We start from the raw sequence: 57,200 nt of genomic DNA, 5'->3' as shown, positions 1-57,200 counted from the left end.
TCGATCCTGTCGCGGCAAAAGGTCGGCCTGCTGCCGACTGTCGTGACCACCCACGATGACATCACCCGTCTGCTGCAATCGATGGGGTTTGAGCAGGTGTTCAACATCGTCAACCACCCGGTGCCATGCCCGGAGTGCCTGGACGACCTGCCAGATCAGGATCAGTCGGAAGAAGTGGTGCGGATCAAGGTGCTGGAAGCACACAAAATCCTCATGGGCCTGAACGATTCCAATCGCGAAGCGTTTCATGACCTGGTGAATGCCCTCGAGCGGCATTGATCTCATGTAGTGATGTCGTCTGGGCTGGCTCCTTCGCGAGCAAGCTCGCTCCCACACTGGATCAGCGTCGTTCACAAATCCCTTTGTGGGAGCGAGCTTGCTCGCGAAGGCTTAAGTTCAGTCAACGCAGCTCTCAATCCAGAACAAAAAAGGGCGAACCCTCACAGGTTCGCCCTTTTTGCATTTCAAACAATCAAATCACAGCTTGGCCTGCAACAGCGCCTCAAGCTTCTCCTGGTCGCGAGCGAACTGACGGATGCCCTCAGCCAGTTTCTCGGTGGCCATCGCGTCTTCGTTGGACAGCCAGCGGAATTGCGCTTCGTTCAGGCTCTGACGGGCTTCGCCGGCGTGGCCTGGGGCCAGTTTGCGCTCCAGCTTGCCGTTATCCGCTGCCAGTTTGTCGATCAGATCCGGGCTGATGGTCAGGCGGTCGCAACCGGCCAGTTGTTCGATCTGATTCAGGTTACGGAAGCTCGCGCCCATGACCACCGTTTTGTAGTCATTGGCTTTGTAGTAGTTGTAGATGCGCGTGACCGACTGTACGCCCGGATCATCGGCGCCGGTGTAGTCATTGCCGTTGGCCTTTTTGTACCAGTCGTAGATGCGGCCCACGAACGGCGAAATCAGGAACACGCCGGCATCGGCGCAGGCTGCGGCCTGAGCGAAGGAGAACAGCAGGGTCAGGTTGGTCTGAATGCCTTCTTTTTCCAGCACTTCAGCGGCGCGAATGCCTTCCCAGGTCGAAGCGATCTTGATCAGTACGCGGTCGCGGCCAATGCCGGCCTTGTCGTACAGCTCGATCAGGCGATGCGCGCGCTTGAGCACGGCGTCTTTGTCGAACGACAGGCGTGCATCCACTTCGGTGGAGATACGGCCCGGGATCACTTTAAGAATTTCCTGACCTACCGCGACGCCAAAACGGTCGCTGGCCAGGCCGACATCGCCCTTGCAGTCGCTGACGCAAGCGTTCAGCAGCTCGGCGTAGCCGGAAATGGCCGCGGCTTTGAGCAGCAGGGAAGGGTTGGTGGTGGCGTCGACCGGTTTGACTCGGGCGATCGCTTCGAAGTCGCCAGTGTCGGCCACTACGGTGGTGAATTGTTTGAGTTGTTCCAGCTTGGAAGTCATGGGCGTGCTCTATCCTATGGGTCTGATGACATTACCCGAGCGCTGACGGTCACTCAAGGGCGTGGACGTGTATCGATGGCCCCTGCGGCAACAACCTGAAAACGATTGTTTGAAAGGTGGGGCGGGCTATCGATGAATACGATGCCAAAACAGCGCACAGGTTCAAAGCAACCGACCTGCGTACAGATCGGTTGCGCACGGACTACTCAGCGTTCAACAAAGATTCAACCGACAATCGCGCCGGTTTCGGCTGACCGTCAGAGGTCAACAGGCCGAAGTTCTTCTCGCGATCGTTACTGCCGGAATCACTGTTCTTCCATTCATAGATAGACGTCAGCGGGATCTGCAGTTTTTTAACATCGCCAATAAAGGCGTTGATCTTGCTCGCCTGACCATCGGCGCCACCATTAGAGCTGAGCGCTGAGACGCCCCACTCACTGATTACCCCCGGCAAATGGAAGTTCTGCTGAATGAATGCCTGCGCGCTGCTGATCTGCGCAGCAGTCATGCCATACGGGTGATACGACACCGCGCTCAGGCATTTCGGGTATTCGCTGACGATGCGGTTCAGCGCCACGGTGGACGCGGAACCGGCGGTCGGCGGCCGCGCGAAGCCATATCCCACCAGTGGCGTCGCCGGCGGCTTGCCCTGCAACGTCTTGCACACCGAACTCATGAACGGCACGAACGTCGTGTCGAAATTGCCCGTCGGCCAGTAGGTCGGCAGATCCGGCTCGTTCCACAGCTCAATCGCCACCAGTTGCGCGCTGTAGGACGTTTCCAGGCTTGTCACGGCATTGGCGAACGCTTCGCCCGCCGTCGCCAGTTCGCTGCCTGACGAGGCAGGTAACGGCTTGATCGCACGCACCGTCAACAGCACCGGCAAGCCCGCTGATCGCGCCGCCGCAAAGGCAGCGCTGACCTGCTGTTGATAGGCCTTGGCGCTCAGGCTGTCGCTCCACACACCGAAGCGCACAAAACTGAACCCGGCGGCTTTGATCTGCGCGGCATCGGCGGCGGTGAAGTTCTGGATCTTCACCTGCACGCCGATGGTTTTGGCGGGGAGGTTAGGGAACAGCTCACTGGCGTGAACCTGACTGGTGGCACCGAGCAGCGCCAACGTCAGCGCGCCGAGTTTTTTCAGAGGTGTCGATTTCATGTCTGCTCTCCCGAAGAGAAGTGACAACTACGAAGAATGATCTCTTTTCTCAGTTTTCGAGTGAGGTGATGGCACTTAGTGCGCGAATGTTATTTTTTGTCGGAAAACAATCAGCCGAAAATCACAGTTATTTTTAGTCCGCTAATAGTGGTTGGGCGCCTTTAAAACGCTGTGGTACTTAATGCTCCAGTACTAACAGGGCGATTCTATTTCTGAGTGCAGAAAGATCCACAGGGTTCATTGCAATCCTTTGGCATGTTGGCCGTTTGACATTACCCGGGAAAGTAAAACCTTGTTCAGAAAGATCCTTGTTGTGTGCGTGGGCAATATTTGCCGCAGTCCGACGGCAGAACTGTTGCTGCGTAACGCGCTGGCCTCGTCAGCGATCACCGTCACCTCCGCAGGCCTTGCGGCGCGGGTCGGCGAGGGTGTCGAAGCGTCGGCGCGTCAGGTGCTCGAAGATCACGGCCACAGCGCCGAAACGTTCAAGGCTCGGCAACTGACATCAGACATCGTCAATGAATCAGACCTGATTCTGGTCATGGAAAAACAACACGTTAATCAAGTACTGAAGATTGCCGCGCACGCGCGGGGCAAAGTGTTTCTGCTTGGCAAGTGGCAGAGCGAGCGCGAAATACACGATCCGTACCGTCAAGGTAAAGCCGCTTTTATCCATGCGCATGCATTGATTGAAGATGCAGTTAGTTCATGGGCGCAGCGCCTCGGGCATTGACGAATATTCTTCAGAACAGTGAATGGTAAGAACAGACTTATGCAGTTACCGTCCGTAATCGGCACCCGTGACAATGATCAAGACAGCATTGATCTGCTCGGCATCTTTGGCAGCCTGATCGATCAGAAATGGTTGATTGGCGCGCTCACCGGCGCGTTTATGGTCACCGGCATTGCCTATGCGGTTTTGGCCACGCCGGTGTATTCGGCGAACGCGCTGGTGCAGGTCGAACCGAAAAAGAACGACATGCTCGGTTTCTCCGACCTCAACAGCATGCTCGGCGGCCAATCGCCGTCGGTGACCGAGATCGGCATCATCAAATCCCGCGCAGTGATCGGCAAAACCGTCGACGACCTGCGCCTCGACATCGACGTCAGCCCCAACACCTTTCCGCTCATCGGCGGCTTTCTCGCCCGGCGTTATCGCGGCGAAACCGACACCAGCGTCGCCGCGCCGCGTTTCGGCCTGAACAGCTACGCCTGGGGCGGTGAGCGGCTGGAGTTTGCCCGGCTCAATCTGCCGAAAGAACTGCTCGGCAAAAAACTCACGCTGATCGCTGGCGAACAACATCGCTTCCAGTTGCTCGATGACAACGACAACCTGCTGGCCGAGGGCGCGATGGGCGAAGCCTTTGCGCAGGATGGCGTGGAAGGCTTGATCACTCAATTGCAGGCCAATCCCGGCACGCGTTTCGAAGTGGTGCGCAATCCGCGCATCGTGACGATTCAGGGTTATCAGGACGCGCTGGATATTTCCGAGCAAGGCAAAGAGTCGGGAATCATTCGTCTGGCCCTCGCCAGTGCCGACGCGCCTGAAGCGGTGAAGATTCTCAACAAGATTGCCTCGCTCTACGTCGAGCAAAACGTGCGCCGCACCTCGGCGGAAGCGGCGCAAAGTCTGGCCTTCCTGCAAAGTCAGTTGCCGCAGGTCAAACGTGATCTGGCCAAGGCCAGCGATGCGCTCAACGCCTATCAGACCCACGGCAAAACCGTGAACATTTCCCTGGAAACGCAATCGGTGCTCGGTCAGTCCGTGGCGCTGGAAACGCGGATTTCCGAGCTGAAAATGCAGCAGGCGGAAATGGATCGCAAGTTCACCAAACAGCACCCGGCCTACCGCGCGTTGATGAGCCAGATCGGTGAATTGACCCAGCAGCAGAAGTCGCTGGAAGGCAAAGTCCAGGACTTGCCGGCCACCCAGCAAGAACTGCTCAACCTGACCCGCGATGTCGAAGTCGCCTCGCAGATCTACACGCAGTTGCTCAACAAATCCCAGGAGCTGGACATCGTCCGTGCCGGTGCGGTGGGCAACGTGCGTCTAGTCGATACGGCGGACGTCGACCTGACCAGCCCGGTCAAACCGAAGAAAGCCTTGATCGTGTTGATCGCGACATTCTTCGGCGCCTTCGTCGGTGTGGCGCTGGTGCTGCTGCGCAAATCCCTGAGCCGTGGGCTGGAAGGCCCCGAAGCCATCGAGCAACTCGGTTTGCCGGTGTACGCGTCGATTCCCTACAGCGCGCTGCAACAGGAAGAGGACAACAAAAAGGGCCGCGCCCGCGATGGCGTCGACAAACCGGCGTACCTGTTGGCGCTGCGCAATCCGACCGATCTGTCGATCGAGTCGATCCGCAGCCTGCGCACTTGCCTGCACTTCGCCGGGCTCGATTCGACCAACAACCGCATCATGATTTCCGGGCCGAGCCCGCAAGTCGGCAAAACCTTCGTCTCGTCCAACCTCGCCGCAGTCATGGCCTTGAGCGGTCAGCGCGTGGTGCTGATCGATGCCGACATGCGCAAAGGGCATCTGCACAAAACCCTCAACACACCGATCAGCAACGGTTTGTCCGACCTGCTGGTGAAGCGCTGCAGCATCGATCAGGCGATCAACAAAGTTGAAGTCGACAACCTGCATTTCATCAGCCGTGGTCAGGTGCCACCGAATCCTTCCGAGCTGTTGATGCACGCGAACTTCCGCGAATTGCTCGCGCAACTCAGCGAGATGTACGACGTGGTGATCATTGATACGCCGCCGCTGCTGGCGGTGACCGATGCGGCGATTGTCGGCCGTGAAGCGGGCATCAGCCTGATCGTCACGCGCTTCGGGGTGAACCCGGCCAAAGAGATCGAGCTGACCATCCGCCGCTTCGCGCAGAACGGTATCGAGTTGAAAGGCGCGGTGTTCAACGGCGTCGAGAAGCGTGCCGCGAGCTACTACGGCAACGGCGGCTACGGCTATTACAACTACGAATACGCGTCCGACAAATCCTGAGTTTTGGCGATTGTCCTTTCCTGTTTGAAGTGGGTGAGTTGTGAAAAAAATACTGCACGTGGCAGAGACGATCAAAGGTGGCGTCGCAACCGTTATTCGGACGATTTCGGCGTCGCCGGAAGGCGATGCGGCCGACTATGAGTTGGTGTATCTGGTGCCGGAGGATCAGGCCAAAGAACTGCACGGCATCGGCGCGCAACAGATCCGCACCTTCCCGCGTACCGGGCGCAATGTGCCGTCGTTGCTGCGTTTCGCCTGGCGTCTGACGCAAGTGCTGCTCAAGGAAAAACCCGATGTGGTGCATTTGCACAGCACCTTTTCCGGGGTGATTGGCCGCTGCGTCTGCGTGCTGTTGCGTCCGTGGCGCAAGCCGAAAATCGTCTACTGCCCGCACGCGTTTTCGTTCCTGATGGAAAGCTCGCCGATCAAGCAAAAGGTCTATGCGTGGATCGAGCGCGTGCTGCAAAAAGTCACCGACGTGATCATTTGCGTCAGTCAGTACGAACTCGATAAAGCCGCGCGCTTCGGCATCGAGCGCAAACGCATGAAGCTGATCTACAACGGCATTCATCACAAGGACGACGCGCCGAAAGCCGCGAGCCCCGAGCCGATTCATCTGCTGTTTGTCGGCCGTCTCGATTACCAGAAAGGCTTCGACGTGCTGCTCAAGGCCTTCGCCAATGTGCAGCGCAATGACCTGAAACTGACGGTGGTCGGCAGCGCGGTTAACGAAGATTCGGTGGAGTGTCCGCCGATGGATTCGGTCGAATACCTGCCGTGGGTCACGCCGAGCGAAGTGCAGGCGCTGTACCAGAAAGCCGATGCGCTGATTGTGCCGAGTCGCTGGGAAGGTTTCGCCATGGTGCCGCTGGAAGGCATGGCCATGGGGCTACCGGTGATCGCCAGCAATTGCACCTCGCTGCCGGAACTGGTCACGCACGGCGTGTCTGGCTACGTGTTTCCGTCCGGTGATCACCAGGCGCTGGCCGATGTGCTGGCGCAAATCCAGAAGCCGCGCTTGCTCGATCTCGGTAGCGAAGGGCGCAGCATCGTCCGCGAGCGTTTCAGCGCCGCGTTGATGATTCGCCAGACCTACGACCTGTATCGCGCTCCCACTTTTTAAGTAGAACTCAAGCATATGAACGTAACGATTTTGCATGGCTACAGTGCGTCCAACTCCGGTGACGGCCTGCTCGTCGATCTGGCCATTGCCTTGGTGCAGCGCAACTTTGGCGACGACACCGCGATCAGCGTGGTCGCCTCCGATCCGGATTCTTTCAGCTATCTGCCGCACCCGCGTTTCGACGCGCCGGTCATGGCGGCCAAGGGTCTGGGCCGGGTCAAGCAAGCGGTGTTCCTCAATCAGTCCTACGCCGGGTTGGCGGATCTGCTGCAGAAAACCGATCTGATCGTCGGCGTTGGCGGCGGCTACATGCGCTCGAAAAGCGCTTTCGAACACATCAAGTTGAAGCTCGGCCACGCCAAGCAACTGGAAACCGCGATCCTCAGCAAAGTGCCGTCGGTGTACCTGCCGCAAAGCATCGGCCCGTTCCATGGCGAGAGCAGCAAAATCGTCGAGCACTACGCCAATGCCGATGCGGTGTTCGTGCGTGACAACCGTTCCTCGGCGATTTTCGACGCTTGCGAAAACGTCTACCGCGCGCCGGATCTGGCGGTGCAATCGCTGGCGAGCAAGATCCTTCAGCAACCGAAATTCACCCGTTGCGCCGCATCGCCAGCCACGGTGTGCGTAGTGCTGCGCAAACCGCCGGAGTGGAGCAAGGACAAGAAGGTCGCCTACGTCGCCAATCTGAAGCTGCTGCTGCAACGCCTGAAGCAAAAAAGCAAAGTGGTCTGCGCCGTGCAGAGCGCCGTTCGCGGCAACGATGACGGTGCGTTCTATCGCGAGCTGGGCATCAATGAAGACCTGCTGTCGTTGAAGGCGACCATCGCCAAATATCAGCCGGATCTGGTGATCTCTGTGCGCCTGCACGGCGCGATCGAATCGCTGCTGTCCGGCGTGCCGGCGTACCACATCAGCTATGAGCGCAAAGGCTTCGGCGCCTATCAGGACATGGGCGTCGAGGACTGGGTGATCAATGGCGGCGACATCGAAGTCGACACCATCATCAACACGGTTTACGCGCCAAATGCGCTGTCGAATTTCGGCCAGCGCCTGACCGATACCTGCCGTGAAATCGAAGCGAAAACCGTGGCCATGGACGAAATCATCAAGGGTGTCGTTCGATGATATTTCGGCTACTGCTTCGCGGCGGAGCTTTGGGCGCGAAGTTTTTGCTGGTGTTGGCGATCACCCATTACCTCGGTTATGAGGCGCTGGGTTTTTACGGTGTGGTGGTCGCCGCGTCGTTGATCGCCTCGAAGTTTTACAGCGTCGGTTTCAGTTCCGAGATCAATCGCTTGATCAGCGTGGGCGGCAGTTCGCGCTGCGTGGTCGACAAGGTTTTGCTGTTGTACCTGGCGGTGGGACTGGTGCTGTCGGTGGTGACGGTGCTGATTTATTCACTGTTCCAGACCGTTGAAGCGACGGCGACGCTGATCCTCTGCGTGACCCTGGTTTTGCTCACCGAGCACCTGTCGTTCGAGATCAACTCGTTCGTGTTTTCCGCACAAAAAGCCACGGCCGGCGCATTGCTTTTCTTCATCAAGACCGGTCTGTGGGCGGTGTTGGCGGTGGGCGGGATGATGCTCGGCTGGGTGTCGGGGATCGCCAGTGTGTTGTGGTTGTGGGTCGCGGCGAATGTGCTGGTGATTGTCGCCGGATACTTGATTGTGGTGAACGTGCACAAGGGCCGCGAGAGCTCGACGCTGGCGACGGGCGCTGTGTGGAAGGCCGGGTTGCCGTTCTACCTCGGTACCGGTTTGATCGCGCTGAGTCAGTACGCCGAGCGGTTCCTGATTATCGATCTGGAGCCCTACGCCAGCCTCGGCAAATATGTGTACGCGTGGTCGGCGGCTAACACGTTGCAAGCCTTGTCGTATGCGGTGGTCGCGGTGGTTGGCATTCCGGTGTTGGCCAAGCGGTTTCAGGCCGATCAGCAGGCGTTTACGGTCAAGCAGTTGTTCGTCAACAAATGGGTGATGCGTTCGCTGGTGGTGTCGGCGGCGGTGGCGGTGGCGATTTATCTGTTCTTCAACGTGGTGCTCGATTACGTCGCCACCAGCGTGCCGCGTCCGGACAATGCGATTCTTGGCGTATTGATCTTCTCCTTCGCCTTGCGGGCGATTGGCGACATCGTCTGGGGCGGTTTGATTGCCTCGAAAAACAGCCGCGTCTCGCTTGCCAGCGCGGCGATCTGCCTGCTGGTTTCGGTGCCGGTCAGCTATGTGTTGATCAAGCACTATTCGATTTATGGCGCGGCGTGGGGCAATGTTTTCGCGATCATCGTGCAGCTCGGCGTTATTGCCGTTTTGACGCGCGTGACCACTGCGAAAAAGGCTGCCGTGTCATGGGCCTGAAGCTGCCGTGCATCGAGTTTCGCGGCAAGCGACTCGATTCGTATGTGTCGTTCCTGATTCTGTTCACCGGGTTGTTTTTGTCAGTGGCCATGCCGCTGTTGATCCCCCGTGATCCGGGGCCCGATGCGATGACCTTGTGGTCGTCCTACGCGCGCGCCGACAACTGCAATTTCTGGAACCCGTTCTCGCCCGATCGCTCGTCCTACGAGTGTTCGGCGTTCCTGCTGCGGCCCACCGGGATCAACCTGACCAATGCCTGGGCCTACGGCATGTTCTGCAATTTCTTCCTCACGGCGATTCCGGTGGTGGTGTTTCGGCGCATGCCGTTGGCGATCTTCGGCACCTTGTGTCTGTGGGGCATCGTCCGCTCGTTTTTCCTTGAGAACCTGACCAAGGAAATCATTGTGTCGGTGGCGGTGTTGAGCATTTTGCTCAGCTCGTTGACGCGTAAATATCGCGGTGGTTTTTTCCTGTCAGCAGTGATTTACGGCGTGCTGATCCGCCCGTACTGGATTCTGTTTTCACTGTCGTGGGTCGGTGTTTGCGTGATGAAAAAGTACGTATCACGCACGACGTTCTTTCTGATGTTGTTCCTGTTCTACCTGGCGGTGGCCATGGCGATTCAACTGGCGCTGGGCTTCCCGGTGTCGTCGATTCGCGCCAGCAACAACGAACTGCGCACGGCGGGCGAGGAGGGCTCGAAGTCGCTGATCGTCTCGTGGCTGACCGGTAGCGACTTCGTTTCGCAGGCGCTGGACTCGATGATCATCTTCTTCCGTTTGTCGTTCCCGGTGGAGCTGATTCTGCTGTCCGGGCCGGGGCAGGTGATCTTCGTGGCGTTGATGATCATGACCGCGCTGCTGCTGTTCAAAGTCATCACTTCGACCGATTACAAAGGCGCGCCGATCCAGACCAAACCCAAGGAACTGATCGCGATTCCGCTGGCGTTTCTGTTGGTGCAGGGTTTGTTCGAGCCGGACTTCGGCTCCTTCGCCCGACACTTTTCGATGGTGGTGCCGGTGTTGTTCGTCGGCCTCGGTTTGATGCTGCGGGCGAACAAGCCGGTGCAGGTTGAATCAAGAATTCTGAATTGAGGCAGGTGCTTTATGTCGAGCAAGAAAAAGTCCCTGGAGATTGAAACCCTGCGCGGTCTGGCGTGCCTGCTGCTGGTGCTTTACCACGTCATCGGGCCGTTGGGCGGCGGGTTGAAGATCGATATCGGCTCGCCGTTCCGGGTGATCGCCGATTCGATGGTGTACGTGCGCATGCCGCTGTTCACCTTTATTTCCGGGTATATCTATTCGATCTACAAAATCCGTGGCAACGACTTTTCCGCGTTTTTCAGCGGCAAGGTGCGGCGTTTGATCGTGCCGCTGTTTTGCGTCGGTGTACCGTTTTCGGTGCTGCAAGCGGTGGGGCCGGGGGTGAACAAGGACGTCGGCGTGATCGACGCGTTGCTGTCGTTCTGGGTGCCGATCAACCACTTCTGGTTTTTGCAGGCGGTGTTCATCATTTTCATGTTCGTCGGGTTGTTGGAATGGCGCGGGATGCTGCGCTCGGCGACGCGCTTGTATGGGTTGTTCGCGTTTGCGGCGCTGTTGTTTTTGCTGCCGCCGTTCAAACTCGATGCGTTCGGGATTAACGGTGCGATCTACCTGCTGCCGTTTTTTGTTGCGGGGATGATCGGGCAGGAGAATGTCGAGGCGCTGAAGCAACGGTTCGCGATGATCGGGCCGGTGGTGTTTGTGCTGATTTCGCTGACGTTGCTGTATGTGGCGGCGCTGGATCGTGAGTTGATTGTTGATCGCCGTAGCTTGATCGGTTTGACGGTGGGGTGTGTGTCTTGCTTTGCGTTGTTGTCGAGTGGCATGCGCTCGAAGGCGTTGACGTGGTTGGGTGGGTATTCGTATGCGATTTTTCTGTTTCATGTGCTGTTTGCGGCGACGTCGCGGGTGGTGCTGGGGCGGTTGGGTGTGAAGGATGAGAGCTTGTTGGTACTGGGTGGGTTGAGCGTTGGGCTGCTGGGGCCGGTGGTGTTGTCGATGGTGTTCAGCCGGTTTAATTTCACCTCGGTGCTGTTTCTTGGTGAGCGTGCGGCGGTGAAGAAACCTGCGGCGGTCATTGCCCCGGTGGTGCCGGTTCAGAATAGCTAAGAGCTTCGCGAGCAGGCTCGCTCCCACAGTGGATATCGAGATCTCCTGTAGGAGCTGCGGCACGCTGCGATCTTTTGATCTTTAGAAGCAACAGCAAAAGATCGCAGCGTGCCGCAGCTCCTACAGGGGGATTTGGGTATGACGCCGATCCAGTGTGGGAGCGGGCTTGCTCGCGAAGGGGCCCTTACGGACGGAAGGAAATTTTGCATGTTGGCAGTGAATGACGCTCAACCCGTTGCAGCGTCGGTGGTTGAGGTGGGTGATGCACGTGAGCGGTTTGCCCAGTGGCGTGAGGGCAAGGCGGGCAAGGTGTTGTCGGTCTCGGTGATCGGCGACAGTTACAGCGCCGGCCAGGATTTCTATCTGAACAAACTGGTGCAGCGCGTGGCCGGTGAAGTAGGTTTTGCCGGGCCCGGCTATATCGGCTTCAACCATGGCGCCGCGCTCGGCGGCACGCATTTCAAATACACCCGCAGCAGTGAAAAATACTTCGGCGGGGACTGGACGGTTTCAGGTCTGGGCCAGGCGAGTCCGGACAGCCGCACGGTGAAGGGCCGGCCAGGGGCATGGCTGCAAGTCGACGCCAGCCCGACACCCGCGATCAACACCGCCGTCAATCAGGCTAAATTGCTTTACCTGGGCAATGGCGAACCTGCCGAGATCCGCTATCGCTGGTCACCCTCAGACGATTGGCAGCCGATGACGTTGGCAGGTTCTGGCGTTCAGGAAGCAACCCTCTCGGGCCTTTCGGCAGCAGCGGACTGGTCGTTCAAACTGGAAGTTACCAAAGGCACGCCAACCCTGTTCGGCCTGTGGATGAGCAACGATCAGAACGGCGTGCGCGTCTCGAAACTCGCAGCGTCCGGCGCTGCATCCGCTGACTTCTATCACAACGATGCGCAATGGCAGACCCAGTGGAAAGCCGCCGTGTCGAAGATCCCTGCCGATGTTTACCTGATCATGCTCGGTGGCAACGATCAGGGCTTTGGCGTCAAACCCGCGCAGTATCTGCAGAACGTTCAAGGTCTGGTGGGCATGCTCCGCGAGATTCAACCGGCGGCGAGTATCAACCTGATCATGCGTCAGGACACCACGCGTTCGAGCGCTTATCCGATGTCGGCGTATGCGCAGGTGCTTGAGCCTTGGGCGCGGGAGCAGCGTCTGGGTTACGCCAACCTGCAATGCGCGTTTGGCCCGGACGTGAAGCGCTACGCTGCTGCGATGATCGGCCCGGACAAGATTCATCCGCTGCCGGCAACGGGCGGGAAGGTGATTGCAGATTACTTCTACGGCTGGATCACTGGCGCCAACAATCGCTGCGATGCCGCTCCACAATGATCGTTCCCACGCTCTGCGTGGGAATGCATCCTGTGACGCTCCGCGTCATCCGGCGTAGGGACGCGGAGCGTCCCGGGCGGCATTCCCACGCGGAGCGTGGGAACGATCAGCACGCAGAGCGTGGGAACGATCAGGTCAGTCTTGCGTGAAGGCGTCGACTTGTTCGAGCAATTCCGCAAGCTTCTGCGGCATCAGCCGCGCATCACAACGGGTTTCCACGTTGATGATGATCGCCGGGTCGTTGCAGCAAATCCGCACGCGGAAGCGCCAGTCGCTGAAGATCACTTTCAGCCCATCACTGTCATCCATCTCCAGCGCCTGCTCGCCATAGCGCTTCTTCAAATGCGCAAGCAGCGGATACGGATCGCGCAGCGGCCGGCGGATATCCCCGGACGCCGGGAACACGCCAATCCGCTCCACCAGCAAAATCGTGCCCAGCCAGGTTTCGTTGGCGCTGGGCAACGGCTGATGGCGTGACAACCAACTCATCACCCCGAGGTTGCCCACCTCGCGTTCAATCTCTACGGAATGTTGTGCAATGTTCATGGTGGCCTGCCTGAAATGAAAAGGAGGGAGCCGTCTCAGCGGCCCTTGAGGTAGACGTTTTCGTAGCAGAAATTGGTCGCCTGCAAGTAACCCTCGGCGTCGCCGCAGTCGAAGCGCATCCCTTTGAATTTGTAGGCCAGTACGCAGCCGTTCTGCGCCTGTTTCATCAACGCGTCGGTGATCTGGATTTCGCCGCCCTTGCCCGGTTCGGTATCGGCGATCAGGTCGAAAATATCCGGCGTGAGGATGTAGCGACCGATGATCGCCAGGTTCGACGGTGCGTCTTGCGGCGCCGGTTTTTCCACCATGTTGTTGACGCGGTAGATGCCGTCGGAAATCAGCTCGCCGGCGATGACGCCGTACTTGTGGGTCTGGTCGGCCGGGACTTCCTGAATCGCGACGATCGAGCAGCGGAATTTCTTGTACAGCTGAATCATCTGCGTCAGCACGCCGTCGCCTTCAAGGTTCAGGCACAGGTCGTCGGCCAGTACCACGGCGAATGGCTCGTCGCCAATCAACGGGCGGCCGCTGAGGATCGCGTGGCCGAGGCCCTTCATTTCCACCTGACGGGTGTAGGAGAAGGTGCAGGTGTCGATCAGCTCGCGAGTGCCGGCCAGAAACTTCTCTTTCTCGGTGCCGCGAATCTGGTGTTCGAGTTCGTAGCTGATATCGAAATGGTCTTCCAGCGCACGCTTGCCCCGGCCGGTGACGATGGCCATGTGTTGCAGGCCAGCGTCCCGTGCTTCTTCAACGGCGTATTCGATCAACGGCTTGTTGACGATCGGCAGCATCTCTTTCGGCATGGCTTTGGTGGCCGGCAAGAAACGCGTGCCGTAGCCGGCAGCGGGGAACAAACATTTACGAATCATAAAAGTATCCTGGACAGTCATGGAACACAGGCGACGCATGCAGGCCATAACTTCGGTCTGCAAGTTTCAATGATGATTGAAGGCTTACTTTAATACCTGAGTCAGGTTATTAATGGCAATTGTTCATGGGGATAAAAGCCGACAATGTTATGAGATGTCGGTGAGTGCTTGATTAGTTATTTTTAGTCGGTATCTGTTGATAGTGATTCGTGCACTTGCAGTGCTAATAAGTAGCGGGCAATACAGTGTGACCTGCAAAAATATTTATTGCCAGTCATTGAACTAGTTTTGTTTTCGGTTGTTGTCGTTCGTTTGTGTGGATTGCGACACATATCCATGCAGTCGGGCTTGACACGCTACTTGGCATTTATCAAATGACGGATCGCGCCATGAAGATTCTCGTGACCGGCGGTGCCGGCTATATCGGTTCGCATACCACACTTGCGTTGCTGGAAGCAGGTTATGAAGTTGTTGTGCTGGATAATCTTTGCAACAGCAGCGATGCGGCGTTGCATGCCGTAGAAGCCATCTGCGGCAAGAGTGCCTGGATGATTCGCGGCGATGTCTGTGATCGGGCCTTGCTCGACCGGATTTTCCGCGAACACAACATTGAGGCCGTGCTGCATTTCGCCGGTCTCAAGGCTGTCGGCGAAAGCGTGCGCAAGCCGCTGGAGTATTACGAAACCAACGTCAGCGGCAGCATCACGCTGTGTCAGGCGATGGCGGCGGCGGGGGTGTTTCGTCTGGTGTTCAGTTCGTCCGCCACGGTGTACGGCGAACCCGAGCAAATGCCCATTCGCGAAGATTTTCCTACCGGCAATCCGACCAATCCCTACGGCCAGTCCAAGCTGATCGTCGAGAACGTGTTGCGCGACCTCAGCCAGGCCGAACCGCGCTGGAGCATCGCTTTGCTGCGCTACTTCAACCCGATCGGCGCCCACGACAGCGGGCAGATGGGCGAAGACCCCAACGGTATCCCCAACAATCTGGTGCCTTACATCAGTCAGGTCGCGGTCGGCAGCCTTCAAGAGCTGTCGATTTTCGGTAACGACTACCCGACGATCGACGGCACCGGGGTGCGCGATTACATCCACGTCGTTGATCTGGCCGATGGGCATTTGAAAGCATTGCAATCGATTGCCGGACGCACTGGCATTCATACCTGGAACCTCGGCACCGGCGACGGCTACAGCGTCCTTCAAGTGCTACATGCCTTCGAACAGGCCTGCGGGCAACCGGTGCCGTACCGGATGATGCCGCGTCGTTCCGGCGATATTGCCGAGAGTTGGGCCGACGCCTCCAAGGCTGCCAAAGAACTTGGCTGGAAAGCCACGCGCAGTTTGCAGGACATGGTCACCGACACCTGGCGCTGGCAATCCACGCATCCCAATGGTTACTTGGGATGATGGCCATTTAAAGTCCAATGTTATTTTCAGTCAGGTTGTTAGATTCCGTCGGGAAATTACACTGGCAATGCCTTTTGCAAGTCCGTAGATATAAACCTGCCGTTCGACTTTTATCAGTTGGGTAAGACTGTGAAAGAACAACGGATCTTGTTCGCGCTATTTGCGGGCTTGAACGCTACCACCTCTAACACACGCCGGTTTTTTAACAGGCTGAATGTTAGAAAGGAGTTGTTATGAAAAAAGTGATGGCAGTTGCCCTGTTGACGATGTTGAGCAACTGGGCTGCCGCCGCTGAAGCACCGCTTACTGCGGTGACCAATGTAGGTGGCAACGTGGCGGCTTCTCAAGCGCCGGCAGCCAGCACTGCAATGGTCGCCAGTGCAGTCGCGGCGTCTAACAGCGGTGGCAGTGCCAACGGCGGTACCACCGGTACAACGGGTACCACCGGTACAACCGGCACGCATAACTAACAGGAAGTTCTGTTAGTGCAGTACAAGGTCGCCCGACGTGAGTCGGGTGACTTTGTTTTTGGATTCGCCCTTGAATAGCGTAGTGCCATTATGATTCGTAGTGTTTATCTTTTAATGTTGGCAAGTCTCGCTTTGCAAGGTTGCATGTTTTCCCCCGGTCAATACCTGAGCACCCAGGACATCACGCGTCAGGGCGCCAGTGAAAGCAGCCGGGTCGAGCTGATTCCGATCACGCCCAAGCTGATTGCCATGAACCGCGCCACGCAGAAACGTGAGTCGCTGCCGGCAGAGTTGTTGGCGACGCCCGCGGAATACCGCATCGGCAACAACGACGTGCTGTACATCACCGTGTGGGATCACCCGGAACTGACCGCACCCTCCGGCGCGCAACAACAGATCGATGCCAACGGCCGCCTGGTGCGCTCCGATGGCACGCTGTACTACCCGTTTATCAAGGAAGTTCAGGCCACCGGCCGGACTATCCAGCAACTGCGCTCGGACATCGAACAACGGCTGTCGGCGTTCATCGCCGAGCCGCAGGTCGATGTCGCGGTGTTGCGTTTCGCCAGCCAGAAAGTCGTGGTCACCGGTGCCGTCACCAAGGCTGGCCCACAAGCGATTTCCACCAACCCGCTGAGCGTGGTCGAAGCGCTGGGCACTGCCGGCATCGACACCAACAATGCCGACTTGTCCGGGCTGCTGCTCAACCGCAAGGGCCGGGTGTATCCGCTCAATCTGGATTCGCTCAACCAAGCGGATTCCGAGTTGCAGAACGTCTACCTCAAGGGCGGCGATCAGCTGTATCTGCCGTACAACGACAACAAGCGCATCTACGTGATGGGTGAAGTCAATCAGCCACGCGCGTTGAGCTTCAAGACCGCGACGATGAACCTTTCCGACGTGCTCGGTTCGGTCGGCGGCTTGAGCCAGACCACCTCCAACGGCAACGCGGTGTACGTCATTCGCGGCGTGGAAAACCTCGATGTCGAGCCGGCAAAAATCTATCAACTCGAAGCCGAATCGCCGACCGCCATGGCGCTCGCTTCGCACTTCGAAGTACGTCCTCAGGACGTCGTGTATGTCGGCCCTGCCAACGTGACTCGCTGGAACCGTCTGATCAGCCAACTGGTGCCGTCGGCATCGATTGTCGGCACCGGCGCTTCCGCTGCGAAGAACTGGAGCGAATACAGCAACAACAGCAAATAAGGCCGCCCGTCCGTGAAAATATTGAAAATCGGCGTCTGCCTGATGGCGGCCGCGTTGCTGTGCGGCTGTAACCCGCTGATGAGCGCGTCGCTGAACAACTTGAAGGCCGCGGTCGTCGGCCCGGATGAAGTCGAGGTGACGCCCGCCGAAGTGGCCGGGGTCAATTACCCGCAACTCAAACTGACCACGCCGTCCGGCTCCGGCGTTTTGGCGCTGGTGCGCGAGCGCGAGGATCTGCAATTTTGGGTCGCTTCCGGCAAACAAGTGTTGTTGCTGCGCGATGGCCTCGCTGTGCGCAGCATTGGCCTTGGCCTCGAAGGCGATCTCGATGGCACACGCCTGGCTGACAACTCGCCGTTCAAACGAGGCCTGCATCAAGTGCCGGATGGTTTCACCACGCGGCGCTGGATCGATCTCTACAAGGGCCAGGAAGTGGGGGTGATCGTCAACAGTCGCTTCACCCGCCGCACCACTGAAACCCTGACCATTCTGGACAAGGACTACGCCGTGCTGCGTGTCGACGAGCAGATCGACGCTCCGGCGATCGGGCTGAGTGCGACCAACCGTTATTGGGTCGATCCGCGTGACGGTTTCATCGTGCAGAGCGAGCAGCAACTCACTTCGCAACTGCGTGTGAAGCTCGTGCAACTGACCCCTGATCGCAGGCATTTGCCGTGAAGCGCCTGAGGGTTTTTTCCGCTTTTTTGCTGTTGGTCGCAGGTGCGAGTCAGGCCGCCGTCATTGTCAGCGGCGATGTCGCCAACCCGGGCCCGGTCGAGTTGCCGGCGGGTGGGCGTTTGCTCGATGTGATCAGCGTTGCCGTACCGAATGCCGAAGGTTATTGGCTGGCGGGCGGCTTGCTGCGCCAATCGCTGATTGAGCAACAGACGCGGCTGAAGGTCGGCGTGCTGTTTGATCTGGATGTGCTGCGGCGCATGGCGTTGCTTTTCGACAGACCGAGCCGGGCGGCGCTGGCGCAGCGTGTTGCCGACGAGGTTCGGCAGATGCCGGTGACCGGGCGGCAGATTGCCGATCTCGATCCGGTGGCGCTGGAAGTCGGCTTCGCGCGCAACATTCGTCTCGACGATGGCGATCGGCTGATCTACCCGACACGCGTCGATGAGGTGGAAGTGGTCGGTGCTGTCGACGCGCCGTGTCACCTGCCGTATCAGCCGTTGCAGGAAGCTCGCGAGTACCTGCAAGGCTGCGCGATTTCCAGCGATGCCGAGGCCGATTATCTGTGGCTGATCCAGCCCAACGGCGCTTCGCAGCGCGTCGGTATTGCGCATTGGAATCGCGAGTCCGGGCACTTTCCCGTGGCCGGCAGCAAGATTCTGGTGCCGCTGAAAAATGATGATCTTGATCCGCCTATCCCTGAGCTGAATCAGCAGTTGGCCGAATTTATTGCCACGCAGCTGGCCGAGGTGGTTCGTTGAAGTTACGTTTTGCAGCTGTGTTGTTATTGCCCTGTGGTCTGGCTCATGCAGAGCCGCGCATTACCCAGAATGACTTCGGCGGCGCCGGTCTGTGGCAGACGCCGACCGCACGCATGGCCCCGGCCGGCGAGTTGAGCGTCAACGCCAACCGCACCGATCCGTACAGCCGCTACAGCGTTTCGTTGCAGCCGCTGGACTGGCTCGAAGGCTCGTTTCGCTACACCGCGATCACCAACCGGCCGTACGGCTCTGAGGCCCTCAGCGGCAGCCAAAGCTATAAGGATAAGGCGGTCGACGCCAAAGTCCGGCTATGGCAGGAGAGCCACTGGGCGCCGGAAGTGGCGTTGGGCTTCCGAGATATCGGCGGTACCGGTTTGTTCTCCAGTGAGTTTTTCGTCGCCAACAAACGCTTCGACAATTTTGATTTCAGCGCCGGCATCGCCTGGGGTTACATCGGTAATCGCGGCGACTTCGACAACCCGTTGGGCTTCGCCAGTGATCGCTTCAAAACCCGTCCAGAAACCGAAGGCACCGGTGACGTCAACGCGGGTTCGTATTTCCGTGGCCGGCCTTCGCTGTTCGGCGGTGTGAGCTATCAGACGCCGTGGGATCGTCTCAGCCTGAAGCTCGAATACGAAGGCAACGACTATAAAAACGAGCCGAAGGACAACGAGATCAAACAGGACTCGCCGATCAACCTCGGCGCAGTGTTCAAAGTCACGGATTCGATCGACCTCAGCGCGGCGTGGGAGCGCGGTAATACGGCGATGTTTGGCGTGACTTTTCACACCAATTTCGTCAGCCGCAAAGCGCCGGCGAAGACCTACGACCCGACCCCGGAACCGCTGCCGGCTAAGGCACCGACCACGTCGATGGAGCAGGTTGACTGGGCCAACGTCTCGCAGCGTTTGCAGCAGAATGCCGGCTATAAAGTCGAGCGCATTGCCCAGCGCGATTCCGAGCTGATCGTGTATGGCGAGCAGCAGCGATACTTCCATTCGTCCAAGGCAGTCGGGCGTGCGAGCCGGATTCTCGATAACAGCGTCAACGACGACATCGACTGGTTCACCGTGGTCAACAAGCGCTACGACCTGCCCCTGGAAGAAACCAGCGTGCCGCGCCAGACCTTCCGCGAAGTGATCAACAATGAGGAACCGCTGCAGTCGCTGCACCGCACCACCGAGATCAACCCGGCGATGCCACACAACGAAAAAACCCTCTACACCGAAGCGCCGCAGCATTTCAGTTACGGCGTCGGTCTGGGCTTCAAACAGAACGTCGGCGGCCCGGATGGTTTGCTCTATCAATTCAGTGCCGATGCCGACGCCGAATATCGCTTCAATCGCAACACTTGGTGGAGCGGTTTGCTTAGCGCCAATCTGGCGAACAACTTCGACAAATTCACCTACGACGCACCGAGCGGATTACCCCGTGTGCGCACGGATTTGCGGCAGTACCTGACCACCTCCGATGTGACCATGCCGCTGTTCCAGGTCAGCCACGCCGAGCAGTTGGATAAAGACCTCTACGGCATGGTGTACGGCGGTTATCTGGAGTCGATGTTTGCCGGTGTGGGCGGGGAGGTGTTGTTCCGCCCGACCGGTGAACGCTGGTCGGTGGGCGCGGATCTGAACTGGGTGCGCCAGCGTGATTTTGATCAGGGTTTGGGTTTGCGTGATTACTCGGTGGTGACCGGGCATATCACTGGGTATACGGATCTGCCGTTTGATACGTTAGCGGCCGTCAGTGTGGGTCGTTATCTGGCGGGGGATTGGGGCGGTACGGTGGATATCTCGCGAGAGTTTTTCAACGGCGTGCGCTTTGGTGCGTGGGCGACGATCACCACGGCCAACAGCGCCGAATACGGTGAAGGTAGCTTCGACAAAGGCCTGTACCTGTCGATCCCGTTCGACGAAATGATGAGCATGTCGACCATGCGCCGCGCCAACCTGGTGTGGGCCCCGCTGACCCGAGACGGTGGCGCCAGACTGAGCCGCAGCTTCCAACTGCACTCGATGACGGATAGCCGGGAAGGGGACATGTTCTATCGCAACTTCGAGAAAATCACCGAGTAACCCGTGATCTTTGTAGGAGCAGAGTTTGCTCGCGAAGGCGTCGGCACATCCAGCACCGATGTTGCCTGACCCACCGCTTTCGCGAGCAGGCTCACTCCTACACTGATCTGTGGCATTCCCACTATCCAGTGATCAACACGAATCCCCTGTAGGAGCCGAGCTTGCTCGCGAAGGCGTCGGCACATCCAGCACCGATGTTGCCTGACCCACCGCTTTCGCGAGCAGGCTCACTCCTACACTGATCTGTGGTATTCCCACTATCCCGTGATCAACACAAATCCCCTGTAGGAGCCGAGCTTGCTCGCGAAGGCGTCGGCACATCCAGCACCGATGTTGCCTGACCCACCGCTTTCGCGAGCAAGCTCTGCTCCTACAATGATTTGTGGCATTCCCACTATCCAGTGATCAACACAAACCCCCTGTAGGAGTGAGCCTGCTCGCGAAAGCGGCGGTACATTCAACATTGATGTTGCCTGACCCACCGCTTTCGCGAGCAAGCTCTGCTCCTACAATGATTTGTGGCATTCCCACTATCCAGTGATCAACACAAATCCCCTGTAGGAGCCGAGCTTGCTCGCGAAGGCGTCGGCCCATTCAATATCGATGTTGCCTGACCCAGCGCTTTCGCGAGCAAGCTCGCTCCCACAAGGGATATTGGCCGAACCGAAAATCCCGATACCAACCCAAATCCCAGGCACAAAAAAGGGGACTTTCGTCCCCGTGCATTTGCGCAACCGGCCTCAGTAAATATCCTTCGACAACAGCGTAAACGGTGTCTTCACCAGGATCTTCAGATCCAGCCACAACGACCAGCTGTTGATGTATTGCAGGTCAATCTCCACACGCTTCTGCATCTTGTCGATCGTGTCCGTTTCGCCCCGGCAGCCGCTGATTTGTGCGAGCCCGGTGATCCCCGGTTTAATCCGGTGACGTGCCATGTACGCGAGGATTTTCCCCGAGTAGAAGTGGTTGTGCGCCACTGCATGTGGACGCGGCCCGACCAGTGCCATATGCCCTTGCAGCACGTTGAACAGCTGCGGCAATTCATCCAGCGAGGTGCGGCGAATAAAGCGTCCAACCGCAGTAATGCGCGAGTCGTTACGGCTGGCCTGTTTCACTTCGCGGTCGTCGTGCACGCTCATCGAGCGGAATTTCCAGACCTTGATCACCTTGCCGTTCCAGCCATGACGATCCTGCTTGAAAAACACCGGCCCCGGCGAGTTGAGCTTTACCGCCAGCGCGATTATCAGCAGGATCGGGCTCAACGCGATGATCGCCAGCAACGCCACGGTTTTCTCAACCAGACTCTTGCTCAACGCAGCGGTAGGGCGACTGGTCAGCGGGCTCTCGTTCAAGTAGATCGCCGGCAAACCATCCACGACTTTCACCGAGTGATTGAGCAGCGTCAGCGCGTTCAGATCCGGCACCCACACCACATCAACGTTGGCGCCGAGCAAATCGACATACATCGCCTCGATCTGCGCCGCTTCGCACAGCGGCAGCGTGATGTACAAACGGCGGATATCGTGTGCTTCGATCAGCTCCAGCAATTGTTCCTGAGCGCCAACGACGCGCGGTGCATCCGAGGCCAGAGCGGGCAGGGTGCCGTTGCTCACCAGTCCCACCAGCGGCAGGTTTTCCGAGAGACTGAGCTTCTTCGCCAAGCCCAGCGCCAGTTCGCCAGTGCCAACGATCAGCGTCTTGTGCTCACTTTTACGCGAGCGCTGGTAGTACTTCGAAAACGCATGCAACGGTGCGTACAAAAACGCCTGACCGAGGAAGCCGTACACCGCCCAGCTCAGAATCACCTGGCGGGAAAACAACTCATCGGCCTGGCAGACAAACGCGATGCAGGCCAGCGCTGCCATGGTCATCGACCAACCCATGAACAACCGACCCAACCCGGTCAGGTAGTTGTCGCGTTTGCGATAAACACCGCTAAACGTATAAGCCGGCACCGAAGCCAAAACAGCCAGGGTTGCGCACATTCGGTAATAGAACGCGACGCTTCCAGTGTGCTGTTCAGCCAGTACGAACAACAGCGTTACAACGAAGCCCTGCGCCAGCGCCCATTGGCCCCAAAAGGTCAGTCCCTTGAGGCCCGTGCTTCGATTGATACTAAGAGAAAGATCCATACGATATCCCCAAAAGACGTCCATTCAGGTTTCAACAGTTGAAATCCGAGTTGTTAAACAGGCTTATTGTTTTTGTTGTAGCGAGTGTCCTGAGGTAACAACGCCGATAGGTCGAACTGTCGTCAGTCAATAGACTAAGTTATTGGCGATAAGGGTGTCTGACGAGTTCTAACAAGATGGCACAGTGCCAACTTTTCAATGTTTAAAAGCTGATTGTTAGAAAAGGTCGAATAGCAGGGGGTGAATAAAGGATGTCGTATTTGTTACTGTTGGAGGGGTGGAGGCAGGGAGTGTTAATTAAAGGAGGGAGTTGAAACCAAACAGAGTGCTCTTGTTGTTTTTGTAATCGCACTTTTATCTGTTTATCTGGTCTGGGCGGTCGGCTGTGTTTAGGCGACGACTTCCTGGATGAGGCAATAACCACGGTTTCTGACCGCGCGGAACAGTCGTTCACCCTTACTGGCCATTTTGAACTTGTCTTGCAGGCGGCTCAGGCACATCTCCAGACCGCGATATTGCTCCGGCTCTCGGCCGATGCTCAGAATCAACTCGTCTCGACTGACAACCCGTTCTTCATGGCTGAGCATTTTTTTGACCAGTGCTGTTTCAAGTCCGGTGAGACTGATCTCGACATCGTCTTTGACCAGTGCGCCTTGATCGTTGTCCAGATGCCAGGTTTCGTTGCCAGGCGTATCGTCAGCATTGGCGGGAATTATCTCGCCGGTTACCGATGGATTGCTCTGAAAGGGATTAGCGATTTGCGCGGCTCGCCATTCGGATTCGAGGGTGGCGATGATTTTCTGGGTGTCATATTCAATCGTGCGTGCGACGTTCTTTCGACTAACGCTTGGGTATGTGAACTCCATCACGGTCGGGGCGGAAGAGGGCGAAGCGGAGCCTTCAATAAACATTTGTGCCTGAGAAGTGCCAAATGAATTGAAGCGTTCACTGGACAAAATGCTTTCCAGTTCACGTTGCGACGTTGTGCTATTAGTCACGACAACAAAATATTTTCTTGGGAGGGTTGTACTAGTTTCCATGTCTCTCTCCTGAATACACACCAAAATTGGCTAAAAAGGGTCAATCGGCAGGCGAGCAATGACTTCCTCGGAAGTAATCGATAGGCAGGGTCTGGGCCCAATGATGGCCCTCGATAAGTTCCACTCGATCTGCTGCTATGTTATGGAGTTATTGTTATGGTTAGTGTTGTCGCGCTCATTCAATCGCTTGATTTCTAATAGGCGTGCAGTACAGATAAAACGATAGCGTTGCATGGGACGATCCTTCGTACGTATGCAAAAGGGATGGCTGCCATTGAATCAGGCAGTCGATATCAGACCCCGCAGCAGGCGATAGCCATGGCCGCGGATGCTCTGAATCGCGTTGGTACCATACATGTCCTTGATTTTTCCACGCAAGCGGCTGATCGATTTCTCCAGCGCTCGAGGGTCGTAGAAATTGGGGTTGAGGCCCATGATGTTGGCAATTTCATCATGGCTCAGAATGTGGTTATGAGTTTGCGCAAAGGCTTCGAGGATCTTCATTTCGGCAAACGAGATATCAAGTTTCTGGCGGGAGCCCATCAGGCAAATGCGCGTCGGGTCGAGTGTCAGATTGATATCGCGTTGCCACTCTTCACTGTTGAAGAACTCGGCAAGCAACTCGACGCTGTCCTCAGAAAGGGTATTGAGTTTGATACAAAAGTCAGCGCCGGCCAGAAAATACTTGATCTTGTTGAAGGCGCCGCGCCCAGTGATCACTGCGCAAATGATCGGTTTCAAGTTGTCGCTGCGAACGCTTTGCACCAGCGCAAGATTGTCTTCGAGGGCCTGAGGGCTGTCGATGACCAGGAAAATGGCGCGATACCCAGAATAATCATTCTGCTGAAATGAACGAGTGTACGCATCGACCTCTAGTGCCATATCGCTACGCACATGCCTGGCCACCAGCGTTCTAAAATGTTCGGCCACGCCACGGGTACGACCCAAAGTGAGAACACCGGGGTCGTCGTTTTGCGGGCGCGGACTTCTAGTCGCTAAGTTCCCAGAGAGCATCATGCGTTGACTCGAATTAAGTGCTGACATCGGGATGTTAAAGCACCGGTTCTCATCTGTGACTGACAATTGGTAACATTCACGCGCTTTTTAGACGTGGCTCCCGAGTTTTCTAACAATAATTAAGCTTTTCAAGCTTTTAGTTGATTTTGTCGAGTAGGTGAACTAGCGCTTAGATGGTGGCGATATGCAATGGTGCCACTATTTTGAATCGCTGGCCATCGCTTTGTTAATGTCCAATTGCCATTGTTTGGCCATCTGCGTGAATGTGAGATTCATCACACTTTATTGGCTGGACTAACTTTTTGCCACTCAGCCCCTAAATATTTTCTGCGTAGTTCGTCGTCCGACGATTACTAACATGGCTTGAGTGTGGCATTTCATTAGACCTATTCTTTCAGGATCAAAAGATCGCAGCCTTCGCCAGCTCCTACAGGGGAATGCATTTCAAATGTAGGAGCTGGCGAAGGCTGCGATCTTTTGATCTTTCATTTTGGCCAATTGTTTAATTGCAGATACTCAGCCCTGAGTGTTATTACCCGGTCGCTCACACGAGCGCTCTGACGGAGGATTAATGGATTTCTGGACTTTTTTCCAGGTGTTGATATTAGGTGCGGTTGAAGGCCTGACCGAGTTCTTGCCCATCTCCAGTACCGGTCACCAGATCATCGTCGCCGACCTGCTCGACTTTGGTGGCGAACGCGCCATGGCGTTCAACATTATTATTCAACTGGGTGCCATCCTCGCCGTGGTCTGGGAGTTCCGCCCGAAGATCTTCGAAATCATCAAAGGCCTGCCCACTGAGCGCAATGCACAACGCTTCACCGTCAACTTACTGATCGCCTTTCTACCCGCCGTTGTACTCGGCGTGCTGTTCGCCGACACCATCCACCATTACCTGTTTAACCCGATTACCGTCGCCGTGGCGCTGGTGGTCGGTGGCGTGGTGATGCTGTGGGCTGAACAACGCAGTCATGTGATCAGCGTCGAGCACGTCGACGACATGCGCTGGTCTGACGCGCTCAAGGTCGGTTTCGTACAGTGCCTGGCGATGATTCCCGGCACCTCGCGTTCCGGCTCGACCATCATCGGCGGCTTGCTCTTCGGCCTGTCACGCAAAGCCGCTACCGAGTTCTCGTTCTTCCTCGCCATGCCAACCATGGTCGGCGCCGCCGTGTATTCCGGCTACAAATACCGCGACTTGTTTCAGCCCAACGACCTGCCAGTGTTCGCGCTCGGCTTCGTCACCGCGTTCATCTTCGCGATGATCGCCGTGCGCGGTTTGCTCAAGTTTATTGCCAACCACAGCTATGCCGCGTTCGCGTGGTATCGGATCGCGTTTGGTTTACTGATTCTGGCGACGTGGGCGTTTGGTTGGGTCAACTGGACAGCGGCAGCGGCGGGGTGAAAGTCAAGCCAGGCGGATCGAACCGCCTGGTTGAAACTGGGGGAGGGCATCAACGCCCTTCAAGCAACTCGGCGGCTTGATCCAGCAACGCCAGCGGATCCTTGGCCTTGTGAATATCCACCGACAACAACTGACGGAATTTACGCGCCCCGGGGAACCCCGTGCCCAGGCCCAGCACATGCCGCGTGATGTGATGCATCGCGCCGCCGGCCGCCAAATGCTCGGCTATATAAGGACGCAATTGCGCCAACGCCTCAGCCCGACTGATCACCGGCGCCGAACTGCCGAACAACTGCTGATCCACCTCCGCCAGCACATACGGATTGTGATAAGCCTCACGCCCCAACATCACACCGTCGAACGTCTGCAAATGCTCATGGCAGGCCTCCATCGTCTTGATCCCGCCGTTCAGCACAATCTCCAACTCCGGAAAATCCGCCTTCAACTGCGCCGCCACGTCATAACGCAACGGCGGAATGTCGCGATTCTCCTTCGGCGACAACCCCTCCAGAATCGCAATCCGCGCATGCACGGTAAAACTCGTGCACCCGGCATCGCGGACGGTGCCGACGAAATCGCACAGCTCTGCGTAACTGTCGCGACCATTGATACCGATGCGGTGCTTCACCGTGACCGGAATCGACACCGCGTCACGCATGGCCTTGACGCAATCCGCCACTAACTGTGGGTGACCCATCAGGCAGGCGCCGATCATGTTGTTCTGTACGCGATCGCTTGGGCAGCCGACGTTGAGGTTTACTTCGTCGTAACCGTGCTCTTGCGCCATGCGTGCGCAGGCGGCCAAGTCGAGAGGAACACTACCGCCGAGTTGCAACGCCAAAGGATGCTCGGCTTCGTTGTGACGGAGGAAGCGCTCGTGATCGCCGTTGAGCAGAGCGCCGGTGGTGACCATTTCTGTGTAGAGCAGGGCGTTCTTCGATAGGAGGCGTAGGAAATATCTGCAATGCCTATCGGTCCAATCCATCATGGGCGCAACGGAGAACCTTCTAGACAGCGTAGAGCCTGTGTTTGTTGGGTATGTAGCTGATTTATGTACCATTTTGCTCTACGTGTTCTAGGCCGATTTCGGGGGGTAAATAGGCGTTTTCTGAGGTCGGTTGGTACAATGTACCAATCACTTTTCCAATTGTACCAGTTGACTATGGCCACGATCAGAGCACGGAAACGCACCGACGGCAGCATCAGTTACACGGCACAGATACGCCTGTTTCGCGATGGGGTGCAAGTTTACCAAGAGAGTCAGACCTTCGCCCGAAAACAGGCCGCACAGGCTTGGGTGCGTAAAAGAGAAACCGAGCTGGACGAACCAGGTGCGATCGAGCGTGCGAACCGACCTGGTGCGACGATCAAGGAAATGATCGATCGCTACTTGGCTGAGATGACCAAGGCGCGCCCTCTCGGGAAAACAAAGCTCGGTACGTTGAAGGCAATTAGCGAATGCTACCTGGGAAAATTGAACGACAGAGATATAAGCAGCCAGCACTTGGTCGAGTACCCGGCATGCGCCCAGGCGCGACTATCAACAATGGCGAGCGCATCACCTCGGTGACGCTGGCCGGCACCAAAATGGCCTTGAAATGGAAGACGCAATAAAACGTGCTGTAGAGCGGCAGTTCCCCGAGCTGACCGGTGGCTATCACTTGCCACGCTTCGCCAAGGTTATGGCCGTCGCCGACGCGCCGGCCGCTGCCGGCGTGTGTGACGATTTTCGTCCGCGCTATTCGGTCGACCTGCAGGTGCTGCGTCCGGATGGCGAACCAGATCCGGATCTGCCGATCTTGTCAGGCGTGCCGCTGCCGTGCCGGTTGGTGGTGATGAAATGGGTTTCTATGCGTTCCCCGAGGAAGGTACGAGCGTCGTCGTGTGCTTTGCCTACGGCTTGCCACATAAGCCGTACATCCAGACGATTTTGCCGCATGGGCTGACGCTGCCGAAGGTGCCCAAAGGTGATCAGGTGTGGCAGCACAGCGAAGCGGTACAGCAGCGCGTCGACGCGGACGGTAACTGGCTGCGCCAGACTGACGGCAAGATCCAGGACAAGGCGATCAAGCGCGAGGTTGAAGCCTTGGACAATCGCGAGCAGTACCAGAGCCACACACAGACGACCGATGACCATTCGACCGAAACGGTCGGGGGAGTGAAGAAGATCGAGGCGCTGGGCGCGCTCAAGCTGCTGTCGGGTGGATCCGCAAGCCTGGCGGCTGTGGATGATTTGCACCAGGCGACAGGGCGGGATCTGAATCTGGTGGTAGGCCAGAAGTACAACGCCACGGTGGGCGGGGACTTGCAGGAGCGAATCAAAGGACTACGCCAGAGCATCGCCGGGGACGGCCATTATTTTAGGGCACCCAAGACCTGGCTGGGCTCAGAACAGGTGAATGTCCTGCAGGTTCTGTGCGATTTGCTTGATCTAGTAAAGGACATGAACACACAGCTTGCAATTCATACGCATTTGGCGGGCCTACAACCAAGTCCGGCAGATGCTTCGGCACTTACGAAAAAAGCAGTGATTGCCGCGCAGCTAAGTGCGTTAGTGAAGGCCATTAAAGCTTGACGTGAAAATACTGACCATAAATTGGTTGTTGTTTTCGTAGGATTAATTGCTTTCCTTTTCGAAAAATGCTGGTACGAAGTTTATGACCAGGCGCGACGATTCGTAACTGTCTATTATTTCTGTAATTTCTTTTTCCGGAATTGTCCTGTCTATGCTGCTGCTATTGAGCATGGTTTTGTAAAATGAAGTCTTTTCTGTTGGTTTTATATTGTATTGACAATCTAGATCTTTTTCTGCTTTTCCAGCAAAAAGAACTAACTCCAAGAATACATACCTTCCTAGCGGAAATGAAATAATATGAAAGCACTCAAGCTCTGTTTCGGCGTCGATCTCGTCGGTTGAGGAGAAATTCACAATAAATATTTTTGGCGCACCTTCAGCTACACAAATCAATTTATTCAATTTGGGATGTATCGTTTCGATATCCGATGCGCTGAAGTGCAAGGGCGCGTCGATATCGAAATAGTTTTTTATTTTTATTATTTTTTCAAAAGCGTCTATTGTACTAGACTGGTCACGGAAACCATCGCCCGCGTTTAGGTGAGCTGTAGATGAGGTGTTTTGAAAGTTGAATGTAAGCTCAATATTTTTAGGTTTCGACAACATGTGAGTTAACTTGAACATTTTCAATGCTTCTTCTACTTCAAAATGCTCTAGCAAATGCACGTTAATGGATATATTGAACGATTTTCCATAATTAAGAATATAGAGCTCGAATAGCCTACCATCCATCCTTATTTTTCTAAAATGATCAGGAATCCAGGAATCGAAAGCGCTGCTGTACAGATCCACGGGAAACTTTAAGTTACGGCCATTCGATTTATCTCGAAAAGATAAAAATCCTTTTTCGGTTGGCGCGACGTCCGGCATGGTGAGTACGGCAGTGTCACTAGTAAGCTCACTTCTTTTTGATGAAACACCAAACCGGAGTGACGAACCATGAACCTCTCCAATCTCGATTGCCTGCTTCTTTCCTAGCGAGATATCAATCAGTTGCTGTAGTTTCTCATCTCCAATGATAGAGAATTTTATTCGGTGAGATCCTTCTTCAAATCCGACTGATTTGAGATATTCGCGTTTTTGCTGTAGATAATCGAAGTGAGAAGAGCCAATGTGGCTCATTATCATTTTTTTTATTATGGAGGCTGATAGAGGAGAGACCGGGTCAGGAAAATTGATGCGCATTTTCTTTTTGTTTAGTTTTACATTTGGGTCTTTAGCGTGCTCATCCGAAACTCGACGAAGTGTCTTTTGTATAAGCTGGTTGTCGAAATGGCGAAGGTAAGCTCTTACAGGAATATCGCCGCCATCGAATTCTAGGAGAACATAAAAGCAGGGCAGAGCGCTGGTAGCCATTTTCTTCAGATTAGAAAGTTCAACGTCTACTGACTTTCTGTCGCCGTCCGTGGATTTTACCTGAATTTTTGTCTCGATTACGCCTTCATGCATTGAAGCTCGGTCAAAACCATTTGTAGAGTCATCAATTTCTACAAACAAATCCCATCCATTAACGTCGGTTTCTGATTTGTTAGCAGCCATTCCCGCTGCAGCACACAGCACACCGAAGTACTTCTCCCCAGCCGTACCCAAATCCCTCATTTTTTTTGCTCCATTTCAGACCCGAGGACAAGATGCCATGGGGGCAATCAAAAACACATCCACGAGACAAAAAAATTGCTGAAAAAGCACTTATCCCCTCCCGCCGACGGGCCTTGTCTCGCTTTTTTTTTCAAAGGTGCACGGTAGCGCAATGCGTGCTCAAACCCGTGCCTGTAGCGGGGCGTGTGGACTGAGTCCAAGTTGCACAATGTGTAAAACATTGCAAAAAAATGAAGTGCGTGGCCGTAGGCTCAGCTATTGAGGGGGAAATAGAGATGTGCGCTAGCGGCTTGACTCAGAAGGGTGACAGGTTTGGAAACTCTGATTTAACGAGCTTTTCCATTCTTACGGGGTAAAGAATTGATCTGATTTTATGCAGGTTTCAATTTGATCAAAATCGTGCTGAAGCCTTGATGGGTGCGGCTTGGGTAGATTTAGCACCATTTCAATTCCTGGCACGTAGAATTGTCAGAACGGCATAGCAAGATCTGGGAAGATGTTCTGATCGTACAACCAGTTTTCAGCGATCTTCGCGAGCGCCTTGATGTAGTCCATGTCATTTGCCTGCTCATGAGCGCTGGCATGGATGTAAGCAATTAGCAAATATCGCGGACAGGTTGATCGGGCATACACAAGGCACCTGTCAGAGGTGTGGAATTTATGCCAACGGGCTAGATCATCTTTAGATGGATCGGTGGGAAAAAGGTGAACGTGGCGTAGGTTTACATCAGTTACCACCGTTCCTGCTGGCCGATGATAAGGAGCATCTCTGCCAAAAAGTCTGTGCCCGCGATTCTTCACATATTCTGTGAAGGCAAGCGTCAGGCCCGCCCTAAGCTCCTTTTGTATGGGATCATCCAGATCGAAGCCAAAATCAAAAGAGGGGGAGACTTCGATCAAGGGATCAGTCCTTAGAGTCGATCTTCTTTATAAGCCGCGACGATCGCGTCCCGAGTCCGCTTCGCAATAGCTTTGGATTGCTCCTTCGAAATATTCGCAACGAGTCGAATTGCAGTGTCCTTAGACCCGTGCGAGCGCAGGACGCCCAAGCTGTCCTCATAATCTTCAGGTTTTACAAAACGCAAGGTCTTGTCCATCTCTCTCTCCACGGCTGAATCACGGTTCAGCCCAGAACACACGGATGCGTGCTCGTAATTCTTCGACCATAGCGATATGCGTTGGTTTGCTGCCGACCCATAAATGCATCTGGCTTAATGCCAGTCTATCAAGCGGATGAGCAAGGGCAGTGAATTTTGACTATGGCGTCAACCCTATTGATAGCGCCGCATGCGAACGAATGCCGTCAATCTTTAGATCATTTTCTGCCCAAGGATGGGAAAAGGGTAATTTTGGTAAGCGAGGATAAGGAATAGCTTGGAACCCTCACGGGACGCGACTTTCACTCATTACCTTGAGAGGTAATATTAGGTAAGGCAGGTGGCAATATTTTACCAAGTACCTGATTTCATTGGGTTTTGTTAGCAGGTGGTATTACTGAGTGAAGAGGTAATTTTCTAACCTATCTATTACTCAATTATTACCTTTGAAGGATGTCTGTAAGTGCTTGATTTAGCTGGCCTTTCAGGGCGGTAGAAGAGGACATTACCAAAATTACCTTTTTCCCATGGGTCAATTGAAAACGGGGGCGTTGCTAGGGGAGGGGGCTGACCGGCGCTTCCACGCAAATTGACTAACTGTCACCAAAACTATCACCAGTCTCGCCGGACGCTACCTCGATACCGCTGGAGGCCTTGAAAATATTGGAGCGGGTGAAGGGAATCGAATCCTCGGTATCAGCTTGGGAAGCTTGTTGCTTTAGGATACTTGTACAGCCGGGGATTACTGTCGACGCCACGATTTCGACGTTGGATGCGCTGGGCCTTTAGGCTTTTGGAGGCTACAGTAGGCGCCAGCAGGGCGTAGTGGCCTACTGCTAGTCCAACACTCAAGGATGTGAGGTAAAGGTGAAAGAGCTTAATTTCAAAATTTCATATAGCGGTGCAAGTGCCGATCAAGGGCTTCTTGACATTTATGATGCCAGTGTTTCAACGCATGGCCTGGCGAGGGCTCTATCCGTCACCACCCACGCGTTTATAAATGAAGGTCAAATTCGAAAGCGCGCTGAACGTGTTGTAGGTGCAAAGGTTTTCCTACATCCGCCAAAAAACGGAAGTTTCGAAGAGCTAGTAACTATTGTCTTTACTGATCCTGTCGTCCAATTTATTGGAGCTAGCGTAATAACAGCTGCATTCTGGGATTTTCTCAAATGGACTTGGTCGGAAGCGTTAGGAAGCTCGCACGAGCCTGAGACAGCTTTTGTAAAGCGTCTCGAAAATCGAGTCGAACCTCTCATTGGCGAGATAGGTGTTGCACTCGAGTCCCCGATGGCCTCGTTACATCGACCAATTCAGAATGCGGTTGATATGGAGATATCAATTTCTCGACCTAGGGTTGGAGAAATGCTAAGGCTGGATCACACGACTATGGCGTATGTAAATATACGTGAGGAAGGCGAGGCGGAGGAAGGAATTATCGGTAACGTTACAAAATACAATATTCTGAGCGGCTATGGTCGGGTATACGTAGATGAGTTGGATCGGACTGTTCCATTTGATTTAGATGGCGAAGTTAGTCCTGGCGAAAAAGAATTTCTTACAAAATCCAGTCATGATAGGAACAGAGGGCTGGATGGGAAGATATCCTTAAATGCAGCGAGAGTTCTGACGGGGAGAGGTGAGTTGAAACGTTTTAAAGTTTATGGTGTCGAATGGATTGGTAATATTGATATTTAGATTTAGTTTGTTCGCGCTGATCGACGTTGGTCAGCGCATTTTTTCGGAGCTGTCATGAAAAATGTGAGCGTTATCCCGTCCCCAGGGAACCTCCTTGAAGTTTTAAGTAAAATCGGTAGTGCTGTAGTCGGGCTTTCTGCATTCGCCTATATAGCTGGCTTTGTTAAATTAATGTCAATGTACAGCTCTATAGATGCTAGCTGGGTAATTGATTTTGTCGTAACCCAAGACATCATCCGTGCCGGCCTTGAGCCTTTGGCAATGGTTGGAGTAAGTGCTGCCGCCAGTGCCTATATATTTTCATCAAAAAATTGGGTTGTCGTGAAAATGCTGACCTTTGTAGTAGTTTCGCTGATTCTGATTTATCTGAAGTTTATGCCGTCGGATGGATGGGCGCAGGGGTGGTTTGAAAGCTACAAATTTTCGAGATTTATTTCTTACGGTCTCTATTTGGCTTCTGGTATTTTTGTTTCGTATTCTGTGTTTCAGTTTATTTTAAATAAGTCTTCCGTTGCCAGTGTCGTGGTGTGTTTCTTGGTGGGCGCGATTTTCTCTTTGTATATTACTCCCGTGTATCTAGGGAAGGTTTGGGCGGCCTCGATTGTTGGTGGTGATGTTAAGTTTGCAAAGGCGATGGGTGAGCAGTATAAAAGTGAGTCGTGTTATCTGTTTGGTAATGTTAACTCTAAATACTTAATTGGGTGTGTTAGTGAAGGTAAGGTTGGGCGCATTCAGCTGGTCGAAGTAGGAAAAGATGTTTCTTTTGAGCGAAAGTGATTGGTTTTTATAGTTAAAGTGTTTTTCTTCAGAGCGGTGCACGATCTAACTGCTGGTGGTATTGATAGGCTTAGATCCTAGATTGAGCTGTAGCCGCGACAGTGACCGACAGCAGCGCTGCACCTGAAAGGTGAAGCGCTGGGGCTGCTTATCGGTGCTTATGGAGTGAGGTCGGCCAGTAGGTGATCTTTGATAATGCTCATCCATCCAGCTTTATCTAGCTTTAGGTACTCTGGCTCCACGCTTCTGTCATCTTCGTTCGTCCACATGTGCCACCCAATATGTTCTGCGAATGGTGGAGGGCAATCCAGGGCGCTAACCGAGTCAACGATCTCGCAAGACTCCATCTTAGATGGCCTGATGGTAAAACATTGGTACGAGACGAAATTGGCTTCCACTGCAAGCCCGTGCATTAAAGGCGTTTGTCGCTAATCGGTCCAATCCATCATCGGGGCGACGGAGAAGCGGCGGGAGAGTGGGGCGTGTTCTAGAGACATGGGAAATCTGAATCAGAGGGGCGAAGGTGTTTGAGTTTATCAGGTATGGGATGGGGCAGAGGCTTACGTATCGTCACATGGTCATCCTCACTGATGACGTGGACACGGATCGGCTGAGTATTGGGGTTTGCACCCGATATGTTGGTACTGATTTTTCATAATTTACCGATATGTTGGTACTGCTTTTCAATTTCTTGCCAAATGTATTTGTATTTGTATTTCAACCACTTGACTAATATGTCATTTGTTTTTCTTTGTACCCAGTTTTCGCTCTTTGTGGACAGCATTTTTTCAATGTCACTTTCTAGCTCTTCTCTATTGAAGCAAATCCATAAAGTAGGGAGTGTGCTTTCAAGGTTGGAGTGGCAAACTGGTGCCACTTCTTCAAATAAGATGCGTTTTATTTCATTCTTGTCAAAATCTTCCGTCTGTCGTGCGATCGCAGCATAGTCGACTTCGTTATCTACGAAAGCGTCTGACAACGCCCAGCGAATATCCGCTCTTTGTTGCTTCGTCATAGAACGTCCCAATTGGAAAATTCCTCCAACTCTTCATCAAAGGTATCAGCCACTACGCTACCAGCAATACTTCCTGCGATACTGCCTGCCAAGACGATTGCTACAGCACATGCGACTGCGCCAGGCCCGCAAAATGCGGAAACGCCTAAACCCGCTAATCCGCCACCCGCAGCACCACCGCCAATTATAATTCCCTGTCTTGCAGTTTCCTTTACTTTGTTGTCAGCATTCATGATTTCATAAACAGCAAAAGTCGCGGTGACTAATAGGCCGACCTTTCCCATTATTCTTAATTTTTTGGTTCCTCTACTTACAGGAGTGTTGTCACGACCTGCTGAATCGAGAATCTCGTAGTAAATTTTACTTTTCTGTTTCGGGGTAAGTTTGCTGTACTCTACTTTTGCGGTCCGCAAGGCGTATTTATCCAGCGTTTCCTGTAGCGTCGGTGGGAGTTTCTTTTTGCGCTCAGCGAACGCTACGCCTTGTGCCGAAGTATATTTTCGATGTTCCATCAAAATTCTATTGCGCATCTCTTGGCAAAACTCTGCTCCTTCTCTAGCGCTGAGCTTGCCGGCCGCGACTTCTGCTTTAGTCTCTATAGACATGCGTTTGATATTGTTCATGTAGTTGCTACGTACTTTTGCATCTGATATGGCGTCTACAGAAAATCGTGTAGCAGCACCCTCCATGCCTGCAATCGCCATATCCAAGGGCGAATTTTCGAGTTCATGAGCTTTCTGAACAACGTAGCTTCCAGTTACGAGTAATGGTTCATTCATGAAATGATCCTTATTTCAACGATGTATTAAGTAACGTGTCGAAAAAAGAATTCGCCGACGATTCTTCTTTGCTACCGAGTTCTAGCGTCAAACATGTTTTTCCACTGATATTGATGAATTTCACCGTGTTGGTGTTATCAAAAACTCCGGATTGAGTAGATCCATCTTCGAACTGCGCTGTGCAGCTCATGCCAAGATAAGATTCTGTACCAGGAATGCTGAAACTGATCCATCCCGGATGAATGATCATGGGAGTAGGTGGGATAAACGCTGCCGGAGTATGTGAGTCACCAATGACAACTGTTCCCGAACCACCGATTACAACGTCTCCGTGGGTACCTACAGTGTCAACGAGGGCGGCATTTTTTCCATTGATGAAGACTGTGCCTGAAACGGCAGAGGCCAACGAGCTGCCACAGGTGCAGGTGTCGCCCTTACGAGCAGCTGCAAGCCCATCAAAAAAAACATCTGGGGATCCGGAAGCGATGGCTTTGGATCCGTGCCCAGGCATGGGACAACTGGTGGGATCGGTGATACGTGCGGCTGGCTTTGCCATGTTTGACTCCCTGTCAAAGATTTAACTGGTGCCGACTGTATCAGACTTATTTTGTTTGGTCTTAGGGCGAGGCCCGTGGCAGTTTCCGCAGATATAAACAGAAAAGCATGCCGTTGTTTATATTGCCCGCGCTTGCATGGGCATAGCCCTACAACCCCTTGCGCCATCCCCTACACGTAAGACAGAATCCGCCGGCTTGTGCGTCTAGACCGCAGGTTCTATCGTCCTTAGGTCACTGAAAACCAGTGATCGGGTTTGGTAGCCCGCTTCGTGTCTAGATGCATTGCATCACCTGATTCAGTCGCTTTCTCAGGACTCGGATTTCATGGTGGTCATGCGTGGGGCCCATTCGTGGGCGCCGGGTTCTAGTGCGACCGGTCTACCAACCCGCGTATGGCCGCCACCCTTCGTTTGGTAGCGAGGGTGATGGTTTCTTTTAGTAATCGGGCTAGAGGTTCCATCCATGTTCAAACCAACACCGAATCCACCCCAAACCGATCCCGCATCACCCTACGAATCTCTCGATTCAAAAAAACTCCACGAAGCCGCCGAACGCGCGCTCGATCATTATCTGTTGCCCGCCGACCGCATCATGGCCAGTACCAACCAGCCTGAACGTATGTACCTCGCCAATCCGAAGTACGACACCGAGTCCCTGTTGGCGAACGCCAGTGAAACGTTGGGCTCAGCCTCTGAAATGCTCATCAACTTTGCCGCTGCGCTAGGTTCCTCGCATCGCAAAACCGCGTTGGGTATTGCGCAGGTGGTGATGTTGGGGGAGTTGGCGGTGAATCAGGCGTTGGATAACGTTGAAGTGAAGGTGTAAAGCACATCCCTCTGTGGCGACGGGGCTCCGGTGCCACAGAGGGAGTCAGTTCGATTGTTTGAGGTGAGCGGAAAGATCTTCCCAGGCTTCTCTATAGCTATATCGCAACCGGGCGGTGTGCAACTTATGCAGTTGTCGCCGAATCCAGCTGTTCTTGTTTGCGAGCAGCATCTGTTCGATGTCCCGGTTTAAGGAGTCGGGTTCGAAACCTGTCCAGATTGGCGGAAGTACGCATTCCAGGTTCCCGGCGCAGACGACGGCAACTTCCGAATATAAAATCTCTTTGATCTGTTCCGGATCGTGGCCTTCGACTTGTCTGGCGATGTAGGCAAATTCAACTGCGGTGTCGACAAAGATCCACGACAACGCCTCTCTGATTTTGTATAGATCGTCCGGGCTCAGTTCACGTTTCAAAATCCGGCTCCCGGCGTTAAACGGCGCTGATTCGGTCGATCACCGGCGCCAGCGCTGGACGCTTGTTTTGCCATTCCTCTTTGGTGATTCCCAGCAGGACAACGTCGATCCGAGCGCCATCGCGCAGGATGTTCTGTCGCCGAACACCTTCCACCTCAAAGCCAAACTTCTGATGCATCTTCACCACCGCCGAGTTCATCGCCAGCACTTCGCAATTCAGCTTCTCCAGACCTGCGACACCAAATGCGTAATCGAGCATCCAGAACTCCACCACACTGCCCAGCCCTTTGCCCTGCAACCCGACATCCAGATAAAACGCCCAATCCGCTGTTTTCTGCAGATCATTGATCGCGTTCAACGAAACAACCCCAACCGCTTGCTCATCCTTGATCACCACAAACACTTGCTGCCGCGCGTTTCCCTTTAAGGAGGCGAGCCAGTTCGCATGTTCCTGTTGGCTGATTTCGTGCGAGGTGTACATGTATTTGCGCACGTCCGGCTGGTTGCGCAGGGTGCGGACGTGGGCCTGAATGACGGGGCTGGCGTCGGTGAGGAGGAGGAATTGCATGGGGATGTCCTTGTCGGGCGGAGGGTCGATTCTGAACCGCTGCTGTCGATCGGCAAAGTTTCATGTAAGCGCGTGCGGGGCGGGCCTAGGATGTTGGCACAAGATCGTCGTTTTTCATCCCGAGGGGAATCGTGCCATGCGCCTGAATGTTGCCAAAGTGCTGTTGGTTGCCGCTGTTGTGTCGGTTCTGAGTGCTTGTTCGGGGGCGGGTGGGTTGACCACGACCAGTTGTTTTTCTACTGATTGTCAGTCGCCGGATGGGCGCAATAATGCGACGACGTTGAAGTTTGGCGGGAACAGTATTGGTAGCAGTTTGAATCAGTACAGTTCCGGGATGTTGCATGAGGATTGATGGGGGAACACATAACTTGTAGTGAGGGGATTTATCCCCGATGGACTGCAAGGCAGTCCCAGACTTCTTTGATATAAGAAGCAGGGGCCGCTTCGCGACCCATCGGGGATAAATCCCCTCGCCACAGGATTTTGTGTGGGACACAGGATTTTGTCTGAGGCACAGAATTTATGTGTAAGACACAAGATCATGTGTGAGGCACAGGGTTAGTGTCAGGCATCATTAATCATTGCGGTACGGCAATCCATTCGCCCAGGGTTTGCTGGTATTTGCCTGTGGCTTTGCTCAGGTGCAGCCATTGATCGACATACTGTTTCCAGCTGATGTCATCGCGCGGCAGTAAATAAGCCTTCTCGCCGTACTGCATATATTGATGCGGGTTCACCGCGCACAATCTCGGTTTGAGTTTCTGCTGATACAGCGCTTCCGAGGCGTCGGTGATCATCACGTCGGCCTTGTTGTCGAGCAGTTGCTGGAAGATCGTCACGTTGTCGTGCAACGCCAGTTGCGCCTTGGGCAGGAAGGCGTGGACGAAAGCTTCGTTGGTGCCGCCGGCGGGTTCGACGAGGCGCACGTTGGGCTGGTTGATCTGTTCGACCGTTTGATACTTGTTCACCTCCGCGCAGCGCACCAACGGGATCTTGCCGTCGGTGTCGAGGGTGTTGCTGAAGTAGGCTTTTTTCTGCCGCTCAAGCGTTACCGAAATGCCGCCCATGCCGATGTCGCATTTGCCGGCCTGCATGTCGGGCATCAGGGTTTTCCAGGTGGTCTGCACCCATTCGACTTTGACGCCGAGGCTGTCGGCCAGCGAGCGGGCCATGGCGATGTCGATTCCTTCGAATTCACCGTCGGGGCGTTTGAAGGTGTAGGGCTTGTAGTCGCCGGTGGTGCAGACGCGTAACTGGCCTTGTTGCTGGACGGTGTCGAGGTGTGAGCTTGGCTCGTTTGCCTCGTTTGCCTGAGCACCGAAAGCGAGAGACAGGAGGGTGCCGAGCAATACTGATTTTTTGGAGTTGTGCATATTTACCGGGCTTCTATGAATGGGTTGATCCGTGAATGATGGCGTTCAGTTAAACACGATCACACTATGGATCCGCAATCCTAGACCCTGCTAAACGAGTGGTCACTGATTCGAAAAGTTGCCGTTGCCGTAGCCAGGACGTTGCCTGACGCGTCACTCAGTTGGCCCGAGGTAAAACAGATTTCACGCTTGAGGTGCTCAATGCGCCCTGTGCCAAAAATTCGCCCTGGTAATGCCGGATTGATGTAGTTGGTTTTCGATTCGACGGTGACCGCAATCTGATTTGCTGCCAGGCACGCATAGAGCGCTGGCCCCATGCAGTCGTCAAGCATCGCTGCAAGCATCCCACCTTGAATATTGCCCATGAGATTGGTGAGTGAAGCGCTGGCTTCAAAAACAATGTGCGCCTCGCTTTTTTCCTCGTCGTAATCAATGAATGTCCAGCCCAATAACTTGGCGGCGTCAGGCGTTGGCAACTCACCGTTAATGACTTTCCAGAACAGGGCATCGGTATTCATATCGAGTAGCCTCTCAGGGGGCCGAGGTTTATAAATATTGGCCAGATAACACTGCGAACGCAAAACCGGCGAGGGTCAGCAACCCGATCGAGCAGACACTCAACACCGGTGTGGGGGCCTTGGTTTTTTTTCGCACATAGAGGGTGACTGCGAGCGGTGGTACGACGGCAATCAAGCAGAAAACTTGAAAGGCAAGTAACTGTGGAAAACCCCATTGCTGCGAAAACAATAGGTACAGCATCAGTATTCCCGATACCCCTAGCGCGAAATTGGTAGCCCCGACCACTCGGATCAGCGCCATCAGCAGGATTTGCATTGCAGGGTCGACATCTTGCCAAGGTCGAGCGACCGCTACGCTGTGATAGGGCATGAACTCTGATCGCACAAGGTAAGCAGCGGCGAGTATCAGTACGCCAAGAAAAGCCAATCCGTAACAGATCAACGCAAACCAGGTGAGCGCATTCATGTTCATGCCTCCAATCCACTCGGGACGGATGGGCGATTCACTGCATCGCGGAGAAGGGCTCTAACCTAGTTTTTTTATCGGAAGGCTGTCTACTGTCAGAAGTAACAGGTGGTTGTTTGTCCATAGGTTTGAAAGGCATTCAAAACCACATCCGCACGCCAATCACGAGGCCAACATCGGCGTCCTGCCATTGGAGTTTCTCGGCAAGGAAGTAACTTCGATCGCACTGTAACTGATGGCCACCGGGGCTGGTGAATACAGCGGCGCGGTCGGTGTCGGTCGACAGTTGGTTGTCAGTTTGGGTTTACCAAGACAACTCAGTTTGATTGGGTGAGACCGGTGTAGGCGCAGTTTTGGCTAGGAACAGATAGTGCCTGACGAACAGGTTAAAACCGTTCTCACTCAATAAAGGCGCGAGCTCGGCGTCTGGGAAAGCTGCCCAGTTGGTTTCTTCCTTATTCGAGAACGTCCGGTGCCAGTGTTTGATACTCGTGCCATTACGCACAGTGATCGAAGAGGAGTTCTCAGTGTTGCTCCGGTTTTTGACCTGCAATGTCGTCCAGATGTTGTCTGACGTCGTTGGAGGCTTGATGAAGTCAATCGCTTTGGCGGTCGAACCCGAACACCACACCCATCCCTTCGGTTCCAAGACGTCCGCCAGATACCGTTCTAACAAATCACCGATGATGTTTTCTGCCCCCATAGACAGACGATGTTCTTTTTGGATTCTTTTGAGGTCAGCCGGAGCGCAGCCGAAATAGTCTTGCAGGACTACGGAGACCATGTTGTCCGGAACTGTTTTAGGTTCCTTTGGCTTTCTACCGCGCCTGCCATCCGCGAATCTTTTCGCCAGCAGTTCGATATAGTGGACGCTACCCACTGGAAATGCTGAACCCTTGCGCTGTGGACCTGACTCAGGGTGTAAGTTCAAAAAACGAATGAGGTGTGCGAACTTTTCGCCCAGTCTCGGATTGTAATGTGCGATGGCTATGCGGGCAGTTTGTTCTGGATCGTTTGGAATATGGATGTTCACAATCCCTGTGCCTTTTTCACTTATGAATGGGTGGCCATCATGATGCCATTGTTTTCATCAGTGAGCTTGAAAGGGGCCGAACCTATAGCGAATTTTTTGTGCGCAGCTTCGCGCGACGCAACGTGCTGCGCACAAATTTTTTTCAGATCTTCAACCCCGCCTGCACAACCCCCAGCAACCCCGACTCAGTCAAAGCCACTGCATCCTGCTGCGGCCCGGATCGATCGATGGTCTGTAACCACCAATGTGTCATCTGGTGTTCATCCACGGTTCTCAGCAAGGCAAGCTCATCGCCTGAGGTGTGGATCTCGACGCGACCCGCACCGTCCTCAGTAAACCGCGCAATCGGATCAAACCTAAGGCTGTGCTCATTGCCTTCGATCACCAGTTGATCCACCGCGTAATCATGACTTTCGCCATCCGGCGACGTTTCACACACGTGGGTCGGGTTGCGCCGGATCTTCAATCCGACTTCCGCCACGGGCTGCAACCACGCCTCGATGCGGTGGTACAGGCTGTCCACTTGTTTGGCCCAGCAATCGATCTCCAGCGTCGCATCCGCTTGGGTGTGCCGGGTTTGCTTGAGCTTCGCGGCGAGTTCGTCTGCTTTACTCATTTCGGTTCCCTTGGTTTGATGTCTGCCTGTTAATCGTAGACCTTGCAGCGGCGTACGGCCTTGCCTTGCGTCATGCGCCGGCGCTGTCAGCGTGCCTCATTCATTACAAATCACGTCAGGTCAGCATCGAAAACCACGGGCGCAGGCGTCTCAGGGAGCGGGTACATGAAAAAGCTGTTTACAATTTTCGCGCTGATCGTGCTGACGGCCGGTAGCATCGGGCTGATCTCGTCACGTCAGTCGCCGAGCCATAAGGAGCGGCCGGAAGCAGTGGCGGGGGCGTTCGATTATTACTTGCTGACGCTGTCGTGGTCGCCGACGTTTTGCCTGACGCACAAGGATGACGCGCAGTGTTCGGGCAAGGGTTACGGCTTTGTTTTGCATGGATTGTGGCCACAGTATGCGCAGGGCGGCTGGCCGCAATCGTGTCCGCCGCTGAGCAAGCTTTCGGCTGAACAACGTAGCAAAGGCCTGACGTTGTTCCCGACGCAGAAATTGCTCTATCACGAATGGCGCAAGCACGGCACGTGCAGCGGGCTCGGTGCGACGGGCTACTTAGATGCGGCGGACAAAGCGCTGGCGGCGGTGAACATCCCTGAGCAGTTGCAGCCGTTTGGTGATTCCTATTACTTCAAGGCGCAGGAGATCGCTGATCTGTTCCGTAAAAGCAATCCGAAGATTCCGGCTGATGGCATTGCGGTGATTTGCAGTGGGCCGGAGTTGGCGGAAGTGCGTGTTTGTCTGGGCAAGGATTTGCGCTTTGCAGCGTGTGGCAAGGGGGTGAGGACGCAGTGCCGGAAGGGGGATATTCGGGTGCCGCCGAAGCGTTGAGTCCATCCGAAACTGTTTAACCTGTGGTGAGGGAGCTTGCTCCCGCTTGAGTGCGTAGCGCTCATGAGATTTTTGGGGCCGCTTCGCAGCCCAGCGGGGATGAATCCCCTTGCCACAGGGGGTTGTGTGATGTCTGGCACTTCAGAATGGATTAACCGTAAAGAAGCAATCGAAAATAAATCTGCCAACAGCGATCATCCTAATTCGCGGCGCGCCGATACAACGGGACGGGATCGTGGCGTTTGCCCCGAGCACCCCGGTGGACTACGCTCAGACCGTAAGGGTTTCGGGCCTACGCCCTTGTCGTACCTGCCCAGGACACGCTTTTGCCTATTCCCATTCACGATCCGCAACAGGCTCCCGGCGCGCTGAAGCGCCTGCCACTGCGTAAAGCGGCTGTGCTGTTTATCGTTGCGGTGTGCCTGTGTCTGTTCGGCTTGCTCTACCTGCAACTGGAGCAGTCGCGGCGTCAGGATCTGGCCGTGGCGAAAGTGGCATCGAGCAACCTGACCCGGGCGATGGCGCAACAGGCCGAGGACACGTTTCACTCCGCCGATCTGGTGATGACCAGTCTGGTCGACTGGATTGAGGACGACGGTTACGGCGCGACGCAGAAGCCGCGTTTGCAGAAAACCTTCGCCCGGCGCGTGCAGCAGATGGAGCAGTTGCACGGCATCTTTTTCTTCGACAAACAGGGCCAGTGGATCATCACTTCGTTCGCCGATTTGCCCCGTGGCAACGGCGTGGCCGATCGCGATTACTTCAAGTTTCATCAGCAGAATGAATCGACGCTGGCGCACATCGGCCCGGCGATTCGCAGCCGTGAGAACGGCGAATGGATCATCCCGATCTCGAAACGCGTCAATGACCACGCCGGCAATTTTCAGGGTGTGCTGATGGCCGGGATCAAGATGGCGTACTTCGATCAGTTCTTCAAAAGCTTCAGCCTCGACGACAACGGCATCATGTTCCTCGGCCTGACTGACGGCACGCTGTTGGCGCGTCGACCGTTTGAAGAAAACCTCATTGGTACGTCGCTGGCGCAAGGGCGGATTTATCAGAAGTTGCTGCCGGAAGCCCAGTCCGGCACGGCGATGATCAGGTCGGTGGTCGATGACGTCGTGCGTTTGTATGGCTATCGGCAACTGGGGTCGTATCCATTGGTGGTCGCCGCAGCGTCGTCGCGCGACACGATTCTCAAGGGTTGGTATGAGCGCGCGTTTCAGTCCAGCGTGATCATTGCGCTGGTGATTTTGGGCGTCGGCTTGTTCGGCTGGGTGTTCATCCATCAGGTGCGCAATGGCGAGCGCATCGAGAAGAATCTGCGCAGAGCCCAACTCGCGCTGGAGCAGATTGCGACCCACGACAGCCTGACCGGACTGGCCAATCGGCGCTTGTTCGAACGTTCGCTGGAAATTGAATTTGCCCGTGGCGCGCGGCAGGTGAGTCCGGTGAGCCTGATCATGCTCGATATCGATTTCTTCAAGCGCTACAACGATGCCTACGGCCATGTCGCCGGTGATCATTGCCTGATGCAGGTGGCGCAAGTGGTCAAGACTTGTTGTCAGCGCAAGGCGGATCTGGCGGTGCGTTACGGCGGTGAAGAGTTTGCGGTGTTGCTGCCGGATACTGACATCAACGGCGCATTGGCGATTGCCGGGCAGATTCGCCGCAGCGTGATCGATAAACACATCATCCACAGCGGCTCGCCCACCGGGTATCTGACGGTGAGCCTGGGTTGCTATGCGTTTATTCCTAGCGGCAATGACAGTCTGGAAACGTTCATCCACCGCGCTGATGCGGCGTTGTATCAAGCGAAAAATGCCGGGCGCAATCGCGCGGCGGTGTTATCGCTGGACGGCGGAATCGCCGAACTCATGCGCTCCGATCGCTAATCCAGAATCCAACACAAAACCCCTGTGGGAGCGAGCTTGCTCGCGAAGGCGCTGTGTCAGATAAACAATTTTTACCTGACACACCGCCTTCGCGAGCAAGCTCGCTCCCACATGGAATCTGCATCATTTGGGTGATCGGTGATCACCACGGATGGCTCTTGTTCGTTCAGCCGCCCGTGCCACCGCCCGCACCGCCAGTCCCGCCGCCGGCCGAACCGGTGCCGCCGCCCGCGCCTGAGCCCGAACCGCTGGAACCGCCATTGGTGCCGGTGCCCGAACCTCCGCCGTCGGAACCGTTGCCGCCAGAAGGCGCGCCCGGTGTGTTATCCGGTGGCATGGTCGAGCCGCTGGTGGCGCCGGATTTGGTGCCAGTGGCGTCAGCGCCATCGTTGGCCGCGAAGCTGGCGGCCGAAGCCGTGGCGAGCAGGCCGGCGAGCAATAATGAAGTGAAAGTGCGCGTCTTCATGGTACGTCTCCAAAAAGGGGATTTACCTGATATTGGTCTGACGCGCTGAAGCGTTGGTGCCGGTCGGCTGACCAGCGGTCGATCGCGTGGCCAAGTGGCCTACTGTTCTTCTGGAATATTGGCTATTTGCCGAACCCCGCGCCGGGACTAACGTAGTCACACATTCACTCGCCCCCGGATACTCACCATGAAAGCTCGTACCGATTTCTACACCGCTTCCCCGGACGCCCTGAAAGCGATGATCGCCCTCGAAACCGCCGTTTCCAAACTGCCACTGGAAAAGACCCTGGTTGAACTGGTCAAGCTGCGCGCTTCGCAAATCAACGGCTGCGCCTTCTGCATCGACATGCACACCGCCGATGCAATCAAGGGCGGCGAAACCCCGCGTCGTCTGTTCGCCGTGACCGCATGGCGTGAAGCGCCGTTCTTCAGCGACCGCGAACGCGCCGCGCTGCTGTGGACTGAATCGCTGACCCAACTGAGCCTGACCCACGCACCGGATGAAGATTACGAAGTAGTCGCGGCGCAGTTCACCCCGAAAGAACTGGTCGACCTGACCGTGGCAATCAGCACCATCAACAGCTGGAATCGCCTGGCCGTCGGCTTCCGCAAAACCCCACAAGCCTAACTCCTCCCTACACAAAACCCACTGTAGGAGCTGCCGAAGGCTGCGATCTTTTGCTCTTGTCTTTTAAAAACAAAATCAACAGATCGCAGCCTTCGGCAGCTCCTACACGGGAATGTGGTGATTTTGGGATCGGGATCAATGCCCATCCGCACTCGGCGCGGCCGGTGGTTGTACCTTGCGCATCAAGGGCACCATCGCCGTGGCGATGACGAAGCAGACCATGATCATCAGAAAGGTGTCGCCGTAGGTTTGCGTCTGCGCCTCGCGGTACGTCAGCAACCACAACTGGCGCAGGCTGGCGGTGACGCCGACGTCACCGCTTTGGCCCAGCGTGGCGAAGTTGCCGCCGACCTGCGACAGCCACTGATTCATCGCCTCATTGCTGCTGTTCAGATGCTCGGCCAACCGCGTGAAATGCAGGTTGGTACGGTCATTGAGAATGGTCGCACACGCCGCAATCCCAATCGCCCCACCTAGATTGCGCATCAGGTTGAACAGGCCCGACGCATGCTTCAAGCGTGCTGGCGCCAACCCTCCCAAGGTCAATGTCACCGCCGGCGGCACCGCCAGTTGCTGAGCAATTCCGCGCAGTGCTTGCGGCAGCATCAATTGCCCCGCGCCCCAGTCGTGGGTGATCGGGCTGAATTCCCACATCGACACCGCGAACAACCCCAACCCGACCATCATGATCCAGCGCAGATCGACGCGATTGGCGAGAAAGGCGTACAGCGGAATCGCCATGATCTGGAACACGCCGGTGGAGAAAACCGCCAGACCAATGTCCAGCGCGCTGTAGCCGCGCACCCGGCCGAGAAACAACGGCGTCAGATAAATCGTCGCAAACAGGCCGATGCCGGTGACAAAGGAAAAGAAGCAGCCGAGGGCGAAATTGCGATCCTTCAAGGCGCGCAGATCAACGATCGGATTGGCCACGTGCAAGGTTCGGCCAATGAAGGCCAATCCGGCGAGCCCGCTGATCCACGCCGTGGTCAAAATCGTCTGGTCGCTGAACCAGTTCCAGCGCGGGCCTTCTTCGAGGGTGTATTCGAGGCAGCCGAGAAACAGCGCGAGAAAGACCATGCTCAGATAGTCCGCGCCCTTGAGCAGCGACAATTCCGGTTGGTCGATTTTCACCAGCATCGGCACTGCCACGGCGACAAAAATCCCCGGCACCAGATTGATGTAGAACAGCCAGTGCCACGACGAAATATCGGTGATCCAGCCGCCAATCACCGGGCCCATGGTTGGCGCCAATGAGGCGACCGCGCCAATGGTCGCCGCTGCGATTACTCGCTGTTTGCCGGTGAAGAAAAAGAACGCGGTGGTGAACACCAGCGGAATCATCGAGCCGCCGAGAAAACCTTGCAGGGCGCGAAAAGCGATCATGCTCTGGATGTTCCAGGCGATGCCGCAGAGCAGACTGGCGAGGGTGAAACCGACTGCCGACGCGCAGAACAACCACCGCGTCGAGAACACGCGCGACAGCCAGCCCGACAAGGGAATCACGATGATTTCGGCGATCAAATAACTGGTCTGCACCCACGCGGTTTCATCGGTGCCGGCGGACAATCCACCGCCAATATCGCGCAACGAAGCGGAGACGATCTGGATGTCGAGCAACGCGATAAACATGCCGATGCACATCGTCGCGAAGGCGAATACCTTGGTCGCGGTGGCCATGTCCGCCGCGTTGAACGGTTGCGCAGGGGCGGCGAGGGCGGCGGCGCTCATGGCGCGACGGCCACGGCGCTGGTTTCAGGCTGGGCGCGGGTGTCGACTTCTGCTGTCACTGACAGCCCCGGGCGCAGGTGGCCGAGCACGCCGTCCGCCGGGTCGAGGAGGATGCGCACCGGCACCCGCTGAACGATTTTGGTGAAGTTGCCGGTGGCGTTTTCCGGCGGCAACACGCTGAACTGCGAGCCGGTGGCGGGGGCGAGGCTGTCGAGACGACCGTGGAATTCCTGTCCGGACAGCACATCGGCGCGGATGCTTACGCGTTGGCCGGGTTTCATCCGCGCCAATTGGTCTTCCTTGAAATTGGCATCGACCCACAAGCCGCTGGCCGGCACCACCGACAGTTGTTGCGAACCGGCCTGCGCATAAGCGCCAACCCGTGCGCGGCGGTTGCCGATCACGCCATCCACCGGCGCACGCAATTCGGTGTAGCCGAGATTCAACTGCGCCAGATCACGTTCGGCGCGAGCCTGCTGCAGGGCGGCGCGGGCCTGTTGTTTTTGCGTATCGATCACCGCGAGTTGGCGTTGCGCGGCGAGCAGTTCGGCCTGGGCGCGGGCGCTCAAGGCTTGCGCGGTTTTGAAGGTTGCGTCGGCGCGTTGCGCACTTTCGACCGACACGGCATTGGTCGTCACCAGACGTTTGTAGCGGGCGTTGTCGTCACGCGAGCGCGCGGTTTCGGCGCCTGCCGCATCGATGCCGGCGCGGGCCTGGCCGATCACAGCTTGTTGCAGTTGTTCAGTGGCGTCGAGGTTAGCCAGCAGCGCTTCTTCAGCGGCGACCGCGCCTTCGCTTTTCGCCAGATTGGCGCGGTAGTCGCGCGCGTCGAGACGGATCAGCACATCGCCGGCCTTGACGTGCTGGTTGTCGCTGACCAGCACTTCGTCGATGTAACCGGCGACTTTCGGCCCGATCACCGTGACGTCGCCTCCGATGTAGGCATCGTCGGTCTCTTCGAGAAAACGTCCAGCGCCCCACCAATGCACGGCGTACACGCCGGCGAAAATCAGCGCGAGTAAACCGACGCCCGCAAGCAGCACGCGTTTAAGCAGGGGAGGCTTGGCCTTCACCGCAACAGGTTCGAGGGTGGGCATGCTGGTCATGGCGGAATACCTGCGCAAATGGTTCGTTATTACGGCTGTAATATGACGCAGGTAATATTTAGTGGCAATTTATTTCTGATGCCGATCGTCAGTTGTTTATTTGAGCCAGTGTCCGGGCGTGCTGCCGGTCATTGATTTGAAGAAAGCGATAAACGCGCTGTCGCTGGCGAAACCCAGTTCGAACCCGCAATAGCTGAGGCTGCGCCCGGTGGCGAGCAATTCCATGGCGCGCATCAACCGCCATTGCTGACGCCATTGTTGATAGCTCATGCCGGTTTCGCGTTGGAAGATCCGCCCGATCGTGCGGCTGCTGGCGCCGATCTGTTGTTCCAGCGTTTGCATCTCCGGGGGTAATCGTTCCGGCGTAGTCAGCAGCGGCGCCAGACGCTTGTCCCGAGGCAGGGGCAATAGCATCGGTTGCTGCGCCGCTTCAGCGATTTCGCTCAGGCACAAACCGAGTAAATGGGCGAATTTGCCCTGTTGCCAATCGGTGTCGAAATCCGCTGTTGCGATCGGCTCCAGCACGGCGCGCAGCAGTGAGCTGACCTCAATCACGCAGACCTGCTGCGGCAGCTCGGCGCACAGTTCGGCAGTCAGGTAGATCGAACGGTAATCGACACTGTGCTGCATCACCGCGCGATGACTCACGCCCGGCGGAATCCACGCCGCCCGCGACGGTGGCAACAGACACAATTGCTGGGCCAGCGTAATGCGCGTGCAGCCCTGACGGGTGAATAGCAGTTGCCCGCGTTGATGTTGATGCAGGCCGGAATCGTGATCACCCAGGGTCGCGGCGATGCCGATCACCGGCGCGCGGTAACTGTCAGCGTCAAACGTTGCGTGGGCATCGAGCCAAGCCATGGGTTGTCCGATTTCAGCGATAAGTTGGCAGGATTCGGATAATACGCCAGTCGCCGCTTCTTAAACTCCTCTGCGGTTTACTTGAGGAGTTACGAAGGATGAACAACAGAAATCTGTTGCTGCTGGCGATCGCGCTGCTGATGTTTCCGCAGATCGCGCAAACCCTGTACAGCCCGGCGCTGGGCGATATCGGTCGGGTGTTTGACGTCGGCCCCGAAGCGGCGGCGCAAACTTTATCGGTGTATTTCCTCGCGTTTGCCGTGGGCGTGGTGGTGTGGGGCCGGTTGTGCGATCGCATCGGCCGGCGTCCAACGATGCTTGCAGGGCTGGCGATCTATGCATCGGCGACGGTGATCGGCTTGCGGGTTGGCAGTTTTACCGGGTTGTTAGCGGTTCAGGCGGTGGCGGCGTTTGGTGCGGCGGTCGGCTCGGTGGTGACGCAAACCGTATTGCGCGACCGCTTCAAGGGCGCGGAGCTCGCGCAGGTTTTTTCAATAATGGGCATCGCGCTGGCGGCCAGTCCGGCGATCGGTTTGTTCAGCGGTGCCAGTCTGGTGCAGGCCTTTGGTTATCGCGGTGTCCTCGGCGCTTTGCTAGTGCTTGCCGTGCTGCTCTTGCTGTGGAGTATGTACAACCTGCCGGAAACCCGGCCGGAGCAACTGCCGCCGGTGAGTCTGTTTGAAACCCTTGGGCGCATGTTGCGTGACCTGGGTATCTGGCGTTCGGCGCTGTGGATTGCCTCCTTCAATGTCGCCCTGTTCAGCTACTACAGCCTCGCGCCGTTCCAGTTTCAGCGGCTGGGCTTGAGTGACACGTTGTTCGGCTACAGCGGCGTGATCCTCGCGCTGGGCTCGGGGTTCGGCGCGTGGTTCAACAAGCGTTTGTTAAAGGCCGGGGTCGCGGCGATGCAGTTGATTCGCCTCGCGGCTGTCAGCGGTTTGCTCGGTGGTCTGGGCGTTTGGTGGTTGCAGGACAGTGCGGCGTTTGTGCTGCCGATGTTGCTGATCGTGCTGGCGTTCGGTATGGCGATCCCGAATATCTTGGGGATGGCGCTGGTTGATTATTCGGATCGATTGGGTACCGCCGGGGCGTTGTTGGGGCTGTTCTATTACCTGTTGATTGGCGCGGGGTTGATGCTTGCTGGTTGGTCGCAGGCGCTTGGCGAAACCTTGATTGTGTGCAGCGCCCTGGCGTTGCTCCTGACAATAAAGTCAGCCGCTAAATGATCACTTTGTAGGAGCTGCCGAAGGCTGCAATCTTTTGATTTTGTCTTTTAAAGCAAGATCAAAAGATCGCAGCTTTCGGCAGCTCCTACAGGGGGGAATGTACGCAGGCAACGGAATGAATTGCCGGGGTTAATAGGAAGCATTACTATTCACGCCCCTTTCCTCAGCACGCCGCCCATACCCCAATGCGTCCCCGCAGACCCGGCTTTTTCGAGCATTACGAAGAGTTGATCGGCACCTGGACTCGTCGCCTGCGCAATCGCGCGCAGGCCGAGGATCTGGCGCACGACACCTTTGTGCGGGTGCTCGAATCCGATTCGGCGACGGTGCAGCAGCCTCGGGCGTATTTGCATCAGACCGCACGCAATATCGCGGTCGACGGTTATCGGCGTGAGGATCGGCGGGGCGCCATGGAGTCGGAGGCGATCGATCACAGTGCGTCGTCGTCCGGCGACCCGGAGCATTACATGCATGCGATCCAGTTGGCCGACTCCATCGAGCGGGCGCTGAGCGAGCTGCCGGTCAATTGCCGGAAGATTTTCGTCTGGCAGAAGATCGAAGGCCTGACCCAGGCCGAAATCGCCGAACGCCTGGGCCTGTCCAAGAACATGGTCGAAAAGTATATGATCCGCACCCTGCGGCATTTGCGTGATCGCCTGGACGGGTTGCAGTCGTGATGGTGTGTGTCGTTGAAAAGATCGCAGCCTTCGGCAGCTCCTACAGGGGGCTGTGTGTCTTTATATTCCCGGCCGGACAGGACATTCCATGATGGATACTCGTGATTGCGCGTGCGGGCAAACAACGGTGCGCGATGATGCGGCGCGCTGGTTTGTGCGTTTGCAGGAGCCGGTGGTCAGTGCCGACGAGCAGCAACGCTTCGACGCCTGGCTGAATGAGCATCCGCAGCACCGTGACGAATTCCAGTTGCTTCAAGGCCTGTGGACGGCCGCTGATTTACTGCCGGCGCCACGCCTCAAAGCCTTGGTTGAAACTCCACCGGCGCGCCGCGAACGACGTCCGTTGTTACGTTATGCCGTGGCCGCGAGTGTGGTGGCAGTGGCGCTCGGCCTCGGTCTGTTCAGCGGTTTGAATCATCCGGGCGGTTACCGCGCCGAATTCAGCACCGCGATGGGCGAGCGCAAACACGTAGCGCTGCCGGACGGTTCGGTGATCGATCTGAACAGCCGTAGCCGCTTGCAGGTGCGCTTCGAAAAAGATCGCCGATTGATCGAATTGAGCGAAGGTGAGGCGATGTTCAGCGTTGAACACGACACCTCGCGACCGTTCGTGGTCGAGGCCGGCAGCGGCAAGGTCACGGTCACCGGCACCCGTTTCGATGTGCGCCGCGACGTCACGCAAACCCGCGTGGCGGTGGAGCAGGGCACGGTGAAAGTGCAGGGCCACAATGCGCCGGACAACGACTTCATCAGCCTGACCGCAGGCCTCGGTACCTACGTCGATGCCCAAGGCAAAGTCGCTGCCGCCTATGCGGTGAACCCCGCAGAACTCACCGCATGGCGCAGCGGCAAACTGGTGTTCAACAACGCCAGCCTCAGCGAAGTGGCCGCGGAAGTATCGCGTTATCGCGAGAAGCCGCTGACCGTCAGCAACCCTGCGGTGGCCAGTCTGCGCCTGACCAGCGTGTTCAAATCCGACAACACCGAAGCCTTGCTCAAAGCCTTGCCGAGCATCCTGCCAGTGGCCGTTCGCACCCATGCGGATGGCAGTCAGGAAATTATTTCAAAATAAAATTCAGGTTTTTTTCGAGTTCATCGTCTTCCTGTTCAACTGCAACTGGTTTGCATTAACAGCCGCACACTCTTGCGATCCACAGGACTACGTTCGACGTGAAAACCACCACTGCCCACAATAAAAAATCCCCTTGGTTGCCGCTGGCCCTCGCGCTCGCGGTCAACGCTGCGATGCCGCTGGCGTTTGCCGGTGAAGCGATTCATATCCGCGCCCAGCCATTGGGTCAGGCGCTGAGCGAACTGGGCCAGCAAACCTCGCTGCAAGTGTTTTTCAGCCCTGATCTGGTCGCCGGCAAACAAGCCCCGGCCGTCGATGGCGACATCTCCCCGGAGCAGGCGCTGCGTCAGTTGCTGCAAGGCAGCGGTCTGGATTATCAGATCAACGGAGGCTCGGTAACGCTGTCGCCCGCTGCGACTTCCGCTGCGACCAACGGCCCGCTTGAACTGGGCGTGACCGACATCAAAGTAGTCGGCGACTGGCTCGGTGATGCCGACGCCGCCGTGGTGCAAAACCATCCCGGTGCGCGCACGGTGATTCGCCGCGAAGCCATGGTCGAGCAAGGTGCGATGAACGTCAGCGACGTGCTCAAGCGTGTGCCGGGCGTGCAGGTGCAGGATTCCAACGGCACCGGCGGCAGCGATATTTCGTTGAACGTCGGCGTGCGTGGTCTGACGTCGCGCCTGTCGCCGCGCTCCACGGTGTTGATTGACGGCGTACCGGCGGCTTTCGCTCCCTATGGTCAACCACAACTGTCGATGGCACCGATTTCATCCGGTAACCTCGACAGCATCGACGTGGTTCGTGGTGCCGGTTCCGTGCGTTATGGGCCGCAAAACGTCGGCGGCGTGATCAACTTCGTTACCCGCGCGATCCCGGAAAAAGCCACCGGTGAAATCGGCACCACCCTGGAAACCACCCAGTACGGCGGCTGGAAACACATCGACACCGCGTTCCTTGGCGGCACGGCCGACAACGGCATGGGCGTGGCGTTGTTGTATTCCGGCGTGAATGGCAACGGTTACCGCGAGCGCAATAACGGCAACGACATCGACGACGTGCTGCTCAAGACTCACTGGGCGCCGACCGATCAGGACGACTTCAGCCTCAACTTTCACTACTACGACGCCAGCGCCGACATGCCCGGCGGTCTGACGCAGAAACAATACGACGACAAACCGTACGACTCGGTGCGCGATTACGACCAATTCAGTGGTCGCCGCAAAGACGTGTCGTTCAAGTGGATTCGCCAGATCGACGAGCGCACCCAGGCCGAAGTGCTGACCTATTACACCGACAGTTTTCGCGGCAGCACCATCGCCGCCCGCGATCAGAAAACCCTCAGCTCGTACCCGCGTTCCTACTACACGCTGGGCATCGAACCACGGGTATCGCGGGTCTTCGATGTCGGCCCGACCAGCCAGGAAGTCAGCGTCGGTTATCGCTATTTGAAAGAGGCGATGCACGAGCAATCGAGTCGTCTGGCGCTGGTCAACAATCAGCCTGTCGTAACGCCGACGTCTGATGGCCACGTCTTCCAGGATCGCACCGGCGGCACCGAGGCTAACTCGGTCTACGTCGACAACAAGATTGACGTTGGCAACTGGACGATCACGCCCGGCATTCGCTTCGAACACATCAGCACTGACTGGCATGATCGCGCCGTGCTCGACACCGCCGGCAAACGCGTGCCAGAGAAAAATCGCAGCATCGAAAGCAACGAACCGCTGCCGGCGCTGAGCGTGATGTATCACCTGTCGGACGCGTGGAAGCTTTTCGCCAACTACGAAACCTCGTTCGGCAGCCTGCAGTATTTTCAGCTGGGGCAGGGCGGTTCGGGTGATCAGACCGCCAACGGTCTGGAGCCGGAAAAGGCCAAGACCTACGAAATCGGCACACGCTACAACGATGACGTGTGGGGCGGTGAAGTGACGCTGTTCTACATCGACTTCGATGATGAACTGCAATACATCAGTAACGATGTTGGTTGGACGAATCTTGGCGCGACCAAGCACCAGGGACTTGAAGCGTCGGTGCATTACGACATGGCGGCGCTGGATCCGCGTCTTGATGGCCTGACCGCCAACGCCGGTTTCACCTACACCCGCGCAACGTATGAAGGTGAAATTCCGGGCTTCAAGGGCCGTGATCTGCCGTTCTATTCGCGTCAGGTGGCGACGGTGGGTTTGCGTTACGACATCAACCGCTGGACGTACAACATCGACGGCTTTGCCCAGTCGAAACAGCGTTCGCCGGGTACCGGTGTCAACGCCGATGGCAGCTTCAACGGCAACTACATCACCGAAGGCACGGCGGACGGGCAGTACGGCGACATCCCGGGTTACGTGACATGGAACGTGCGTGGCGGCTATGACTTCGGGCCGCAGGTGTCGAATTTGAAGTTGGGCGCGGGGGTGAAGAACGTTTTCGATAAGCAGTATTTCACCCGCTCCAGCGATAACAATTCGGGGATGTATGTGGGCGCGCCAAGGACGTTCTTTGTGCAGGCCAGCGTTGGTTTTTAAAGCATAAGATAACTGATCGTTCCCACGCTCCGCGTGGGAATGCAGCCCGGGACGCTCTGCGTCCAAAAGCGGACGCGGAGCGTCCATTGAGGCATTCCCACGCAGAGCGTGGGAACGATCTCATGTAGGAGCTGCCGCAGGCTGCGATCTTTTGCTTCAGACTTTCAAGACTTTCCCGCCAATGGCCACAGCCACCAACAGCACCGCCATCAGCCCAAAGGCAAAGCTCAAGCTGCTGGCATGCGCGACAAAGCCAATCACCGCCGGCCCCGCCAAAATCCCCGCATAGCCCAACGTGGTAATCGCCGGCACCGCGATGCTTTCCGGCATCACCGTCTGTTTGCCCACCGCCGTGTACAGCACCGGCACGATGTTCGAGCAACCGGCGCCGACCAGCGCATACCCGACCAATGCCGCTTCCCAGCTCGGTGCGAACGTCGCCAGAAACAAACCGCCCGCCGCCAGCAGCCCGCCAAACAGAATGATCCGCGTGGCGCCGACGATCCGCACAATCCGGTCACCCATCAAGCGTCCCGCCGTCATGGTCAACGCAAACGCTGCATAACCTAATCCGGCATAGGCCGTGTCGATCCCGCGTTCCTGCGCCAGAAACACCGCGCTCCAGTCCAGCGCCGCGCCTTCGGTGAGGAAGACTATGAAGCACATCCCGCCGATAAACAGCACGATGCCGTGGGGGATGGCGAATGCCGGGCCCGAGCTTTCACTGCCGTAAGGCAGCATGTGCGGCACGCATTTGCACAGCGCCGCGATCAGCACCACGACCACCACCAGCATCGCGGCGAGCGGCGTCAGGCCGAGGCCGAGCAGGGCGCTGACGCCCGCCGCACCGACGATCCCGCCGAGGCTGAACAAGCCGTGAAAGCCCGACATCATGTTCTTGCCGCTGGCACGTTCGACGATCACCGCTTGCAGATTGACCGTCGAATCCACCGTGCCGAGCCCGGCGCCGAACATGAACAACGTGGCGACCAGCGCAGGGATCGATGACACCGTCGCCAGCAATGGCAGCGCCGCGCAAATCAACAACGTGCCACCCGTGGCCACGCGCCGACAGCCGAAGCGCGTAGCGAGAATCCCCGCCAGCGGCATTGCCAGAATCGAGCCGACGCCCAGACACAACAACAGCAAACCCAACGTGCCCTCATCTAGCCCGGCGCGCGCCTTGGCGTACGGCACCAACGGCGCCCACGCCGCGATGCCGAGCCCGGCGATGAAAAAGGCGATGCGCGTGGACATCTGTTGCAGGCGTCCGGGGACGAAGGTGGCTTGGGCGTTGAGGCTGGTCATATCGATCCTTGGCAAAAAACTTCGCGTCCCCGAAGGACAGTGATACGGCGTCGAGGTTCGATCGCCCGTCATCCGAGGAAGTACAGACGACATCCTACCTTCTCCTGTAGGAGCTGCGGCACGCTGCGATCTTTTGATCTGTGTTTTTCAAAATCAGAATCAAAAGATCGCAGCGTGCCGCAGCTCCTACAGGGGAATGCGGTTTACAGTTGGTTTTTTCGGTTGCGGGGATTACGAGTGATGACGCAGTTTTATGATGCGCGGGGCAATATCTACGGTGTGGTTTCGCCGCAAGCCTTGCGCGAGGCGGGCATTGATCTGCCTGCCAGCGCTGCCGAATGCGCATCCTTGCGCCAGTCCTGGACTGAGGCCGCTATCAAACGCTGCTGCGACTGGCCCGATGGCCAGCGCCCAGCCAACAGCAAATCCCACCGCAGCGACGGCCTGCTGATCGGCCCGTTCCAGACCTCGCCGCCGTTCGATGTGCTGATCGTCAACACCGACGGCACCCTCGCCGAGCGCAGTGGCAACGGTCTGACGATTTTCTCCCAGGCAGTGACCGAGCAAGGATTGCTGCGGGAGGAGGGCGCGTTGTTGCGCGTTCATCACGACAAAGGTGACGCGGTGGAAACGTCGGTGAAGCCTGCCGACGTCGCAGGTGTGCAAGGCTTCTGGCTCGATCTCGGTCAAGCGGATTTCGGGCCGTGCGCGGTGGGTGCGCAGGGCGTTGAAAGTGTTGATTTCAATAGCCGGGAGGTCAGCAGAATTCAGCTATTGGCGGCACTTGATCCGACCTGGGAGCACAGCCAATTTGTGCGCATCGGCAA

At 56.2% G+C, this 57,200-nt stretch carries 54 protein-coding genes and 3 pseudogenes (2 of these 57 cut by a window edge); 30 read left to right on the top strand and 27 right to left on the bottom strand.

Features of this window, described 5'->3' with window-relative positions:
- Positions 1-279, top strand: the 3' portion of a protein-coding gene (rssC, locus tag AD669_RS17590; protein WP_042560140.1) for an anti-sigma factor antagonist RssC. Its footprint begins 204 nt before the window's first position; 279 of the gene's 483 nt are visible here — the last part of the coding sequence; its start codon lies off the left edge, out of view; the stop codon is at positions 277-279.
- 198 nt (positions 280-477) lie between these two features.
- Here rssC and tal read toward each other — a convergent pair whose 3' ends face one another.
- Positions 478-1,404, bottom strand: coding sequence for a transaldolase (gene tal, locus AD669_RS17585; RefSeq protein WP_053122043.1), 927 nt, complete (start codon positions 1,402-1,404; stop codon positions 478-480).
- Positions 1,405-1,606: 202 nt separating this feature from the next.
- Positions 1,607-2,563, bottom strand: a complete 957-nt coding sequence (locus AD669_RS17580) for a cellulase family glycosylhydrolase (RefSeq protein ID WP_053122041.1) — start codon at positions 2,561-2,563, stop codon at positions 1,607-1,609.
- A gap of 292 nt (positions 2,564-2,855) precedes the next feature.
- Between AD669_RS17580 and AD669_RS17575 the strand changes: the two genes are divergently transcribed.
- From AD669_RS17575 to AD669_RS17540, 8 genes are all read left to right on the top strand, one after another.
- Positions 2,856-3,296, top strand: coding sequence for a low molecular weight protein-tyrosine-phosphatase (locus tag AD669_RS17575; RefSeq protein WP_053122039.1), 441 nt, complete (start codon positions 2,856-2,858; stop codon positions 3,294-3,296).
- 39 nt (positions 3,297-3,335) lie between these two features.
- Positions 3,336-5,564, top strand: a complete 2,229-nt coding sequence (locus tag AD669_RS17570; protein ID WP_053122037.1) for a polysaccharide biosynthesis tyrosine autokinase — start codon at positions 3,336-3,338, stop codon at positions 5,562-5,564.
- 40 nt (positions 5,565-5,604) lie between these two features.
- Complete coding sequence (locus AD669_RS17565; RefSeq protein WP_053122031.1) at positions 5,605-6,687, top strand: glycosyltransferase family 4 protein; 1,083 nt, start codon at positions 5,605-5,607, stop codon at positions 6,685-6,687.
- 15 nt (positions 6,688-6,702) lie between these two features.
- Positions 6,703-7,815 (top strand): polysaccharide pyruvyl transferase family protein, encoded by a 1,113-nt coding sequence (locus AD669_RS17560; RefSeq protein ID WP_053122029.1) that lies wholly within the window; start codon positions 6,703-6,705, stop codon positions 7,813-7,815.
- The gene (locus AD669_RS17555; RefSeq protein ID WP_053122027.1) at positions 7,812-9,044 is read left to right on the top strand and encodes a phosphoribosylaminoimidazole carboxylase; all 1,233 of its coding nucleotides are present in this window, start codon (positions 7,812-7,814) and stop codon (positions 9,042-9,044) included. Before AD669_RS17560 ends, AD669_RS17555 begins: the two co-directional genes overlap by 4 nt.
- Positions 9,035-10,138, top strand: a complete 1,104-nt coding sequence (locus tag AD669_RS17550; RefSeq protein ID WP_053122025.1) for a hypothetical protein — start codon at positions 9,035-9,037, stop codon at positions 10,136-10,138. The genes AD669_RS17555 and AD669_RS17550 overlap by 10 nt, the downstream gene beginning before the upstream one ends.
- A gap of 12 nt (positions 10,139-10,150) precedes the next feature.
- On the top strand, positions 10,151-11,197 hold the full coding sequence (locus AD669_RS17545; protein WP_053122023.1) for an acyltransferase family protein: 1,047 nt from the start codon (positions 10,151-10,153) through the stop codon (positions 11,195-11,197).
- A gap of 207 nt (positions 11,198-11,404) precedes the next feature.
- Positions 11,405-12,535, top strand: coding sequence for a GDSL-type esterase/lipase family protein (locus AD669_RS17540; protein ID WP_053122021.1), 1,131 nt, complete (start codon positions 11,405-11,407; stop codon positions 12,533-12,535).
- Positions 12,536-12,670: 135 nt separating this feature from the next.
- Here AD669_RS17540 and AD669_RS17535 read toward each other — a convergent pair whose 3' ends face one another.
- Together AD669_RS17535 and galU are read right to left on the bottom strand one after the other, a co-directional pair.
- Complete coding sequence (locus AD669_RS17535) at positions 12,671-13,081, bottom strand: mannose-1-phosphate guanylyltransferase (protein ID WP_053122019.1); 411 nt, start codon at positions 13,079-13,081, stop codon at positions 12,671-12,673.
- A gap of 35 nt (positions 13,082-13,116) precedes the next feature.
- Entirely contained in the window at positions 13,117-13,950 is an 834-nt protein-coding gene (gene galU, locus AD669_RS17530) for a UTP--glucose-1-phosphate uridylyltransferase GalU (RefSeq protein ID WP_053122017.1), read from the bottom strand.
- Positions 13,951-14,339: 389 nt separating this feature from the next.
- Between galU and galE the strand changes: the two genes are divergently transcribed.
- The 6 genes from galE to AD669_RS17500 all read left to right on the top strand — a co-directional run bounded on the left by galE (position 14,340) and on the right by AD669_RS17500 (position 20,543).
- Positions 14,340-15,356 carry a UDP-glucose 4-epimerase GalE gene (galE, locus tag AD669_RS17525; protein ID WP_053122014.1) on the top strand — a complete coding sequence of 339 codons (1,017 nt, stop codon included), beginning with the start codon at positions 14,340-14,342 and terminating at the stop codon, positions 15,354-15,356.
- A 233-nt stretch (positions 15,357-15,589) separates the two neighbouring features.
- Positions 15,590-15,826, top strand: coding sequence for a hypothetical protein (locus tag AD669_RS17520; protein ID WP_007910552.1), 237 nt, complete (start codon positions 15,590-15,592; stop codon positions 15,824-15,826).
- 144 nt (positions 15,827-15,970) lie between these two features.
- Complete coding sequence (locus AD669_RS17515) at positions 15,971-17,032, top strand: polysaccharide biosynthesis/export family protein (RefSeq protein WP_053122149.1); 1,062 nt, start codon at positions 15,971-15,973, stop codon at positions 17,030-17,032.
- Positions 17,033-17,044: 12 nt separating this feature from the next.
- The gene (locus AD669_RS17510; RefSeq protein ID WP_053122012.1) at positions 17,045-17,710 is read left to right on the top strand and encodes a YjbF family lipoprotein; all 666 of its coding nucleotides are present in this window, start codon (positions 17,045-17,047) and stop codon (positions 17,708-17,710) included.
- The gene (locus AD669_RS17505; RefSeq protein WP_053122008.1) at positions 17,707-18,468 is read left to right on the top strand and encodes a capsule biosynthesis GfcC family protein; all 762 of its coding nucleotides are present in this window, start codon (positions 17,707-17,709) and stop codon (positions 18,466-18,468) included. The genes AD669_RS17510 and AD669_RS17505 overlap by 4 nt, the downstream gene beginning before the upstream one ends.
- Positions 18,465-20,543 carry a YjbH domain-containing protein gene (locus tag AD669_RS17500; protein WP_053122006.1) on the top strand — a complete coding sequence of 693 codons (2,079 nt, stop codon included), beginning with the start codon at positions 18,465-18,467 and terminating at the stop codon, positions 20,541-20,543. Before AD669_RS17505 ends, AD669_RS17500 begins: the two co-directional genes overlap by 4 nt.
- A gap of 740 nt (positions 20,544-21,283) precedes the next feature.
- On the opposite strand, the gene AD669_RS17495 is transcribed toward AD669_RS17500, so the two are convergent.
- The 3 genes from AD669_RS17495 to AD669_RS17485 all read right to left on the bottom strand — a co-directional run bounded on the left by AD669_RS17495 (position 21,284) and on the right by AD669_RS17485 (position 24,735).
- Entirely contained in the window at positions 21,284-22,678 is a 1,395-nt protein-coding gene (locus AD669_RS17495; RefSeq protein WP_053122004.1) for an undecaprenyl-phosphate glucose phosphotransferase, read from the bottom strand.
- A gap of 389 nt (positions 22,679-23,067) precedes the next feature.
- The gene (locus AD669_RS17490) at positions 23,068-23,718 is read right to left on the bottom strand and encodes a helix-turn-helix domain-containing protein (RefSeq protein ID WP_053122003.1); all 651 of its coding nucleotides are present in this window, start codon (positions 23,716-23,718) and stop codon (positions 23,068-23,070) included.
- A 279-nt stretch (positions 23,719-23,997) separates the two neighbouring features.
- Positions 23,998-24,735: a winged helix-turn-helix domain-containing protein gene (locus tag AD669_RS17485; RefSeq protein WP_053122001.1), complete on the bottom strand. Its 738-nt coding sequence runs from the start codon at positions 24,733-24,735 to the stop codon at positions 23,998-24,000.
- 571 nt (positions 24,736-25,306) lie between these two features.
- Between AD669_RS17485 and AD669_RS17480 the strand changes: the two genes are divergently transcribed.
- Positions 25,307-26,140, top strand: a complete 834-nt coding sequence (locus AD669_RS17480; RefSeq protein ID WP_053121998.1) for an undecaprenyl-diphosphate phosphatase — start codon at positions 25,307-25,309, stop codon at positions 26,138-26,140.
- A gap of 49 nt (positions 26,141-26,189) precedes the next feature.
- Here AD669_RS17480 and dusA read toward each other — a convergent pair whose 3' ends face one another.
- Positions 26,190-27,200, bottom strand: a complete 1,011-nt coding sequence (dusA, locus tag AD669_RS17475; protein WP_082341463.1) for a tRNA dihydrouridine(20/20a) synthase DusA — start codon at positions 27,198-27,200, stop codon at positions 26,190-26,192.
- 102 nt (positions 27,201-27,302) lie between these two features.
- Here dusA and AD669_RS17470 point away from each other — a divergent pair.
- A pseudogene (locus AD669_RS17470) lies at positions 27,303-27,656 on the top strand (site-specific integrase); the annotation flags it as partial.
- A gap of 82 nt (positions 27,657-27,738) precedes the next feature.
- A pseudogene (locus AD669_RS17465) lies at positions 27,739-28,715 on the top strand (hypothetical protein).
- A gap of 42 nt (positions 28,716-28,757) precedes the next feature.
- Here the strand turns inward: AD669_RS17465 and AD669_RS17460 are convergent.
- The 3 genes from AD669_RS17460 to AD669_RS17455 form a co-directional block, all read right to left on the bottom strand.
- Positions 28,758-30,314: a hypothetical protein gene (locus AD669_RS17460; protein WP_053121994.1), complete on the bottom strand. Its 1,557-nt coding sequence runs from the start codon at positions 30,312-30,314 to the stop codon at positions 28,758-28,760.
- Between the two features lie 468 nt (positions 30,315-30,782).
- Positions 30,783-31,214: a type II toxin-antitoxin system YafO family toxin gene (locus AD669_RS28175; RefSeq protein WP_082341462.1), complete on the bottom strand. Its 432-nt coding sequence runs from the start codon at positions 31,212-31,214 to the stop codon at positions 30,783-30,785.
- A gap of 11 nt (positions 31,215-31,225) precedes the next feature.
- The gene (locus AD669_RS17455; protein ID WP_053121991.1) at positions 31,226-31,411 is read right to left on the bottom strand and encodes a hypothetical protein; all 186 of its coding nucleotides are present in this window, start codon (positions 31,409-31,411) and stop codon (positions 31,226-31,228) included.
- 867 nt (positions 31,412-32,278) lie between these two features.
- On the opposite strand from AD669_RS17455, the gene AD669_RS17450 reads away from it, so the two are divergent.
- Together AD669_RS17450 and AD669_RS17445 are read left to right on the top strand one after the other, a co-directional pair.
- Complete coding sequence (locus AD669_RS17450; RefSeq protein ID WP_053121989.1) at positions 32,279-33,106, top strand: hypothetical protein; 828 nt, start codon at positions 32,279-32,281, stop codon at positions 33,104-33,106.
- Between the two features lie 54 nt (positions 33,107-33,160).
- Positions 33,161-33,883, top strand: coding sequence for a hypothetical protein (locus AD669_RS17445; RefSeq protein ID WP_053121987.1), 723 nt, complete (start codon positions 33,161-33,163; stop codon positions 33,881-33,883).
- 652 nt (positions 33,884-34,535) lie between these two features.
- Here AD669_RS17445 and AD669_RS17435 read toward each other — a convergent pair.
- Genes AD669_RS17435 through AD669_RS28170 form a run of 3 tightly spaced genes read right to left on the bottom strand, consistent with a single transcriptional unit; the run spans position 34,536 to position 36,233 of the window.
- Entirely contained in the window at positions 34,536-34,898 is a 363-nt protein-coding gene (locus AD669_RS17435; protein WP_053121982.1) for a hypothetical protein, read from the bottom strand.
- Positions 34,895-35,677, bottom strand: coding sequence for a hypothetical protein (locus tag AD669_RS17430; RefSeq protein WP_053121980.1), 783 nt, complete (start codon positions 35,675-35,677; stop codon positions 34,895-34,897). The genes AD669_RS17435 and AD669_RS17430 overlap by 4 nt, the downstream gene beginning before the upstream one ends.
- Before the next feature lie 10 nt (positions 35,678-35,687).
- Positions 35,688-36,233 carry a PAAR domain-containing protein gene (locus tag AD669_RS28170; RefSeq protein WP_082341461.1) on the bottom strand — a complete coding sequence of 182 codons (546 nt, stop codon included), beginning with the start codon at positions 36,231-36,233 and terminating at the stop codon, positions 35,688-35,690.
- Between the two features lie 463 nt (positions 36,234-36,696).
- Here AD669_RS28170 and AD669_RS17425 point away from each other — a divergent pair, with 463 nt between their 5' ends.
- The gene (locus tag AD669_RS17425; protein WP_053121977.1) at positions 36,697-37,059 is read left to right on the top strand and encodes a DUF6124 family protein; all 363 of its coding nucleotides are present in this window, start codon (positions 36,697-36,699) and stop codon (positions 37,057-37,059) included.
- 45 nt (positions 37,060-37,104) lie between these two features.
- Here AD669_RS17425 and AD669_RS17420 read toward each other — a convergent pair whose 3' ends face one another.
- Together AD669_RS17420 and pseH are read right to left on the bottom strand one after the other, a co-directional pair.
- Positions 37,105-37,473 (bottom strand): hypothetical protein, encoded by a 369-nt coding sequence (locus AD669_RS17420; protein ID WP_053121975.1) that lies wholly within the window; start codon positions 37,471-37,473, stop codon positions 37,105-37,107.
- A 16-nt stretch (positions 37,474-37,489) separates the two neighbouring features.
- On the bottom strand, positions 37,490-38,041 hold the full coding sequence (pseH, locus tag AD669_RS17415) for a UDP-4-amino-4,6-dideoxy-N-acetyl-beta-L-altrosamine N-acetyltransferase (RefSeq protein WP_053121973.1): 552 nt from the start codon (positions 38,039-38,041) through the stop codon (positions 37,490-37,492).
- A 136-nt stretch (positions 38,042-38,177) separates the two neighbouring features.
- Between pseH and AD669_RS28165 the strand changes: the two genes are divergently transcribed.
- Positions 38,178-38,393 carry a hypothetical protein gene (locus AD669_RS28165; RefSeq protein ID WP_082341465.1) on the top strand — a complete coding sequence of 72 codons (216 nt, stop codon included), beginning with the start codon at positions 38,178-38,180 and terminating at the stop codon, positions 38,391-38,393.
- Positions 38,394-38,619: 226 nt separating this feature from the next.
- On the opposite strand, the gene AD669_RS17410 is transcribed toward AD669_RS28165, so the two are convergent.
- The 6 genes and pseudogenes from AD669_RS17410 to AD669_RS17390 all read right to left on the bottom strand — a co-directional run bounded on the left by AD669_RS17410 (position 38,620) and on the right by AD669_RS17390 (position 42,047).
- Positions 38,620-39,414: a transporter substrate-binding domain-containing protein gene (locus AD669_RS17410; RefSeq protein WP_053121972.1), complete on the bottom strand. Its 795-nt coding sequence runs from the start codon at positions 39,412-39,414 to the stop codon at positions 38,620-38,622.
- An 80-nt stretch (positions 39,415-39,494) separates the two neighbouring features.
- Positions 39,495-39,932, bottom strand: coding sequence for a PaaI family thioesterase (locus tag AD669_RS17405; RefSeq protein WP_053121970.1), 438 nt, complete (start codon positions 39,930-39,932; stop codon positions 39,495-39,497).
- Between the two features lie 28 nt (positions 39,933-39,960).
- Positions 39,961-40,398 carry a hypothetical protein gene (locus AD669_RS17400; RefSeq protein ID WP_053122145.1) on the bottom strand — a complete coding sequence of 146 codons (438 nt, stop codon included), beginning with the start codon at positions 40,396-40,398 and terminating at the stop codon, positions 39,961-39,963.
- 169 nt (positions 40,399-40,567) lie between these two features.
- Positions 40,568-40,678: pseudogene (locus tag AD669_RS28800) on the bottom strand (copper resistance protein CopB); the annotation flags it as partial.
- Positions 40,679-40,702: 24 nt separating this feature from the next.
- The gene (locus tag AD669_RS17395) at positions 40,703-41,431 is read right to left on the bottom strand and encodes a SinI family restriction endonuclease (protein WP_156316169.1); all 729 of its coding nucleotides are present in this window, start codon (positions 41,429-41,431) and stop codon (positions 40,703-40,705) included.
- Positions 41,432-41,573: 142 nt separating this feature from the next.
- A complete protein-coding gene (locus AD669_RS17390) occupies positions 41,574-42,047 on the bottom strand; it encodes a hypothetical protein (RefSeq protein WP_053121968.1) in 474 nt (157 codons plus the stop codon).
- A 165-nt stretch (positions 42,048-42,212) separates the two neighbouring features.
- On the opposite strand from AD669_RS17390, the gene AD669_RS17385 reads away from it, so the two are divergent.
- Together AD669_RS17385 and AD669_RS17380 are read left to right on the top strand one after the other, a co-directional pair.
- The gene (locus AD669_RS17385) at positions 42,213-42,878 is read left to right on the top strand and encodes a ribonuclease T2 (protein ID WP_053121967.1); all 666 of its coding nucleotides are present in this window, start codon (positions 42,213-42,215) and stop codon (positions 42,876-42,878) included.
- A 326-nt stretch (positions 42,879-43,204) separates the two neighbouring features.
- A complete protein-coding gene (locus AD669_RS17380; protein WP_053121966.1) occupies positions 43,205-44,773 on the top strand; it encodes a diguanylate cyclase in 1,569 nt (522 codons plus the stop codon).
- Positions 44,774-44,939: 166 nt separating this feature from the next.
- On the opposite strand, the gene AD669_RS17375 is transcribed toward AD669_RS17380, so the two are convergent.
- Positions 44,940-45,239, bottom strand: coding sequence for a hypothetical protein (locus AD669_RS17375; RefSeq protein ID WP_053121964.1), 300 nt, complete (start codon positions 45,237-45,239; stop codon positions 44,940-44,942).
- A gap of 187 nt (positions 45,240-45,426) precedes the next feature.
- Between AD669_RS17375 and AD669_RS17370 the strand changes: the two genes are divergently transcribed.
- Positions 45,427-45,867 (top strand): carboxymuconolactone decarboxylase family protein, encoded by a 441-nt coding sequence (locus AD669_RS17370; RefSeq protein WP_053121963.1) that lies wholly within the window; start codon positions 45,427-45,429, stop codon positions 45,865-45,867.
- Positions 45,868-46,002: 135 nt separating this feature from the next.
- Here AD669_RS17370 and AD669_RS17365 read toward each other — a convergent pair whose 3' ends face one another.
- The 3 genes from AD669_RS17365 to AD669_RS17355 all read right to left on the bottom strand — a co-directional run bounded on the left by AD669_RS17365 (position 46,003) and on the right by AD669_RS17355 (position 49,565).
- Complete coding sequence (locus AD669_RS17365; RefSeq protein ID WP_053121962.1) at positions 46,003-47,598, bottom strand: DHA2 family efflux MFS transporter permease subunit; 1,596 nt, start codon at positions 47,596-47,598, stop codon at positions 46,003-46,005.
- Complete coding sequence (locus tag AD669_RS17360) at positions 47,595-48,704, bottom strand: HlyD family secretion protein (protein ID WP_053121960.1); 1,110 nt, start codon at positions 48,702-48,704, stop codon at positions 47,595-47,597. Before AD669_RS17360 ends, AD669_RS17365 begins: the two co-directional genes overlap by 4 nt.
- A gap of 96 nt (positions 48,705-48,800) precedes the next feature.
- Positions 48,801-49,565: a helix-turn-helix transcriptional regulator gene (locus AD669_RS17355; RefSeq protein WP_053121958.1), complete on the bottom strand. Its 765-nt coding sequence runs from the start codon at positions 49,563-49,565 to the stop codon at positions 48,801-48,803.
- A 98-nt stretch (positions 49,566-49,663) separates the two neighbouring features.
- On the opposite strand from AD669_RS17355, the gene AD669_RS17350 reads away from it, so the two are divergent.
- The 4 genes from AD669_RS17350 (at position 49,664) to AD669_RS17335 (ending at position 55,065) form a co-directional block, all read left to right on the top strand.
- On the top strand, positions 49,664-50,791 hold the full coding sequence (locus AD669_RS17350) for an MFS transporter (RefSeq protein WP_053121957.1): 1,128 nt from the start codon (positions 49,664-49,666) through the stop codon (positions 50,789-50,791).
- A gap of 185 nt (positions 50,792-50,976) precedes the next feature.
- On the top strand, positions 50,977-51,468 hold the full coding sequence (locus AD669_RS17345) for a sigma-70 family RNA polymerase sigma factor (protein WP_053121954.1): 492 nt from the start codon (positions 50,977-50,979) through the stop codon (positions 51,466-51,468).
- Between the two features lie 88 nt (positions 51,469-51,556).
- Positions 51,557-52,540: a FecR family protein gene (locus AD669_RS17340; RefSeq protein ID WP_053121952.1), complete on the top strand. Its 984-nt coding sequence runs from the start codon at positions 51,557-51,559 to the stop codon at positions 52,538-52,540.
- A 98-nt stretch (positions 52,541-52,638) separates the two neighbouring features.
- Entirely contained in the window at positions 52,639-55,065 is a 2,427-nt protein-coding gene (locus AD669_RS17335) for a TonB-dependent receptor (RefSeq protein ID WP_053121950.1), read from the top strand.
- A 156-nt stretch (positions 55,066-55,221) separates the two neighbouring features.
- Here the strand turns inward: AD669_RS17335 and AD669_RS17330 are convergent, their stop codons facing one another.
- Positions 55,222-56,373, bottom strand: coding sequence for an MFS transporter (locus AD669_RS17330; protein WP_053121948.1), 1,152 nt, complete (start codon positions 56,371-56,373; stop codon positions 55,222-55,224).
- A 240-nt stretch (positions 56,374-56,613) separates the two neighbouring features.
- Here AD669_RS17330 and AD669_RS17325 point away from each other — a divergent pair, with 240 nt between their 5' ends.
- Positions 56,614-57,200 carry the 5' portion of a DeoR family transcriptional regulator gene (locus AD669_RS17325; protein ID WP_053121946.1) on the top strand. The gene runs 394 nt beyond the window's last position, so only the first 587 of its 981 coding nucleotides appear in the window; the start codon lies at positions 56,614-56,616; its stop codon lies off the right edge, out of view.

The sequence above is a fragment of the Pseudomonas sp. P1.31 genome (assembly GCF_001269815.1).
Lineage (GTDB): Bacteria > Pseudomonadota > Gammaproteobacteria > Pseudomonadales > Pseudomonadaceae > Aquipseudomonas > Aquipseudomonas rustica.
The sequence above is the reverse complement of the archived record's forward strand: the minus strand, read 5'-3'. Positions and strand labels throughout refer to the sequence as shown.

Coding starts and splice junctions, on each gene's coding strand:
- tal (WP_053122043.1), bottom strand. CDS start 1,404: ATGACTTCCAAGCTGGAACAACTCAAACAATTCACCACCGTAGTGGCC.
- AD669_RS17580 (WP_053122041.1), bottom strand. CDS start 2,563: ATGAAATCGACACCTCTGAAAAAACTCGGCGCGCTGACGTTGGCGCTG.
- AD669_RS17570 (WP_053122037.1), top strand. CDS start 3,336: ATGCAGTTACCGTCCGTAATCGGCACCCGTGACAATGATCAAGACAGC.
- AD669_RS17560 (WP_053122029.1), top strand. CDS start 6,703: ATGAACGTAACGATTTTGCATGGCTACAGTGCGTCCAACTCCGGTGAC.
- AD669_RS17555 (WP_053122027.1), top strand. CDS start 7,812: ATGATATTTCGGCTACTGCTTCGCGGCGGAGCTTTGGGCGCGAAGTTT.
- AD669_RS17550 (WP_053122025.1), top strand. CDS start 9,035: ATGGGCCTGAAGCTGCCGTGCATCGAGTTTCGCGGCAAGCGACTCGAT.
- AD669_RS17545 (WP_053122023.1), top strand. CDS start 10,151: ATGTCGAGCAAGAAAAAGTCCCTGGAGATTGAAACCCTGCGCGGTCTG.
- AD669_RS17540 (WP_053122021.1), top strand. CDS start 11,405: ATGTTGGCAGTGAATGACGCTCAACCCGTTGCAGCGTCGGTGGTTGAG.
- AD669_RS17535 (WP_053122019.1), bottom strand. CDS start 13,081: ATGAACATTGCACAACATTCCGTAGAGATTGAACGCGAGGTGGGCAAC.
- galU (WP_053122017.1), bottom strand. CDS start 13,950: ATGATTCGTAAATGTTTGTTCCCCGCTGCCGGCTACGGCACGCGTTTC.
- galE (WP_053122014.1), top strand. CDS start 14,340: ATGAAGATTCTCGTGACCGGCGGTGCCGGCTATATCGGTTCGCATACC.
- AD669_RS17520 (WP_007910552.1), top strand. CDS start 15,590: ATGAAAAAAGTGATGGCAGTTGCCCTGTTGACGATGTTGAGCAACTGG.
- AD669_RS17515 (WP_053122149.1), top strand. CDS start 15,971: ATGTTTTCCCCCGGTCAATACCTGAGCACCCAGGACATCACGCGTCAG.
- AD669_RS17495 (WP_053122004.1), bottom strand. CDS start 22,678: ATGGATCTTTCTCTTAGTATCAATCGAAGCACGGGCCTCAAGGGACTG.
- AD669_RS17490 (WP_053122003.1), bottom strand. CDS start 23,718: ATGGAAACTAGTACAACCCTCCCAAGAAAATATTTTGTTGTCGTGACT.
- AD669_RS17485 (WP_053122001.1), bottom strand. CDS start 24,735: ATGATGCTCTCTGGGAACTTAGCGACTAGAAGTCCGCGCCCGCAAAAC.
- AD669_RS17480 (WP_053121998.1), top strand. CDS start 25,307: ATGGATTTCTGGACTTTTTTCCAGGTGTTGATATTAGGTGCGGTTGAA.
- dusA (WP_082341463.1), bottom strand. CDS start 27,200: ATGGTACATAAATCAGCTACATACCCAACAAACACAGGCTCTACGCTG.
- AD669_RS17460 (WP_053121994.1), bottom strand. CDS start 30,314: ATGAGGGATTTGGGTACGGCTGGGGAGAAGTACTTCGGTGTGCTGTGT.
- AD669_RS17455 (WP_053121991.1), bottom strand. CDS start 31,411: ATGGACAAGACCTTGCGTTTTGTAAAACCTGAAGATTATGAGGACAGC.
- AD669_RS17445 (WP_053121987.1), top strand. CDS start 33,161: ATGAAAAATGTGAGCGTTATCCCGTCCCCAGGGAACCTCCTTGAAGTT.
- AD669_RS17435 (WP_053121982.1), bottom strand. CDS start 34,898: ATGACGAAGCAACAAAGAGCGGATATTCGCTGGGCGTTGTCAGACGCT.
- AD669_RS17430 (WP_053121980.1), bottom strand. CDS start 35,677: ATGAATGAACCATTACTCGTAACTGGAAGCTACGTTGTTCAGAAAGCT.
- AD669_RS28170 (WP_082341461.1), bottom strand. CDS start 36,233: ATGGCAAAGCCAGCCGCACGTATCACCGATCCCACCAGTTGTCCCATG.
- AD669_RS17425 (WP_053121977.1), top strand. CDS start 36,697: ATGTTCAAACCAACACCGAATCCACCCCAAACCGATCCCGCATCACCC.
- pseH (WP_053121973.1), bottom strand. CDS start 38,041: ATGCAATTCCTCCTCCTCACCGACGCCAGCCCCGTCATTCAGGCCCAC.
- AD669_RS28165 (WP_082341465.1), top strand. CDS start 38,178: ATGCGCCTGAATGTTGCCAAAGTGCTGTTGGTTGCCGCTGTTGTGTCG.
- AD669_RS17410 (WP_053121972.1), bottom strand. CDS start 39,414: ATGCACAACTCCAAAAAATCAGTATTGCTCGGCACCCTCCTGTCTCTC.
- AD669_RS17405 (WP_053121970.1), bottom strand. CDS start 39,932: ATGAATACCGATGCCCTGTTCTGGAAAGTCATTAACGGTGAGTTGCCA.
- AD669_RS17400 (WP_053122145.1), bottom strand. CDS start 40,398: ATGAATGCGCTCACCTGGTTTGCGTTGATCTGTTACGGATTGGCTTTT.
- AD669_RS17390 (WP_053121968.1), bottom strand. CDS start 42,047: ATGAGTAAAGCAGACGAACTCGCCGCGAAGCTCAAGCAAACCCGGCAC.
- AD669_RS17385 (WP_053121967.1), top strand. CDS start 42,213: ATGAAAAAGCTGTTTACAATTTTCGCGCTGATCGTGCTGACGGCCGGT.
- AD669_RS17375 (WP_053121964.1), bottom strand. CDS start 45,239: ATGAAGACGCGCACTTTCACTTCATTATTGCTCGCCGGCCTGCTCGCC.
- AD669_RS17370 (WP_053121963.1), top strand. CDS start 45,427: ATGAAAGCTCGTACCGATTTCTACACCGCTTCCCCGGACGCCCTGAAA.
- AD669_RS17365 (WP_053121962.1), bottom strand. CDS start 47,598: ATGAGCGCCGCCGCCCTCGCCGCCCCTGCGCAACCGTTCAACGCGGCG.
- AD669_RS17360 (WP_053121960.1), bottom strand. CDS start 48,704: ATGACCAGCATGCCCACCCTCGAACCTGTTGCGGTGAAGGCCAAGCCT.
- AD669_RS17355 (WP_053121958.1), bottom strand. CDS start 49,565: ATGGCTTGGCTCGATGCCCACGCAACGTTTGACGCTGACAGTTACCGC.
- AD669_RS17350 (WP_053121957.1), top strand. CDS start 49,664: ATGAACAACAGAAATCTGTTGCTGCTGGCGATCGCGCTGCTGATGTTT.
- AD669_RS17345 (WP_053121954.1), top strand. CDS start 50,977: ATGCGTCCCCGCAGACCCGGCTTTTTCGAGCATTACGAAGAGTTGATC.
- AD669_RS17340 (WP_053121952.1), top strand. CDS start 51,557: ATGATGGATACTCGTGATTGCGCGTGCGGGCAAACAACGGTGCGCGAT.
- AD669_RS17330 (WP_053121948.1), bottom strand. CDS start 56,373: ATGACCAGCCTCAACGCCCAAGCCACCTTCGTCCCCGGACGCCTGCAA.